The organism is Anaerotignum propionicum (assembly GCF_024461735.1).
Lineage (GTDB): Bacteria > Bacillota > Clostridia > Lachnospirales > Anaerotignaceae > Chakrabartyella.
The window spans coordinates 57,672-115,342 of sequence record NZ_JANGAD010000003.1; the positions used below are offsets into that span (position 1 = coordinate 57,672).

General features: G+C 39.0%; 53 protein-coding genes and 1 pseudogene (2 of these 54 cut by a window edge). 44 read left to right on the top strand and 10 right to left on the bottom strand.

What is annotated here, in order from left to right; all coding sequences use genetic code 11:
• Window positions 1-91: the 3' portion of a hypothetical protein gene (locus tag NE558_RS05230; protein WP_256148863.1), read on the top strand. The gene continues 140 nt to the left of window position 1, outside the view; only the last 91 of its 231 coding nucleotides appear in the window; the start codon falls outside the window, past its left edge; its stop codon occupies window positions 89-91.
• A gap of 220 nt (window positions 92-311) precedes the next feature.
• Here NE558_RS05230 and NE558_RS05235 read toward each other — a convergent pair whose 3' ends face one another.
• Complete coding sequence (locus tag NE558_RS05235) at window positions 312-1,007, bottom strand: response regulator (RefSeq protein WP_256148864.1); 696 nt, start codon at window positions 1,005-1,007, stop codon at window positions 312-314.
• Window position 1,008: 1 nt separating this feature from the next.
• Window positions 1,009-2,559, bottom strand: a complete 1,551-nt coding sequence (locus tag NE558_RS05240; protein WP_256148865.1) for an ATP-binding protein — start codon at window positions 2,557-2,559, stop codon at window positions 1,009-1,011.
• 156 nt (window positions 2,560-2,715) lie between these two features.
• Between NE558_RS05240 and NE558_RS05245 the strand changes: the two genes are divergently transcribed.
• Complete coding sequence (locus NE558_RS05245; protein WP_256148866.1) at window positions 2,716-3,972, top strand: diaminopimelate decarboxylase; 1,257 nt, start codon at window positions 2,716-2,718, stop codon at window positions 3,970-3,972.
• Between the two features lie 171 nt (window positions 3,973-4,143).
• Here NE558_RS05245 and dsdA read toward each other — a convergent pair whose 3' ends face one another.
• The gene (gene dsdA / locus NE558_RS05250) at window positions 4,144-5,481 is read right to left on the bottom strand and encodes a D-serine ammonia-lyase (protein ID WP_256148867.1); all 1,338 of its coding nucleotides are present in this window, start codon (window positions 5,479-5,481) and stop codon (window positions 4,144-4,146) included.
• Between the two features lie 201 nt (window positions 5,482-5,682).
• Here dsdA and NE558_RS05255 point away from each other — a divergent pair, with 201 nt between their 5' ends.
• From NE558_RS05255 to NE558_RS05280, 6 genes are all read left to right on the top strand, one after another.
• The gene (locus NE558_RS05255) at window positions 5,683-6,306 is read left to right on the top strand and encodes a formate/nitrite transporter family protein (protein WP_256148868.1); all 624 of its coding nucleotides are present in this window, start codon (window positions 5,683-5,685) and stop codon (window positions 6,304-6,306) included.
• 36 nt (window positions 6,307-6,342) lie between these two features.
• Window positions 6,343-7,389 (top strand): A/G-specific adenine glycosylase, encoded by a 1,047-nt coding sequence (mutY, locus tag NE558_RS05260; RefSeq protein ID WP_256148869.1) that lies wholly within the window; start codon window positions 6,343-6,345, stop codon window positions 7,387-7,389.
• A gap of 1 nt (window position 7,390) precedes the next feature.
• A complete protein-coding gene (locus tag NE558_RS05265) occupies window positions 7,391-7,948 on the top strand; it encodes an NUDIX hydrolase (protein WP_256148870.1) in 558 nt (185 codons plus the stop codon).
• Window positions 7,949-8,148: 200 nt separating this feature from the next.
• The gene (locus NE558_RS05270; protein WP_256149152.1) at window positions 8,149-9,249 is read left to right on the top strand and encodes a GNAT family N-acetyltransferase; all 1,101 of its coding nucleotides are present in this window, start codon (window positions 8,149-8,151) and stop codon (window positions 9,247-9,249) included.
• Window positions 9,250-9,265: 16 nt separating this feature from the next.
• Window positions 9,266-10,291, top strand: coding sequence for a DUF2156 domain-containing protein (locus NE558_RS05275; RefSeq protein ID WP_256148871.1), 1,026 nt, complete (start codon window positions 9,266-9,268; stop codon window positions 10,289-10,291).
• 253 nt (window positions 10,292-10,544) lie between these two features.
• A complete protein-coding gene (locus tag NE558_RS05280) occupies window positions 10,545-11,147 on the top strand; it encodes a DedA family protein (RefSeq protein ID WP_256148872.1) in 603 nt (200 codons plus the stop codon).
• A 142-nt stretch (window positions 11,148-11,289) separates the two neighbouring features.
• Here the strand turns inward: NE558_RS05280 and NE558_RS05285 are convergent, their stop codons facing one another.
• From NE558_RS05285 to NE558_RS05295, 3 genes are read right to left on the bottom strand one after another with little or no spacing between them, the layout of a single operon-like run.
• Window positions 11,290-12,699, bottom strand: coding sequence for a tetratricopeptide repeat protein (locus NE558_RS05285; RefSeq protein WP_256148873.1), 1,410 nt, complete (start codon window positions 12,697-12,699; stop codon window positions 11,290-11,292).
• A 17-nt stretch (window positions 12,700-12,716) separates the two neighbouring features.
• Window positions 12,717-12,869 (bottom strand): hypothetical protein, encoded by a 153-nt coding sequence (locus NE558_RS05290; protein ID WP_157881671.1) that lies wholly within the window; start codon window positions 12,867-12,869, stop codon window positions 12,717-12,719.
• A gap of 16 nt (window positions 12,870-12,885) precedes the next feature.
• Complete coding sequence (locus NE558_RS05295; protein WP_256148874.1) at window positions 12,886-14,181, bottom strand: bifunctional folylpolyglutamate synthase/dihydrofolate synthase; 1,296 nt, start codon at window positions 14,179-14,181, stop codon at window positions 12,886-12,888.
• A 372-nt stretch (window positions 14,182-14,553) separates the two neighbouring features.
• Here NE558_RS05295 and mltG point away from each other — a divergent pair, with 372 nt between their 5' ends.
• The 7 genes and pseudogenes from mltG to NE558_RS14735 all read left to right on the top strand — a co-directional run.
• Window positions 14,554-15,666, top strand: coding sequence for an endolytic transglycosylase MltG (gene mltG / locus NE558_RS05300; RefSeq protein WP_256148876.1), 1,113 nt, complete (start codon window positions 14,554-14,556; stop codon window positions 15,664-15,666).
• Window positions 15,667-15,682: 16 nt separating this feature from the next.
• Window positions 15,683-16,369, top strand: a complete 687-nt coding sequence (locus tag NE558_RS05305; RefSeq protein WP_256148877.1) for an O-methyltransferase — start codon at window positions 15,683-15,685, stop codon at window positions 16,367-16,369.
• On the top strand, window positions 16,362-17,603 hold the full coding sequence (locus NE558_RS05310) for a peptidase U32 family protein (protein WP_256149153.1): 1,242 nt from the start codon (window positions 16,362-16,364) through the stop codon (window positions 17,601-17,603). Before NE558_RS05305 ends, NE558_RS05310 begins: the two co-directional genes overlap by 8 nt.
• Window positions 17,604-17,674: 71 nt before the next feature.
• On the top strand, window positions 17,675-18,103 hold the full coding sequence (locus tag NE558_RS05315; protein ID WP_256148878.1) for a MarR family winged helix-turn-helix transcriptional regulator: 429 nt from the start codon (window positions 17,675-17,677) through the stop codon (window positions 18,101-18,103).
• A 387-nt stretch (window positions 18,104-18,490) separates the two neighbouring features.
• The gene (locus NE558_RS05320) at window positions 18,491-24,268 is read left to right on the top strand and encodes a GLUG motif-containing protein (protein WP_256148879.1); all 5,778 of its coding nucleotides are present in this window, start codon (window positions 18,491-18,493) and stop codon (window positions 24,266-24,268) included.
• 24 nt (window positions 24,269-24,292) lie between these two features.
• Window positions 24,293-25,072 carry a hypothetical protein gene (locus NE558_RS05325; RefSeq protein ID WP_256148880.1) on the top strand — a complete coding sequence of 260 codons (780 nt, stop codon included), beginning with the start codon at window positions 24,293-24,295 and terminating at the stop codon, window positions 25,070-25,072.
• A gap of 2 nt (window positions 25,073-25,074) precedes the next feature.
• Window positions 25,075-25,146 (top strand): annotated as a pseudogene (locus NE558_RS14735) (prepilin-type N-terminal cleavage/methylation domain-containing protein); the annotation flags it as partial.
• A gap of 27 nt (window positions 25,147-25,173) precedes the next feature.
• Here the strand turns inward: NE558_RS14735 and NE558_RS14740 are convergent.
• On the bottom strand, window positions 25,174-25,461 hold the full coding sequence (locus NE558_RS14740) for a hypothetical protein (protein WP_420314585.1): 288 nt from the start codon (window positions 25,459-25,461) through the stop codon (window positions 25,174-25,176).
• On the opposite strand from NE558_RS14740, the gene NE558_RS05335 reads away from it, so the two are divergent.
• The 16 genes from NE558_RS05335 (at window position 25,373) to NE558_RS05410 (ending at window position 39,854) form a co-directional block, all read left to right on the top strand.
• Window positions 25,373-25,885: a type II secretion system protein gene (locus tag NE558_RS05335; protein WP_256148882.1), complete on the top strand. Its 513-nt coding sequence runs from the start codon at window positions 25,373-25,375 to the stop codon at window positions 25,883-25,885. The genes NE558_RS14740 and NE558_RS05335 overlap by 89 nt on opposite strands.
• Window positions 25,886-25,920: 35 nt before the next feature.
• Window positions 25,921-27,639, top strand: a complete 1,719-nt coding sequence (locus NE558_RS05340) for a GspE/PulE family protein (protein WP_256148883.1) — start codon at window positions 25,921-25,923, stop codon at window positions 27,637-27,639.
• Window positions 27,629-28,675, top strand: coding sequence for a type IV pilus twitching motility protein PilT (locus NE558_RS05345; RefSeq protein WP_256148884.1), 1,047 nt, complete (start codon window positions 27,629-27,631; stop codon window positions 28,673-28,675). Before NE558_RS05340 ends, NE558_RS05345 begins: the two co-directional genes overlap by 11 nt.
• A 72-nt stretch (window positions 28,676-28,747) precedes the next feature.
• Window positions 28,748-29,908 carry a type II secretion system F family protein gene (locus NE558_RS05350; RefSeq protein ID WP_256148885.1) on the top strand — a complete coding sequence of 387 codons (1,161 nt, stop codon included), beginning with the start codon at window positions 28,748-28,750 and terminating at the stop codon, window positions 29,906-29,908.
• A gap of 194 nt (window positions 29,909-30,102) precedes the next feature.
• Window positions 30,103-30,495 (top strand): type II secretion system protein, encoded by a 393-nt coding sequence (locus NE558_RS05355; RefSeq protein ID WP_256148886.1) that lies wholly within the window; start codon window positions 30,103-30,105, stop codon window positions 30,493-30,495.
• A 149-nt stretch (window positions 30,496-30,644) separates the two neighbouring features.
• Entirely contained in the window at window positions 30,645-31,460 is an 816-nt protein-coding gene (locus NE558_RS05360; RefSeq protein ID WP_256148887.1) for a prepilin peptidase, read from the top strand.
• Between the two features lie 114 nt (window positions 31,461-31,574).
• Window positions 31,575-32,570 (top strand): pilus assembly protein PilM, encoded by a 996-nt coding sequence (gene pilM, locus NE558_RS05365; protein ID WP_256148888.1) that lies wholly within the window; start codon window positions 31,575-31,577, stop codon window positions 32,568-32,570.
• A gap of 12 nt (window positions 32,571-32,582) precedes the next feature.
• Window positions 32,583-33,188 carry a hypothetical protein gene (locus NE558_RS05370; RefSeq protein WP_256148890.1) on the top strand — a complete coding sequence of 202 codons (606 nt, stop codon included), beginning with the start codon at window positions 32,583-32,585 and terminating at the stop codon, window positions 33,186-33,188.
• A complete protein-coding gene (locus NE558_RS05375; RefSeq protein ID WP_256148891.1) occupies window positions 33,185-33,742 on the top strand; it encodes a hypothetical protein in 558 nt (185 codons plus the stop codon). The genes NE558_RS05370 and NE558_RS05375 overlap by 4 nt, the downstream gene beginning before the upstream one ends.
• Window positions 33,743-34,079: 337 nt before the next feature.
• On the top strand, window positions 34,080-35,225 hold the full coding sequence (gene acrC / locus NE558_RS05380; RefSeq protein ID WP_256148892.1) for an acryloyl-CoA reductase: 1,146 nt from the start codon (window positions 34,080-34,082) through the stop codon (window positions 35,223-35,225).
• Between the two features lie 15 nt (window positions 35,226-35,240).
• Window positions 35,241-36,044, top strand: coding sequence for an acryloyl-CoA reductase electron transfer subunit gamma (gene acrB / locus NE558_RS05385; RefSeq protein ID WP_256148893.1), 804 nt, complete (start codon window positions 35,241-35,243; stop codon window positions 36,042-36,044).
• A gap of 21 nt (window positions 36,045-36,065) precedes the next feature.
• Complete coding sequence (gene acrA, locus NE558_RS05390) at window positions 36,066-37,169, top strand: acryloyl-CoA reductase electron transfer subunit beta (RefSeq protein WP_256148894.1); 1,104 nt, start codon at window positions 36,066-36,068, stop codon at window positions 37,167-37,169.
• A 41-nt stretch (window positions 37,170-37,210) separates the two neighbouring features.
• Window positions 37,211-38,392 (top strand): CaiB/BaiF CoA transferase family protein, encoded by a 1,182-nt coding sequence (locus tag NE558_RS05395; RefSeq protein ID WP_256148895.1) that lies wholly within the window; start codon window positions 37,211-37,213, stop codon window positions 38,390-38,392.
• 53 nt (window positions 38,393-38,445) lie between these two features.
• A complete protein-coding gene (locus NE558_RS05400) occupies window positions 38,446-38,904 on the top strand; it encodes a beta-alanyl-CoA:ammonia lyase (protein WP_256148896.1) in 459 nt (152 codons plus the stop codon).
• A gap of 31 nt (window positions 38,905-38,935) precedes the next feature.
• Complete coding sequence (locus NE558_RS05405; RefSeq protein ID WP_256148897.1) at window positions 38,936-39,310, top strand: hotdog fold domain-containing protein; 375 nt, start codon at window positions 38,936-38,938, stop codon at window positions 39,308-39,310.
• 4 nt (window positions 39,311-39,314) lie between these two features.
• Complete coding sequence (locus tag NE558_RS05410) at window positions 39,315-39,854, top strand: nitroreductase family protein (RefSeq protein ID WP_256149154.1); 540 nt, start codon at window positions 39,315-39,317, stop codon at window positions 39,852-39,854.
• 223 nt (window positions 39,855-40,077) lie between these two features.
• On the opposite strand, the gene NE558_RS05415 is transcribed toward NE558_RS05410, so the two are convergent.
• Window positions 40,078-40,938 (bottom strand): MerR family transcriptional regulator, encoded by an 861-nt coding sequence (locus NE558_RS05415; RefSeq protein WP_256148898.1) that lies wholly within the window; start codon window positions 40,936-40,938, stop codon window positions 40,078-40,080.
• A 642-nt stretch (window positions 40,939-41,580) separates the two neighbouring features.
• Here NE558_RS05415 and hydA point away from each other — a divergent pair.
• From hydA to NE558_RS05460, 9 genes are all read left to right on the top strand, one after another.
• Entirely contained in the window at window positions 41,581-42,951 is a 1,371-nt protein-coding gene (gene hydA / locus NE558_RS05420; RefSeq protein WP_256148899.1) for a dihydropyrimidinase, read from the top strand.
• Window positions 42,952-42,965: 14 nt separating this feature from the next.
• On the top strand, window positions 42,966-44,564 hold the full coding sequence (locus tag NE558_RS05425; protein ID WP_256148901.1) for an NCS1 family nucleobase:cation symporter-1: 1,599 nt from the start codon (window positions 42,966-42,968) through the stop codon (window positions 44,562-44,564).
• 178 nt (window positions 44,565-44,742) lie between these two features.
• Window positions 44,743-46,005, top strand: a complete 1,263-nt coding sequence (locus NE558_RS05430; protein WP_256148902.1) for a Zn-dependent hydrolase — start codon at window positions 44,743-44,745, stop codon at window positions 46,003-46,005.
• A gap of 300 nt (window positions 46,006-46,305) precedes the next feature.
• A complete protein-coding gene (locus tag NE558_RS05435; protein WP_256148903.1) occupies window positions 46,306-47,583 on the top strand; it encodes an NAD(P)-dependent oxidoreductase in 1,278 nt (425 codons plus the stop codon).
• Window position 47,584: 1 nt separating this feature from the next.
• Window positions 47,585-48,838: an NAD-dependent dihydropyrimidine dehydrogenase subunit PreA gene (gene preA, locus NE558_RS05440; RefSeq protein WP_256148904.1), complete on the top strand. Its 1,254-nt coding sequence runs from the start codon at window positions 47,585-47,587 to the stop codon at window positions 48,836-48,838.
• A gap of 270 nt (window positions 48,839-49,108) precedes the next feature.
• On the top strand, window positions 49,109-49,360 hold the full coding sequence (locus NE558_RS05445; RefSeq protein WP_256148905.1) for a DUF6870 family protein: 252 nt from the start codon (window positions 49,109-49,111) through the stop codon (window positions 49,358-49,360).
• Between the two features lie 81 nt (window positions 49,361-49,441).
• A complete protein-coding gene (locus tag NE558_RS05450) occupies window positions 49,442-51,052 on the top strand; it encodes a recombinase family protein (RefSeq protein ID WP_256148906.1) in 1,611 nt (536 codons plus the stop codon).
• A 34-nt stretch (window positions 51,053-51,086) separates the two neighbouring features.
• Complete coding sequence (locus NE558_RS05455; RefSeq protein ID WP_256148907.1) at window positions 51,087-52,076, top strand: recombinase family protein; 990 nt, start codon at window positions 51,087-51,089, stop codon at window positions 52,074-52,076.
• Window positions 52,039-53,622: a recombinase family protein gene (locus NE558_RS05460; protein ID WP_256148908.1), complete on the top strand. Its 1,584-nt coding sequence runs from the start codon at window positions 52,039-52,041 to the stop codon at window positions 53,620-53,622. The genes NE558_RS05455 and NE558_RS05460 overlap by 38 nt, the downstream gene beginning before the upstream one ends.
• On the opposite strand, the gene sigK is transcribed toward NE558_RS05460, so the two are convergent.
• A complete protein-coding gene (sigK, locus tag NE558_RS05465; RefSeq protein WP_256148909.1) occupies window positions 53,615-54,286 on the bottom strand; it encodes an RNA polymerase sporulation sigma factor SigK in 672 nt (223 codons plus the stop codon). The two genes, NE558_RS05460 and sigK, sit on opposite strands and share 8 nt — an antisense overlap.
• A gap of 205 nt (window positions 54,287-54,491) precedes the next feature.
• On the opposite strand from sigK, the gene NE558_RS05470 reads away from it, so the two are divergent.
• Genes NE558_RS05470 through NE558_RS05480 form a run of 3 tightly spaced genes read left to right on the top strand, consistent with a single transcriptional unit; the run spans window position 54,492 to window position 55,993 of the window.
• Window positions 54,492-54,842, top strand: coding sequence for an STAS domain-containing protein (locus NE558_RS05470; protein WP_066051417.1), 351 nt, complete (start codon window positions 54,492-54,494; stop codon window positions 54,840-54,842).
• Entirely contained in the window at window positions 54,842-55,270 is a 429-nt protein-coding gene (spoIIAB, locus tag NE558_RS05475) for an anti-sigma F factor (RefSeq protein WP_256148910.1), read from the top strand. The genes NE558_RS05470 and spoIIAB overlap by 1 nt, the downstream gene beginning before the upstream one ends.
• Window positions 55,271-55,279: 9 nt before the next feature.
• A complete protein-coding gene (locus NE558_RS05480) occupies window positions 55,280-55,993 on the top strand; it encodes a SigB/SigF/SigG family RNA polymerase sigma factor (protein WP_256148911.1) in 714 nt (237 codons plus the stop codon).
• Between the two features lie 251 nt (window positions 55,994-56,244).
• Here the strand turns inward: NE558_RS05480 and NE558_RS05485 are convergent, their stop codons facing one another.
• Window positions 56,245-56,613, bottom strand: a complete 369-nt coding sequence (locus NE558_RS05485) for a zinc ribbon domain-containing protein (RefSeq protein WP_256148912.1) — start codon at window positions 56,611-56,613, stop codon at window positions 56,245-56,247.
• 393 nt (window positions 56,614-57,006) lie between these two features.
• On the opposite strand from NE558_RS05485, the gene gap reads away from it, so the two are divergent.
• Window positions 57,007-57,671 carry the 5' portion of a type I glyceraldehyde-3-phosphate dehydrogenase gene (gap, locus tag NE558_RS05490; RefSeq protein WP_256148913.1) on the top strand. The gene runs 343 nt beyond the window's last position, so only the first 665 of its 1,008 coding nucleotides appear in the window; the start codon lies at window positions 57,007-57,009; its stop codon lies off the right edge, out of view.

The following is a 57,671-nucleotide window of genomic DNA, read 5'->3' on the forward strand; positions in this document are numbered from 1 at the left end:
CTCACAACAAGACGGAAGACAGGATTCTTTTGATTTATGCCAAGATTGCTATGAAAAAATGATTAAAGGTTTTCAAATGAAAGCATTCTAAACAGGGAGAAATCCCTGTACATATTCTAACCCCTTGCCCCGTATGGGGTTTTTTTACTGGAGAAATTGCATACAGAAAAAAATTGTGTTTCTTTATTGAGACAATGGGTTCTTTCTAAATCTAATAAGCGCATAAAGAAAAGGCTTGGAAGTTTTTTGGACTCCAAAGCCTTTTTAGAATTTTTACAATAGAACTCATAAATACGTTTGCCGACAAGAGATTATTCCTCAGCCATACGATATCCAATACCAACCTCAGTAAAAATATATTCTGGGGCGGCAGGGTTTTTCTCAAGTTTTCTTCGAATGTTAGCCATGTTTACCCTTAAAATCTGATTATCCTTAACGGCATATGGCCCCCAAAGCTCGGTGATAATGGCGTCATAAGTCAATACACGACCGGCACTTTTTGCCAGTAAAGAAACGATTTTATACTCAATTTGTGTTAAGTGAACTTCGTTCCCATCAACAATAACCAGCCTTTTTTGAAAATCAATTTTCAATTTTTTCACAGAGAAAAGATGTTCGGAAGTCCCTGAATGGTTGCTGGTGTTGTGGCGGATGGCAGTGCGAATGCGTGCCAAGAGCTCCGAGGTGCCAAACGGCTTTACAATATAATCATCTGCGCCAATATCCAAAGCTTCAACCTTATCCCCTTCATCACTACGGGCAGAAACGACAATCACGGGTGTGGAGCTCCATGTTCTAAGTTCTTTTAAAATGGTGATACCATCTATATCAGGCAGACCTAAATCCAATATGATTAAATCTGGACAGTGGGATGGTATCATGGATAAGGCTTCCTTCCCTTTTTTCGCACAGATCACACTGTAGTTATTGGATTTAAGTGTCATTTCCATAAAATTGCTGATGGGTTCTTCATCCTCAACAATTAATATTTTCGATTTCACTGTCATATTATGATTCTCCTTTCATGGGCAATGCGAATGTAAAGATAGCACCTCCGCAGGGTTGGTTTTCGGCAAATATTCTGCCGTTATGGGCAAGAATAATGGTTTTGCAAAGGGAAAGGCCGATTCCTAATCCCCTATTGGAATCCACAGAGGCACTGCCATTTTCTCCTTCAAAAATCGTGGCAATTCTTGCGGGGTCAATGCCTTTTCCATAGTCTGTAACAGTAAAAAATATTTCATTACTTTCTTTAAATACCTTGAGTGAAATTGGCAAAATGGTTTGGGCATGTCGTATGGCATTTTCCAATAAATTAATCAAAACCTGCTCAATTAGCGTGGCATCCATAGGTACAATCAGCATTTCTTCAGGAACTGAAACGAATATGGAGGCGTCTGGAAATCTTTTATGAACTCTGGCAATAGCTTCAGAAACAATTTCTTCTACCACTTCATCTTGTTTTTTTACTTTGGCGCCGTCGCTGCTAATTTTTGTAATGGAAAGCAGATTTTCAACCATATGAATCAGCCATTGAGCATCATGGTGAATATCAACAAGTAATCGATCAAAGGTTTCTTCAGTTACCTTATCCTTATTTTCAAGTAAAGTGGAGCTGGCACCAATGATACAAGTGAGAGGCGTGCGCAAATCGTGAGACACAGCCCTTAAAAGATTGCTTCGCATTTTTTCTTTTTCTTTTTCCAATAGGATTTTCTGTGCTTTTTCTTCAATGGCTTGCCTTTCAATGGCTAAGATAGTTTGAAAAACCATAATGCTTGAAAATTTATAGATATCTATCAACATATTACCTGGGTTTTCAAAAAGCAATCCGATTACACCATAAATCCTATTATCTACGGAAATGGGGATATAAGTTCCTTTACAGTTATGGGCTTCTGATTCAAGGGTCACACCGGAAATTTTATTTGTTGTGAAAGCAATTTTTGCGACTTGCAATTCCAAAGGGCTATTTAAAATGAGTTCATCGTGACTTTTTATGGCTTTTATTAGTTTAATATCTGGTGCTGTGGGATCTCCAAAATAACCGATTACACTACATTGATTTGACTGAGAAAAAAAATCTACAGTGATTTCCATTATTTGATTCAGTGTATTGGCAGAGAGCAGTGCATTGCTCATTTTTGTTAGATTTTCAGAGCGATTTTCCCGCATTGCAGAAAGTACAGCAGCTTTTTTAACCCTTGTCGTCAAAGCACTGACTAAAACTGACATTAGTAGGAGTAAGGCGAAAGTGATGGGGTAGCCTGACAATGAAAAATTTAAGGCAAAAAAAGGATAGGTGAAGAAGAAATTAACAGCAATTACTCCACCGATAGAGGCTAGCAATCCCCAGATATACCCACTGGTAATTACAGAAGTTATGGCAACGCCAAACATATAGACCCCAAAAATATTATCACTGATGACATTCATTTCCACAACACATAATGCAAAGGAAGTTGCAATCAAAAAGATTAATATTGTTTTAAACAAATCAAATAGAATAATATCTGGGGATAATTGAATCGTTTTTAATTGATGCAAATATTCTCTCATAGTTAACCTCGCTAAAAATGAATAACAATTATATTATACACTGATTTTTGGACAAGAGGAAATGTTTTTTCACATTTGTTATAGGTGTCATTGCAAAGCGTAAGATTGTTTGTTATAATTGTAAGCAAATTTTATCGTAAAAGGAGCATTATACAAATGAAGAATCCATTTGTTACTTTAGAGCAGGCAAAAAAAATAATTGAACAATATCCAACGCCTTTCCATCTTTATGATGAAAAAGGAATTCGTGAAAATGCCCGCATGGTAAACCGTGCGTTTTCTTGGAATAAAGGCTTTCGAGAATATTTTGCGGTAAAGGCGACCCCTACTCCTGGTATTTTACAAATTTTAAAAGAAGAAGGCTGTGGTGTGGATTGTTCCTCTTTTACAGAGCTTATGATTGCAGAAGCATTAGGATTTTCCGGTGACGGAATTATGTTTTCTTCCAATATGACTCCAGCTGAAGATTTTGTTCTGGCTGATAAATTAGGTGCTATTATTAACTTCGATGACTTTACTCATATTGCCTTTTTTGAGAAACTGGCAAAAATTCCTGAAACTGTTTGTTGTAGATTCAATCCCGGTGGTCTTTTTCAGGTTTCCAATGATATTATGGATAACCCGGGAGATGCAAAATATGGTATGACCAAGGAACAAATTAAGGAAGCTTTTCGTATTTTAAAGGAAAAGGGTGCAAAACATTTTGGTATTCACTCGTTTTTGGCAAGCAGTACAAGCTCTAATACCTATTATCCCATGTTAGCGAAGATTTTATTTGAGTTGGCAGTAGAACTGAAAAAAGAATTAGGTGTTCATATTGCGTTCATCAATCTTTCAGGTGGTGTTGGGATACCTTATCATGCTGAAGATATGGCATGTGATATTATGGCAATTGGTGAGGGTGTGAAACAGGTATACGAAGAGGTATTGAAACCTGAGGGTATGGACGACGTGGCTATTTTTACAGAAATGGGACGGTTTATGCTGGCACCTTACGGAAGCCTTTTGGCGACTGCCATTCATGAGAAGCATATTTACAAAGAATATATTGGTCTAGATGCTTGTGCCGCAAATCTGATGCGTCCTGCTATGTATGGAGCTTATCACCATATTACCATATTGGGAAAAGAAGATAAAGCCTGTGACCATATTTATGATGTTGTGGGTGGCCTTTGCGAAAACAATGATAAATTTGCAATTGACCGCTTGCTTCCTGAAATAAAGATTGGAGATATCATTTATATCCATGATACCGGTGCCCACGGTCATGCAATGGGATATAATTATAATGGAAAATTACGTTCTGCTGAACTTCTATTGAAGGAGAACGGAGAAATTGCTTTACTTCGTCGTGCAGAGACACCAGAGGATTATTTTGCTACCTTTGATTTTACAAATTTATTTATAAAATAAATAAAATAAGTTTTTTTTATTTTTAAAACAAAGTGAGACTTGGTTCTTAAGGCTAAAAATTGAAAAGCCCATTTGCTTTATTTAAAAAATATTCAGATATGGAATATGGTCTTTTCAATGGTTTGAAATAAAAAATAACGGCGTTTGCCGTTATTTTTTATTAGAATGAATTTATTTATTTAGATGCGTATGCATATATTCGTCTCTAATTTCTTGTGGAACCAAACTTCCGCCTGTTGCCCAAGGCACATGAACTGCATTTGCCATTTTAGGAAGCAAGCCCATTTTTTCCACGTATTCCTTTGTTGCAGGCTCTTTCATTAGCTGAATAGGGCCCCAGAAGGAAGCACAAGCAGATGGTTCCAAAAAGATATCCTCTGTGTTCACAATATCCCTCATTAAATCATAAATATGATAATCTTCAAGGGTGAAAATGCCTGATAATAGGTGGGTCATAACACCCCCTACAAAGCCGGAAGCTCGTCCAACTGCAAGACCATCTGCATGGGTTTGACCTGACAAGCCGAAATCTTGAACGCTTACTTTGTTTTGTAAGCCTGATGCCATACCTACCAACATGCATGGCGCCTGGGTTGGTTCTTCAAAAAAGACGTGAACGTTATCGCCGAAAATTTGTTTTAAACCGAAGGTAACGCCTCCCGGTGCACCGCCAACACCACAGGGGATGTAAACGAAAAGAGGATGTTCCTCGTCAATGATAATTCCTTGTGCATCGAACTGGGCTTTGATGCGTTTTGCCGCAACAGCATAGCCAAGAAAAAGAGTTACAGAGTTCTCATCGTCAACAAAATAGCTTGTGGGATCTGCATCAGAGTTTTTGCGACCAACTTCAACGGCTTTGCTGTAATCATCATTGTATTCAATGACTTCAGCACCACGTTTGCGAAGCAAATCTTTTTTCCATTGCTTTGCATCAGCAGACATATGAACAATAACATGGAATCCAAGAACGGCACTCATGATACCGATACTCATACCAAGATTGCCTGTGGAACCAACTTGAATTTTAAATTGGCTGAAGAATTTTTTAAATTCATCAGAAGCAAAAACGCTATAGTCATCCTCTTCTTTTAGCAGACCATGTTCCAGAGCCAAATCTTCCGCATGCTTCAAAACTTCATAAATACCGCCTCTTGCCTTTACAGAGCCGGAAATTGCAAGATGACTGTCTTGCTTCAGGAAGAGCCTGCCCGGTATTGTTGTGCCATATTCCATCTCTAATTGGGCTTTCATTTTTTCAATTTCTGTCAGGGGAGACTCAATCAATCCCGTTTCCCTTTCTGTTTCGGGGAATGCTTTTAAAATAAAAGGAGCAAACCGAGCCAAACGTGCCTCTGCATCATCAATATCTTTTAAGGAAATATCAATTTTACATAAGGCGCTTTGTGCAGTCTCCAAATTTTCATTTACCCAAACTACTTCTTTGCCATCGCTCACTTTTTTTAAAAGGTCTTTGCAATGAATTTGATTCCAAAGTTCTTGATTCATAAACATTTCCCTCCGTGATATTGAGTATACTGATGTTGTTTTCCAATTTTCTCTAGTAATCGTATCATATTGTATGGTAATGTGCAAGAGAAACCCTTTATGCCATATATAGGCTTTTTTTGATTTTTTACGCTATATATTGACATATCGTTTCATTATCGTGTATGCTAAATCATATTGTTTTCTAGGAGGAAATAGGGCGTGGAAAAAATAAGGCAGTTGGTTTCGGCAGTCATTGCAGGTATGTTAATTGGTATCGGTGGTACAGTTTTTTTATCAGTGGAAAATCCTATTTTAGGAAGCTTTTTGTTTGCTATCGGATTGTATTCTATTATCTGTTTTCAACTGCAGCTCTTTACTGGAAAAATTGGCTATCTTATTTTTCAAAGGCCTGTATATTTCATTGAACTTGGCATAACTTGGATTGGAAATCTGATTGGTACATACTTGTTGGCATGGATGGTTCAGCATACAAGACTATATATGCCGATTTCTCAAAGAGTTGCAGGAATTGCCGCAGTCAAACTGGGGGATAATTTTATGAGTATCTTTCTTTTGGCGATTTTATGCGGTATGTTAATGTTTATTGCTATAGATGCATATCGGAATATAGAAGGCTCTACCATGAAGGCATTGGCGATATTTATTCCTGTCATGGTGTTTATTTTAAGCGGCTTTGAACATGTGATTGCGAATATGTTTTATTTCAGTCTGTCCAAAGCTTGGGATGAACATTGTTTTTTAGCAATTCTAGTGATGACATTGGGTAACAGCGTGGGGGGATTAATCCTTCCGGTTTATATGAAGCTGTTTCGTCTCCGATAAAATATATATAAATTATTATCTTTGTAAGGAGTTTGTATGAAGGATTCAAAGGAATTTGTAACGGAACTGATACATTGGTATAAGGAAAATGCAAGAGATTTACCTTGGCGAAGATCGAAAAATCCTTATCATATATGGTTGTCTGAAATTATGCTGCAGCAAACTCGTGTGGAGGCGGTGAAGCCTTATTTCCACCGGTTTCTGGAGACCTGCCCTACCATTGAGGCTTTGGCAAACACCCAGGAAGATACTCTTCTGAAATTATGGGAGGGTTTGGGATATTACAGCAGAGTAAGAAATCTGCAAAAAGCAGCGAAAACGGTGGTAGATGAGTTTGGAGGCAATTTGCCACGGGACTATCACGCTTTGCGAAAGCTAAAGGGGATTGGCCCCTATACTGCCGGCGCCATTGCTTCCATTGCTTTTTCATTGCCCTATGCCGCGGTGGATGGCAATGTTTTAAGGGTGATGTCACGCTTAACGGCGGATGAAAGAGATATTACCTTAGCAACCACAAAAGGGGCATGGGAGGAAGAGCTATCCTTGATGATGCCTCAGGGGGAAGAAGGTAACTTTACCCAGGCTTTAATGGAGCTTGGGGCAACGATTTGCTTGCCTAATGGACTTCCAAAATGCGATAATTGCCCTGTGAGGGCATATTGTCATGCTTACAGAAAAAATGCCGTTTTGCAATTTCCTGTGAAAAGCCCGAAAAAAGAGCGTACTAAGGATTATTTATCAGTATTTTTTTTGGTATATAATAAAAAAATAGCTTTGCAAAAAAGAGAAGGAAAGGGACTCCTGTCAGGGCTATGGCAATTGCCAAATTGTAATCAAGAAAAAGCTTTACCAGTAGCATTAAGTGAGTGGGGCATTTTGTCTGGTAATATAAAAAATATGAAGACACAAAAACATATTTTTACCCATATCGAATGGCATATGAGCTGTTATTTTGTTGAAGTGGACGTAAACGAAAATAAAGACTTTCTTTGGTTAACAAAAGAAACAGCAGAAAATGAATATGCTTTGCCTTCGGCGTTTAAAAAAATTTGGCAAGAGGGTTGCAGTCTTTTGGAGGAATAATATGAATCTACTACAATCAATTCGTACTTATCAGCCGTATACTATGGAAGAGGAACGAGAAAAACAGGTGATATTGGAATTTATAGAAAAAAGCGGTAACCAGATTCTCTTTCGGACCTCCCATTTTGCCCATGCAACAGCAACAGCTATGGTTTTTAATGAAAAAAAGGACAAAGTGCTGATGATTAAACATAATATTTTTGATACATGGGCATGCGTTGGTGGGCATGCTGATGGTGAAGGAAATTTACTGTCCGTTGCATTAAAGGAATTGCAGGAAGAAACAGGTGTCATAGCTGCTGTCCCTTATTCACAGGATATTCTCTCCTTGGATATTCTTTCGGTAACGGCGCATTATAAAAGGGGAGAATATGTCCCAAATCACTTGCATATTAATGCAACTTTTGCACTTATTGCAGATGAAAAGCTTAGACTGAGGATAAAAGAAGATGAAAATTCCGATGTAGCTTGGATAGCTATTAAGGACATAGAAAGCCATTGTAAAGAGAAGGAATTTGTAAAGGTGTACAAAAAAATCATCGAAAAAATTATTTATTGATAATTATTATCAGTTGATTTTTTCTAATATCTTTAGTAAAATAGTATAGAAAGAACAAAACTGAACTTAAGATTAGGATTACTTTCTAAGTTCTCCTATGGAAATTAAGCTTTGGTTAAATAAAAACAGGTGTCTATTCTATCCCTTAGGTTAGAATATTGTCCTGATAAAATACTTTGAGTTAGAATTGAGTGAAAACAATGGGAGACAATGAATTTGTAAGAGCAGCTACAAAAGCAGATGCAAAGGATTTTTATCGTCTTTGGCAATTATGTTTTGGAGATACTGATGCTTTTTGTGATTGGCTTTTCCATAACAGGTTTTACCCGGAATATTCCGTTTGTTTGGAAAAAGAAGGTGAAATTTTAAGCGCCATGCAGGGTGTTCCCTACACCATTCGTGTTCGTGGAAAGGATTTGGCAGGTGCCATGCTTTGCGGTGTGTCCACCCACCCTGACCATAGAAAAAAGGGTTATATGCATAAAATTTTTACCCATGAGATGAATTTATTAAACCAAAAAGGTTTATCCCTAGTGGTGCATACACCAGCCACATTGGAGAGTTATTTTGCATATGGACACTATCCCGTGGCGGATGCTGTATATATTCAAGGCAATAAACCCATTGAGCCGGAAGGAAAGGTATCTTTCCTTGAAAAAACACAATGGCTGAAGTTGTACCCTTTATATGAAAATAACATAGGCGTGCGCTACAGTGGGGCGGTGAAACGCACAGCGGAAGAATTTTTACGCAAGTGCAATGACTATGCTTCTGATGGAGGAGTATGCATTGTTTTAAGGAATGAAGAAATAGATGGCTATGCCTTTTTATATTCTTTGGAAAACGAAGTAGTATGCCCTGAAGCTGTAGCTAACGATGGATGCTATAATGCTTTGCTACAAGAGATTTTTTCTTTTGCCAAGGGTCGGCAGGTTTCTGTGAAACTACCTCCTGATGTGGATGTTTCTTTTGAATGGGATAAGCATGTTTGCCCAAAGGGAGTAGCCGGTGTTTCCAATATTGGGGATATTCTAAAAAAATTAGAAATTAGCTGTCCCTTTGCGGTTGATATTTTTGATCCAATCATTGTTGAGAACAATGGAGTTTTTACTTTTGAAGGAACAAAATCAGGTATTGATCCCGCAATAAAAGTGGAGGCAGGGCAATTTTTGCGAGTTTTGATGGGCTATGCATCTTTGGATGAGATTGGCCCGTTTGTCACAATATTGAATCAGGATGGATATGATTCTATGAAACAGGTTTTACCGAAATGTAAATGTTATATCATTGATGAATATTAAAATTGGAGGCAATTGTATGCCAGGAGTACAATGTTTATGTAATAATCAAAAGAAAGAGGAAACTAAAAAAAATATGATAGAAACAAAGACATCAAGTGCGTCTTTTCAATTTTATCCCATTACATTGGATAAAAAGGCGCTCATTGAAAGCTATACGAAACCTTGGGGAGCAGAATGCTCTGATCTTTCCTTTACAAATATGTTTATTTGGGGTACTGATGGTAAAATGGAATATGCAGAAAAGGATAACGTGCTTTATATTAAAATGGATTTCAAGCGTGTACCTGTTTATTTCTGGGCACCCATTCCCAAATATGGTGAAACTGTGAATTATCGCAAGGCAGTTTATGATGCCATCGACTACATGAAGAAAATTGGAGTTGAGCCGACAATTCGATCTGTCTCTTCACCCTTTTATGAAATGATGCAAGAGGCCTGTCCTGAACTATTTATACAACCTACGGATATCGCATGGGACTATGTGTATGAGCGAGAAAAACTGGAGACCCTGTCAGGTAAAAAGCTTCATGCAAAAAGAAATCATGTGAATAAATTCCTTTCCTTATACTCTGACTATGAATATAGAAAGCTAGAGCCTTCTATGATAGATGACTGCATTGCTCTTTATGACCAATGGAAAGAGGAGAAAGACGAAATCAGTGCAGAGCTAAAAGAAGAAAGGCAGTCTGTCCTATTGGCTTTAAATCATATGGAAGATTTGGGTCTGGTAGGTGGCGCTATTTTTATTGAGAATAAACTGGTAGCATTCACTCTGGGGGAAAGATTACAGCCTCATTTGCAGTTAGTGCATATTGAAAAGGCCGATGCCTCTTTTGAGGGAATCTATCCTATGATTAATCAGCAATATGTGAAAAATGAATGTATGGAAGTAGAGCTAATTAATCGTGAGGAAGATATGGGTATAGAAGGGATGCGTAAAGCAAAGCGTGCATATCATCCTGTTAAAATGATTGAAAAATATATGTTTAGTCCTCGTGATCTTTCTCAGGTGAAAGGAATTTGGGGTTGGGAAGAGGAATAAATCCCTTTTGGCACCATATGAGAATAAGTTTCACTATAGAAAGAAAGCCTTAAATTAATTTATAGTAAAGCCCATTATTATGATAATGGGCTTTTTTGTTATGCCAAAATTCAGAATATTTAGTGAGTGTGATTTAAATGGGTAAAATATGAAAGCGCATAATAAAAATTAAATATTCGATAGGCAAATTATGAAAGATGAATGTCCTATTTCTATTTCTTTTGACATAGGATAGATGGAGGGGGGAGAAAAAATGAGTTTGATAGAGGCGATAAAGCAATTGATTTTAGAATTGGGAGCAGGGGGAATTTTTGTTGCTACAGCTTTAGAATATGGTTGTTTTCCGGTTTCCAGCGAAATTTTACTACCCTTTATTGGTTATGTCATTGCCATAAATGGCTATAGCCTTTTTCATACCATACTGATTGCAACAATAGGGGGTATGTTTGGAACAACTTTCTGTTATTTGATTGGCAGAATTGGTGGAAAAATGTTTGATAAACTTGCAGGGAGATTTGAAACCATTGCCTTAGGTGTAGGAAAAGCTCAGAGTATTTTTGAAAAGTATGGTAAAGAATCTGTTTTTTTTGCTAGATTATTTCCCATTGCACGTACTTATATATCTTTTCCGGCGGGGCTGGCAAAAATGTCTGCAATACCCTTTTTAGTATGTACATTTTTTGGTGTGATTATATGGAACACAGTCTTGATTAGTGCGGGATACTTTTTGGGCAGTCATTGGGAGATTTGCAAGGCGTTTTTAAAGATGTATCAGTGGCAGCTATCAGGTGGCATTGCCTGTCTGGTTATTCTATTTTTTGTATTTAGAAATGCGTCTAGAAAGAAAAATAATTAGAGTTGATGCTTTTTGTACATCTATCTGGTTGTTGCAGACATTTAAAAAAAGCGATTTTTTCTTTTAGAAAAAGATCGCTTTTTTTCTTTATTAACAATCAAATAAATTGTATAACCTTGATGATACTTATAGCCGTGTTATGTTATTCAGAAAGATTTTTTAAGGCATTTTGCGCATTGGTAAGCTGATTGGAATCAGGATATTCAGATATAACCTTCTGATAATAAGCTTTTGCTTGCTCCAAATCCTCGTCTTTTTCCGCAATTTTTGCCAAATAGAAATAAGCATCATCAATGAAATTTTCTTCAGATGCATATTTTAATGCACTTTCCAAACTTGCTTTTGCCTCAGCATATTTGTTACTTAAAAATTCACTTTTGCCTTTAGTATAAAGGCTATCTGCAGCCTTTGGATAAACCGTTGTCTTAACGGAATTATACTTCGCCATGTCTTCATCGCTAAAGCCCATGGTATCTATACGATCCAATGTGGCTACACAGGTTTCAAAATCGTTATCGGTCATTTGAGATAATGCCGTTTGCAATAATTCAAGATTAGCCTGTTTTGTTTCTTCACTGCGTAGGCGCTTATTTTCATTTCGCAGGGTCTCAAGTTCTGTTCTCATAGCCAGAACTTCATCGGGTGTCATTTTGGTTTCCCCGGCATAGCTATCCACTTTTGTTTGCAGATCCACAATTAATTTATCCTTTGCCTCATTCATAGCAGGCATCATTAAAACAAGAATTGCAATTGCGGCACATACGATGCCAAGAAGAAAGGAAATAATATCCCTTTTTTCTAAGATGCCGATTTGTTTTTCCTTACGCTTATATCTGGGCATAGGGGGAGCGCTATCTGTTTTTTTCAGTGAAACAGTTTTTTGCGAGGAATCCTCCTTACTTTCTGCGGAGCGAGGAGTCTTTTTGCGCAGACCACTGGTACCGCCACTATTGATAACGTTATCGTATTTCAAAGCTTTGGGATTTTTCTTATCCTTTTTCAAAACGATATCAATAAAGTGCTGGGCCCGTTTATAGTTATTTTCTTCAATGCAACAAAGGATAAGCAAATTATAAGCATCTATAAAGTCGGGATTGCTGTCTACGGCTTTTTTTAATTGGATAATGGCCATGTCGTCGCTGCCATGGTTCAGATATAAAAGGGCTTGGTTATACATACGAACGGCATCGTTATATTTTTCCATTTCTCGCCCGTTTTTCTGTAGAAAATCCATATATCCAACGGCAGGATTATTATCTTTTACCATAGAAGTACTGATAATCCAATGTTTTAATGCATCAGCAATTCTGCCGGTTTCACAATAAATCAAGCCCAATAAGTTTCGAGCCTGCATATTGCTTTTATCAAAAAGAAGGCTTTGCTCCAACTTTTCACCAGCACCTGAAAGATCCATCTCCCTTGCGGCCTCTAAGGCTTCATTATATAAACGAATAGAGAGCTTCTGGGTTTTTAGAAAAACAAAGGTGTCAATCCCGCATTTTGGGCAAAGGTAGCCTTCGGAAAAATCAAATCCACAATTTGGACATCTCATTTTTATCGCTCCTTTGTTCATTCCTGGGAAGGACTGATATTTTTATCTTTTGCTATATGTTCGAGAATATCAACCAGGTCTTTCAGTTGATTGGGCTGTAAAGCCTCTTCAATTTGATCTAACTCAAGGATGGGCTGATATCTTGAAAGCTCATCTTTAAAATTGAACATAATAATGTAACCTCCTTCATTCAACGGAAAATATATAGGAACGTAAAGCACCAATCATATAAAGGGAACCACAGCATAAAATAACACCATTTGTTTCGGTTATTTTTAAAGCTTTTTCGTATGCATGCTCTACTTCAGGCTCAATGTAGAAAGGCAATTCCTTGCAAGCAACGATTTTTGCCAATGTTTGAGCTTCTAGCTTGCGCTCGCTGTGGGGTTCGGTAAAGACTACCTGACTGGCAAATGGTATAATCAGCTCAGCCATTTTTTCATATTCCTTATCCCCTAAAACACCTAATATGAGAGTGATTTTTTTATCTTTAAAATAGGTCTCAATACTTTCTGATAATTGTCGGATACCATCAACATTGTGGGCACCATCCAAAACAACCATCGGTTGTTTTTTGCACACTTCCATTCTTCCCGCCCAAAACGTGTTTGAAATACCTGTACGAATTTGGGATTCTGTTAATGGGAATCCATTCTTATTCATAATCTGGCAAGCTTCCAGAATTGTAATGCAGTTTTGAATTTGATGCTGCCCCAGCAAAGGTAAATATAAGTTATCATAGGCAAAAGAAGGGCTTTTAACATCAAAAACAGTTCCCTCTATGGTCTGAGAGTGAATTTTAACTGCTGTATCTTTTGGACAGTAAAGCGGCGCATGTAAGGAATCTGCTTGTTTCTTAACAATATTATATACTAATTCTTCTTGAGAATACAACACCACAGGACAACTTTCCTTTATAATTCCCGCTTTTTCTTTGGCAATCTGTTCAATTGTATTTCCCAAGAATTCTGTATGATCCATACTGATAGACATAATGACACTTAAAATTGGGTTTTCTACTATATTAGTTGCGTCATATGTTCCACCAAGTCCCACTTCAATCACAGCAATATCTACACCTTCTTCTGCGAAGTAGAGAAAGGCAGTACCGGTAATTACTTCAAACAAGGTAGGCGCATCTTTTCCTTCTTCCGTCAATTCTAAACAAGCATCCTTTGTTTTGGTGATGATTCGGGCAAAATCGTCATCGGAAATTTCCTCTCCATTAATCAAAAAACGCTCATTGTAGCTGGCTAGGTGGGGTGAAGTATAGCCTGCGGTTCGGTAACCCCCTTCATGCAAAATAGAACAAAGCAATGCTGTGGCGGAACCTTTTCCATTAGTACCTGCAACATGTATGACTTTTATTTTTTTTTCGGGGTTTCCCAGTTTCTCCATCAAATCGGTAATTCTTTCCAACCCAGGACAAGATGCAAAACCGATTTCTTTTTCTAAATAATGTATGCTTTCTTGATAATTCATCATATTCTCCTATCATATAAGAAAAGAAACCAAAATAAGATTCCACACAAGGCATTACTTTTCATGTAAAACCATTTTGCCTTAAAAGGAATAAAATTTTGGTAATCGTCAAAAATTTTTATGGATGACAAAGTCATGGCACCCTTCAAATAAATACATGGTTTTGTTCCATCTGTCTATAAAACGATAGATTTTATTTATATATCTTTTTCAGCCTTTATCTATTATACCAAGATTCGTATTTTCTGCAATAAGATTAAGAAAAGTGAAAAAGAATTTTACGATGAGATTTAGATTGGAAAATAAGGTTGTCGGAAAGGGAATAAAATTGTATAATAGAACAGATTTATGGGGAATGAAAGGAGAACTGCCATGAATGGAAAAATGGATGATAATAGAGGAAGGAAAAGGCAGATAGATAGGCGTAGATTACGGGAAAAAAAGCGTCGGCGAAATAGAAATATTCGATGGGGAATATTTTTCTTAATAGCAGTGGTAATTGGCCTTCTTTCTTTCGGATTGTTTAAGAGTCTTATGCAATCCTCCGAGGAACAACCAGTATTAACGGGGGAAACTGTAACAGTTACAATACCCGAAGGGGCATCTACGGCGGATATTGCCCAAATTTTAAAAGAAAATAAACTAATTAAAAGTGCACTATCCTTCCGTGTGAGTAGTAGACTTGATGGCTTTGATGGTACTTATCGTCAAGGGACTTATGAAATAGATAAAGGTTTAAACGCAACCCAAATTATGGGGTTGCTGCAAACAGGTATAGTATTAGATGAAATGAAAATTACCATACCCGAAGGTTTTACAACAAAGCAGATTGCTGCAAAAGCAGAAGAAAAAGGTATTTGTACTGCTGAGGAATTTATGAATGAGTGTAATACAGGAACCTTTGAGTTTGAATTCTTAAAAAATCTTCCGGATAGAGAGTTTAAGTTGGAGGGATATCTTTTTCCTGACACATACTTTATTAAGGAAGAAACCACTGCTCATCAACTGATTCAAGCAATGTTGAAACGTTTTGAACAAATGTATACAAAGGAATATCAAAACGCTGTGGCGGCAAGTGGGCATACTTTAGATGAGCTGGTTACAATGGCTTCGATTATTGAAAAAGAAATTAAGGTGGATGAAGAGCGTCCACGTGCTGCGGGGGTAATTTATAACCGACTAAAAGATGGAATGCCGTTGCAGGTGGATGCCACGGTTTTATATGCCATGGGCATTGTAAAGGAAGATATTTCAACCGTTGATCTACAGGTGGATTCTCCGTATAATACCTATAAAGTGAAAGGACTTCCCGTTGGGCCAATTTCTAACCCTGGAGAATTGTCCTTTAAAGCAGCCCTTTACCCTGAGGATAATAAATATATTTATTATGTGGTTGAGGCAAAAGGGAAAGATAATCATGTTTTCTGTGAAACTTATGAGGACTTTTTGAAAGCCAAGGAAAAATATAAGGCTAGCGGAACCTAATTTAGGAGAGAATAAAATGAATTATGTAACAGATGATACGATGAATACCTTTTTACGCACCATACAACCCATGTATGATGGCGTTTTAGGGGAAATACAAAGGGAAGCAAACGAAGGCAATGTTCCTATTATACCTTTAGAGACAGCAAGACTGATGAGTGTTTTGCTTTCTCTGAAAAAGCCAAAGCATATATTGGAGATTGGAACGGCTGTTGGTTTTTCTGCAGGGCTCATGAGCAGATATTTACAACCCGGTGGAACAGTAACCACCATTGACCGTTTTGAGGTTATGCTGAAGGATGCCCGTCCCAATATTAAGCGTATGGGGCTGGAGGATACCATCAAGATTTTAGAGGGGGATGCGGCAGATATTCTGCCAAATTTAGAGGGCCCCTATGATGTGATATTTTTAGATGCTGCAAAAGGTCAATATCATAGCTTTTTGCCTCATTGTTTACGGTTGTTGCCCGTTGGGGGGCTTTTGATTGTGGATGACGTTTTACAGGGGGGGACAATTGCTCAAACCCGTTTCAGTGTGCCAAGGAGACAGCGTACCATCCACAAACGTTTAAGAACATTTTTATGGGAAATTACCCATAACGATGCATTGGAAACCTCGATCATCCCCATTGGCGATGGTATGGCGCTTTGTTATAAAACAAAGGAAACAGAAGGAGAAATGAAACATGTGGAAATTGAATAAACCGGAGCTTTTGGCTCCTGCGGGGGATTTGGAAAAACTGAAAATTGCGGTGCTGTATGGTGCCGATGCAGTCTATATTGGCGGCGAGGCATATGGACTGCGTGCTAAGGCGAAAAATTTCGATTTGGATACTATGGCTGAAGGCATTCAATTTGCCCATGACCATGGAGCCAAAGTCTATATCACTGCAAATATTTTTGCTCATAATGCAGATTTTGAAGGCATGGCGGAGTATTTTAAGGCAGTGGAAAAAATTGGTGCAGATGCTTTGATTATTTCAGATTTAGGTGTGTTTTCCGTGGCCAAGGAAGCAGTACCAAATATGGAGATACACGTTTCTACCCAAGCGAATAACACCAATTATATGAGTGCTGGCATGTGGTATAAACTTGGGGCGAAGCGAGTTGTGATTGCCAGGGAGCTTTCCTTTGGGGAAGTAAAGCAAATTCGTGAAAATATCCCTGAGGATATGGATATTGAAGCCTTTGTTCATGGGGCAATGTGCATCTCTTATTCAGGCAGATGCTTGCTGAGTAACTATTTAAGCGGCAGAGATGCAAATAAAGGAGCTTGCTCTCATCCTTGCAGATGGAAATACCATTTGGTGGAGGAAACAAGACCCGGTGAATATATGCCTATCGAGGAAAATGAAAGAGGAACATATATTTATAATTCCAAGGATCTTTGCATGATTGAACATATTCCTGATATTTTAGAATCAGGAATTATGAGTCTGAAAATAGAAGGCCGTATGAAGACCCCCTTTTATGTTGGTACAGTGGTAAAGGCATATCGTCAGGCAATTGATGATTATATGACTTCACCTGATTTATATCGTGAAAAACTGCCTCAGTATTTGGAAGAGGTGTCTAAGGCAAGCCATAGAGACTATACCGAAGGTTTCTATTATGAAAAACCAAACGGAAACCAGCAGATTTATAATAGCAATACCTATATTCGTGGGTTTGATTTTGTTGGTATGGTTCAAGAGAATAGCAATCCTGAAACGGGAATTGCAATTGTGGAACAGCGTAATAAATTTAGTGTAGGAGATACCATTGAGGTTATGCCAGCAAAGGGAAATGCCTTTACCATGAAGGTTTCTAAGATGTGGGATGCAGATGGAAATCCTGTGGAATCAGCACCACACCCTCAGCAAATTTTACAAATTTTGTTTGATAGACCAGTGAAAAAGTACGACATGTTGCGCAAAAATGTGTTGGATGCTAAATAAAAAACTTGATTTTTGTCACAAATACAGCTATCCTATAAAGTAGAATTGAGTAAAGGGAAAAGGATAAGCTTATGGAATTAACACAGTGTATCAACTATTTATTGACTACAGCACAGCATTCTGTTTTTCAGCATCTGAGCTCAAAGTTGTCTGAGTATGACATTACACCATCCCAATATGGTGTTTTAAGTTGCTTGTGGCAAAAGGAGTTTGCTACACCAAAGCAAATTTCAGAGATTCTCTGCTTGGAAACATCTACTATTTCAGGCGTGCTAGATCGCATGCAGAAAAAAGGTCTGATTGATCGTGTAATCAACAAGGAAGATAGACGTGAAGTTAGAGTGGTTCCGACGGAAAAAGGGAAAGCTTTAGAGGCACCTATTGGAAAAATCATTGATGACGTGAATGATGAGGTATTGAAATGCTTTTCTGCAGAAGAGATTGCGGTGTTGAAGAATTATCTGCGCATTATTGCGGATGGGAATCATTTTGCAGGATAAATTAGAAAGGTAGGTCTTTTGACCTGCTTTTTTTATTTTAATGATTTATTGCTAATATGTATCAGGGCAATGCCCTGTTTTAATCCTTTAATGCAGTGTTAAGCTTTTTCAACGCTTTTTTTTCTATTCGTGATACGTACGCTTCTGTTACGGAAGGGCTAAAATTCTATTCATTATAATATAAATTAAATACAAAAATTTTAAACGTATTTGAATTGAAGATTTGGAATTTTATTACTATTTTTCATTAAGCAGGGATTTTTCGATGTTTTTTCTGTTGTTTTATGCAAAAAGTTTTGTTACAATGTGGATGAGATTATTGTAACTACTGATTGAAATTTACTGCTGTAAGTTGCCAATCATTTCATGGAAAAGGGAGTGAGTGCAATGATGGAAAAGTTTTCAAAAAGAGTAAAAAAAGGATATACCCTTATAGAAATGCTGGTTGCAGTTGGAATACTCATCGTCATTTGCGCCATTGCCATACCGGCGGTAGCCGGCCTTAGAAGAAGCCTTGAGATAACAAAGTATGATGATGTTGCAAGGCAGATTTATTTGGTTTCTCAAAATAAGCTTACAACCATGAAAGCTGTGGGAACACTAAATACGTTTTGTGAAAAGGTTGAGAAGGATGTAGATTATTCCAAAAGAAAATTAGGATTTTTAGGCAAAGAACCTCAAGATTATGATGGAGAAACAGATGATTGGAAAAAACTTTATTATTTTACAGATACGGATACTGTTTTTATTAATTATATAATAGGTAATGATTCCATTTTAAATGCATCCTTAGAATCTGGTGGGCATTATTTGGTAGAGTTGGATCCAGAAACAGGGGATGTCTACGGCGTTTTTTATGGAGAAGAAGCTTTTACATATGATGATATAATGGCACTTGCTTCAAGAAGTAAAAGTGATCGAAAAGAGAAAATGATAGGCTATTATGGGGGGATTTCAGAGCTTTCCCAAGGCATTGGTCTGCCGGATAAATTTGAACCCACTGTAAATGTGGTAAATAAAGAGGATTTATATCTTGATATTGAATGCAGTGGCATGAGAAAACTGATTAAAAATGCCGAGAATATCCTTTTGTCTGTGACCATTACAGATGAGAGCTTTAGACCTGATGATGGATCTAACCACTCCTTTACCATTGAATTGAAAGGTGGTAAAGATTTTTGGATTAGCAATGATAAGGCAAAAGTTCAAGTTCTTTTGGATAGTGTTCGTGGAGGAATGGAGAGCTTTCAGAATATTACCAGAGGTAAACTGACACCAGGTGATAACATTACTGCAACAGTGACAATGACTTATGCCAAAGAGGGTCTTACTGTTACCGGTAGTGCAGTCGCACCCGTTACAAACAGCCTTTTTGCATCAAAAGACGAGGATGGAAATTTGGCTGTTTCCAGTGTACGCCATTTAAACAATTTAAGAGCATCAAGCTATTCTGCCACAGGTAAAGATGGACTTATTATTACCCAGACAAGTGCAATTGACTATGATTATAGCAAATGGCCTGCCGGTTCCATGATTAGTAGTTATGATACTAGCCAGAAACCCTATTCAGATACCTTTGCTCCCATTGCAAACCCATCATTATTTGATGGAATAACATTCAATGGAAGTAATAATGAAATTCGGAATTTTAAGATAGCAGGAACGAATAATATTGGCTTGTTTAGCCAGCTGAAAGATTGTGCTTTCATGAATATGAAGCTGGTAGATTTTAGTGTTTCAGGGAGCGCCTATGTTGGCGCACTGGCGGGGCAAATGCAAGGAGGAAGCATAACCAATTGTGGGGTTTATCTTACAACAAAGGATGAATATAACCGCCCTCTTACAGATATGGCTGACCGCGTTGCGCGCTACCGCGTTAGTGGAACGGATTATGTTGGTGGTTTGGTTGGTCGAATCAGCGGTGCCACATCCACAAAAGGCTCATTTGCCGCAATCAATGTTGCGGGTAATGCTTATGTAGGGGGATTTTGTGGCGAATACAGCAATGGATTGATATCCGATTCATATGCTTCGGGTAAGGTGAATGCAACAGGAAGCTATGCTGGAGGTTTTGCAGGAAGAACTGCAAATACATCTATGAATGGTTGCTACTCCACCTCTGATGTGACTGCTCAGTGGTATGCAGGGGGATTGGTGGGAAGTGCAGCCAATGGAACGATTGCGGATTGCAGTGCCTATGGCATGGTGCAAAGAGGGGATAATCTTATAGATAAAGCTACTTCGGGTGGGTTAGCTGGAACCTCTACTGCAACCTTTCGCAATTGTAATTTTTTAAGACAGGCAAATTATAATTATGATTATACGATTAGTTATGCTGGTGTTCAGCCAAAAGGATTTCCAGATCTAAAGGTTTTGGGGAACCTTGATAGTAATTGCTACCCATATAGTGATGCTTTGGTTGGTAACAGTATCCCTTTTAAAATGGTACATAGAGAGGATGGAACAATTTTACCTCATTATGGAGATTGGCCTGCGGAGTTAAAATTGCAGACATCATTGGTTTATTATGAAAGATATGCAAATGCCGATGCAGAGGGAAACTATTATGGCTATTATGCAGAAACAAGCTTAACGGCGGAAGGGGATAGTTTTGACACAGGGGATATTAATAGCTGGAAACTAAATACCTTGCGGCAAGAACCTTGTGTAGAGGATGGATATGCCATCATGACAATCTATTCTTTGACGGAATTCAATTATGTACTAAATTCAAATAAAATAGAAACAGCTAATATAACCGATACCCAGAGTGCCGGTACAGCAAAAAGAATTACCGATAAGGTTTCTTTACAGTTTTCAAATACGGCAGATGGAGCAAAGTATACCATTTCTAATGCCAAGGTTTTCCGCCTTCCTTTTGCATTGCAAATGACTGATAGAAATACCGCGGCAAGATTTTATGACCGCTTGACCATAACAGGCTATATTGATGGAAAAGCAATGTTTGAGGACTATACCTTTTTCTATTGTCCTGACTTTGCAAAGAATGCAATCAATCCCGATATCAGCACAACTGCGGCTGCGGTTCCGAAAAACCCAACGGGGGAGAGTCGCCCTATTTCCGTTAGAAGTCCAAGACATATTAATGCTTTGGCCCGTGCCGCCTATTATTGGAACACCACAAAATGGACGGATAGTAAAGATACACGGTATTATTATAGACAGGAAAATGATATTGATTTTGGGGCCTATACAAAGACATACTGCGGAATAAGCTATAACCTGATGGATACCGCAAGTGGGAATGCATATCGAAACAGACCCATAGGGCGTCCCAATTCTCAAGCATTTACAGATCCAACGGGTGCAACCTATACACCAAGCAACTTTAGAAATGTTTATGATGGCCAAGGATACTCGATTATTGATTATCGCTGTGTTACTACAAATGAGGATAGATATCAATTCACAGGTCTTTTTGGTGAGGTGCAGGGTGCAACATTGAAAAACATTGTCATGATTGCTTCTGATCCCGAGAATAAATCAGGTTATGTGATCTCTGAATACAACGATGGTGGTTCACATCATCCAGGGGTAGGCGCTTTGGCAGGGTTGGTATACGTTGGGGTAAAAGGGAGCGATGATAATGAGCAATATCGAAATGATGATACATATTCTTATGCATCTGTTAAGAATTGCTCTGTAACTGGATATACAGTAAGCTATGCTCCAAAAAGCAACGCCAAGTTGCCTTGTGCTGTGGGTGGTTTAGTAGGTTATAACTTTGGTAGAATCGAAAATAGCAGTGCTGTAAGCAAGCTGGTTACTGCGGAACGAAGCTCCAATGTAGCTCGCTATATTGGTGGTTTGGTGGGCTCCATCAATGGTAGAGGGACGATTACAAATTGCTATAGCGGTGGTACTGTAACAGCCTCGGACAGTTCCTCCTCCAACACCTATTTGGCAGGAATTTGTGCCGGATTTGATAATATTTATGGTATTTATGACAATCAAGCTAGCAGTAGAAATATGGTTATTTCCAATGTATATACTTATTGCAACTGGGATAAAAATGATATAAAAGGTGTTCCTTATGCTGTAATCAATAAACAGGATAATATAAAGCTTGTTAATGGTTACTACTTAACGAACACTGTGGGGACAGGAGTAACCTTAAGTGGAACCACATCAGGAAAGGATTTCTCGGTTAATAAATTGAATTATGCACAGCTATGTTCATTATCCATTCCAGCAAGCAAAGATAGTGCAACTGGCGTAGATGCAAGAGGTTCCGGTCGTGCAACCTCGGGGAATACTTATCCGTGGTCTCCATCATTAGATTCTGTGGCTTATTCTTACCCTGCATTGGTTATTGATCCAAGAGAAAAAACCACTACCTATGTTCATTATGGAGATTGGTATTACGAGTCAACAAAGAAGGATTCCGGATATTTGACGTATTATGAGCTGTATTCCGATGGTACTTTTGCTACCAGCTATATCAATGAAAAGAATACACTTGCTTATGTGGGAAGTTTTGATACAACCAACAGCAAAACCATCGAAAGTGCTGGTTATGGCATCCTTCGGCTGTTTGAGGATATAGGAACCTTTAAAGCTAATGGTCAGACTCTTCAGCTGGAGTCTATTCTAAAAAGCAATATTGCGGTAGGGAATGGTATCTATAATTTATATAGCCTTAGTGTAACAAGCTTGGGTTTATTGAAAGCTGAGAACAATATGGTAAGCAAGGAAGTGCAATTTGGGTTTGATGAAACAGAGGATTCTATCAGAACCCCTAGGACACGAACAATTCATGTAAATGGAGCCTTTGCAGATACTCTTTCCACAACAGCTTTGCAGGCCGCTCCTGAGGCGCCTCTTAAGGTGCGAACAGCCCAGCAGCTTCAAAATATGACCTCCGCAAGCAATGGATGGTATATTAAGCTGGATCATGATGTTTTGGCTGACGCAATGACAGGTGGGATTAACAATGCAGGGTACACATTTGATGGTGGATACCTTTCAGGGGGCACTGCTAAAGATTTCAATGGATATAGAACGGGAAGTAATGGTAACCACGTTTTCGGTTTGGCAAAGCCTTTGTTTGATACTATTGCGGCAAATGGCAGTGTGAAGAATTTGGCTTTAATCGGAATAGACATGAGCAGTTCTTCAGATGGATTAGCGGCTGTAGCCAAAACCAACAATGGAACTATTAAAAATTGTTTTGCTACGGGCACAATTAATACAACCACTACTAGCTTGGGTAGTGCAGGTATGGTTGGCCAAAACTTCGGTACTATTACAAATTCTTATGGGAATGTAGCGATTTCCAGTGTGAAAGGTGAAGCGGCAGGCTTTGTACTTAGAAACAGTGGAACCATAAACAATTGCTATGCCTTAGGCCAAGTGCAGTCTGCCAATGCAGTTGCTTCTGGTTTTATTGGAAGAACTTCTTCTGGTTCTAATGTTCAGAGTTGCTATACCCTTGCCAGCGTGTCAGGAACCCAAAGCTATGGGTTTGTTCCAACAGGTTCTACGGGCATTACCACAGCAACGTGTTATTGGGCAAAGGATAAAACCATAAATAATGCTATTTCGAACTCAGGTGGAACAAGTAAATCCTTGGCTCAGTTGAAAACAGTATTTACCTCCGGAGCTTGGACAACAAGCAACACAAGTGCAACATGGAGCAATATCATGAGTGGCGCTTACCCTTATCCCAGACTTTCAGCCTTGGATCACTGTGGTGATTGGCCTATCGGAATTAGCGGGAAGGTTGGAGCGATTAAGTTATATAGTAAATCAAGCTGGTATAGAACGGACTATTATGCAAACGGTGTAGTGGTGAATTTAGAAGATAATCAAACGACTCGATTTGATGCACCTTCGGATGCAAGAGGCGATTCAAGGTATGGGCTAGTTTTTGACAGTGCTTTTGCAGATGATTTATCAAGTTGGGAGGCAATATTTACATATAATTATAATTACAATTATAATTGGGTGTATACGGATACTGTTTCATTGTCAAATAACTCTTATGTTTTGCTAAGAAATACAAATGCAGATGGACTGACATTAAATGTTTTTTCCCTTAATGATTATTGGTATACTTTAAATAATGTAACAGTTAGAAATAAAATAGATGGTACAGAATATGTATTTTATTACAACAGCAATACAAATACATTTACCTATTAGCCCGTCAACCAAAGAGGTGCTTTTATGAAAATTCTAAAAAAATTAAATAGCAATAAAGGCGCCTCTATCTTGCTTGCCCTCATGCTTTTCTTCGTTTGCTTTATGGTCGCCTCGGTTATTTTAAGCTCAGCCACGGCAAATATTGATAAGATACGTCAAAGGGACGAGAATCAGAAAGAGTATCTCTCCGTAAGCTCGGCGGCAAATCTTCTCAGGAATATTTTCGGAGGGGTAGAGTATAAGGGTTGGGAAACAAATACGGTCTATGAGTGTTTTGGGGAGCTTCTACAAATTAGACCTGCAAAGCATAGTGATATAGCTGAGATTTGTACAGAAATGGACTATCAAGCAGGTATTGAGGCAAGGTTGCGGGCCGAATTACAAGGTATGGTGTATGAGGCGTTTACTTCTCATACCCAGTATGTAACACCCAAGACAGTCTCTGCAGTTATAACCAGAGAGTTTGTGATAAAAGGTTCAGGCATGGAAGATGTGAAGCTGAAAATGTCCTTGGATCGAGATACTTACTTACTCACCTGTTCGTTGACACTAAATGACAGCACAGATGTAAACAATGCCATGACCGTGACTTTTAAGGCGGGCGTAAACGCTCAGAATAAAGATTCAGCGGATATACTAGTGAAGCCTGATGTGGATACCCATGAGGTCTATACCCAGATTAAAGAATATGACGGAACAACATCATGGGATTGGGTATCAAAAACCTATGATGTTACTGTCTATACAATTAATACAAGAATTACATATGATGCCGGAGCCATTTCAAAGGGGGTGTACCCTTGAAATTGATACAGAATAAAAAAGGTGAAACATTATTAGAAACCTTGGTGGCGATTTTAATTCTCACAGTTTCTGCCATGCTGTTGGCAGAGGTGACCGCGTCCTCAACAAGAATCAATCTGGATGCTGAAAAAGTAGATAAAAAATATCGTGAGGATTTGGAGAAGGTTGAAAAAAGAGAAACTCCCACTGCTGGAGTTGTAACAATACAAAGTGGTGGCACTTCCTATACCTTTGATGTGAATTATTATGGAGATAGAATGGGATTCACCTCCTATGTAACCAAGGAGGGTGGAATTTAATATGAAAAGAATCAAAAAATGCTTAAATAAAGGGGGCTTCTCCCTTTTTGAATCTATGGTAGCCTTATTGATTATTTCTATCCTAACCATTGGAATTGCGACTGCGGTAAATGCGGCAGCCAGTATTTATAAGAAATCCTTGTTTGTTTCTGAGGGTGAGGTGCTGGCAGCTACCATTGATACTGCTCTATCGGATGTTCTGCGGTTTTCTTCCTCTGTTACTGAGGAGGATGGTATCATTCAATTTACCAATGAAAACTATAGTGTGGTAAAGGGGCATTTTGTACTGAAAAAAGGTTGGCTTTATTTAAATCTGACTGATGAGAAGGCGGATAATGCAGATGATGCACCACTTGTGGCATTATTAAATGGTGGAATTTATACCTCTATGGTAATAGATTCTTTCACTTTGCACTATCAAGACGGAGTTTTTTCAGGAAGATATGTTATTCAAAGTAAAGAGAACAGCGCTTTGAATAAAGAATATACTTTTTATTTCCGTACATTAAGCTAACATAGTGTATTACAGGGAGGGGGACTAAGGATAAAATGAAGTTTAAAAGATTGGGAGATATGCTGACTTCAACGGGAGTTATTTCCAATGAGCAGCTTGAGATTGCCTTAAAGAAACAAAAAGAAACAAAAAATCGTTTAGGTAAAGAACTGATTGAAGAAGGCATCATTTCCGAGGAACAGTTAATTGAAACCTTAAAGCTTCAATTAGGCCTTGATTCCATTGACCTATCGGTGATTTCTATTCCCAGCTCCCTTTCAGAGTTGGTACCCAAAAAATTGGCCAACAGCTATGGGCTTGTGCCGGTAAAGCTGGAGGGGGATTCCCTATATGTGGCAATGAGCGACCCTTTGAATTTTATGGCATTGGAGGATGTAAAAGCAGTCAGCAGAAAGCGCATAATTCCTCTGATTGCAACAGAGGAGTCTATACAAAGAAACATTGCCTCTTTATATGGAAATGAGGGAGCGGCTAGAGCAATTGCTGAGATGAAGCGGGAAATGGATGATGCACCAGTTGTAGCTATTTTTGGCGATTCTTTTATGTCCAATATCATTGACAATGACGAGCAATCAGCACCAACCATTCGTTTGGTAAACTCATTGATCGAGCGTGCGGTGATTGAGCATGCCAGTGATATCCATATAGAACCCAGTGAAAAAGAGGTTCGGGTTAGAATGCGTATTGATGGCTTGCTTCGTCATGTTATGACAGTGCCCAAGGATTTGCAGGCTTCTGTGATTTCTCGCCTGAAAATTATGGGCGGCATGGATATTACAGAGCGCAGAATTCCTCAGGACGGTCGTTCTAATGCTAAGGTGAAAAAAGCTGACATCGATTTGCGTATGTCTACCTTGCCTACCATTTATGGTGAAAAGTTTGTTATCCGTTTGCTGGATAAGAATACGCAACTTTTGGATAAAGCAAAAATTGGTCTAACAGGGGAAGATTTGGAAAAGTATATGAAGCTGATTGACCAAAAGGGAGGCGGCGTGGTTCTGATTGCTGGGCCAACGGGTTCAGGAAAATCCTCAACCCTATATACTATGATTCGTGAGTTGAATACGGTTGAAAGTAATCTGATTACCCTGGAAGATCCTGTTGAGTATAATATTTTGGGCATCAATCAGGTGCAAATCAATGAAAAAACTGGGATGACTTTTAGCGGAGGATTAAGAGCAATTCTTAGACAGGATCCGGATATTATTGCTGTAGGGGAAATCCGTGATGGTGAAACGGCGGAGATTGCCATGAGAGCCGCAATTACAGGGCACTTGGTGCTTTCTACCATACATACCAACAGTGCGATTGCCACGCTGGATCGTCTTTTGGATATTGGCGTTGAGCCTTATCTGATTTCAAGTGCGTTAAACGGTATTGTTTCTCAGCGTCTTGTACGCAGAATTTGCCCCAATTGTCGAAAGGAATATGCGCCATCTTCGGAAGAATTGGCAAGCATTGGTCTATCTCAAGAGATAAATCATAAATTTTATCATGGAGATGGTTGTCCGTTGTGCTTTAATACCGGTTATCGTGGGAGAGTTGCAGTATTTGAAATTTTGGTTATGGATAGAAAAGTGAGAAATGCCATGGCATCCGGTGCAAAAAGAGAAGAATTAGCGGATATAATACAGAGTGATCAGAAATTTGTTTCCCTAGCAGATAATTGCAGGAGATTGGTTTTGGAAGGTGTAACTACCGTTGACGAGGCAAAAAGAATAACGAATTCAGAGGATTATGCTTATGAGAGTTGATGACCTAATTGTATATGCCAACGATAAGAAAGCATCAGACATTCATTTAATTTTTGGATTACCTCCTAAATGCCGTGTCAATGGGAGGTTGGAATCTATGGCAGATTTTATTTTGAATGATGAGGATTGCGATAATTATGCCATGGAACTAGCCAGATATCGCTATGAAGATTTTTTGGAAGCTGGAGAGATGGACTTGGCAAGAACCATTGAAGGAATTCGTGTCCGTATCAATTTATTCCGTCAGCAGGATCATACCTCTGTGGTAATCAGACTTTTAAATGATAAGATTCCAGTGCTGGAAAGTTTGGGCTTGCCTGAGGAGGTAGAGAGTCTGACGGAGCTTAAGCGTGGCATTGTCATTGTAACAGGACAAACGGGTTCAGGTAAGTCTACCACCCTTGCATCCTTGATTGACCGTATTAATCATACAAGGGATTGTCACGTCATTACTTTGGAAGACCCTATAGAATATATTTATGAGCCGGATTTGAGTATTTTCAATCAAAGGGAAATCGGTCGGGATACAAAAAGCTATGAATCAGGGCTTCGCTCTGTTTTAAGAGAGGATCCCGACGTCATTTTGATTGGTGAAATGCGCGATACCATTACCATGGAAACGGCGTTAAAAGCGGCGGAAACAGGGCATTTGGTGCTGACAACATTGCATACCGGTTCTGCGGCAGAGGTTGTGGATCGTATTGTTGACTCCTTCCCTGAGGCTAGACAACAGCAGATTCGATTACAGCTTTCATTAACCCTTATGGCAGTTTTGGCACAACAGCTTCTGCCCAAAAAGGATGGAAGCGGGCGGATTCCCGCATGTGAATTCATGTTGGTGAATCCTGCAATTAGAAATTTGATTCGAGAAGGAAAATCTCCTCAGATAGACAACGTCATATCGACCACGGCGGATAAAGGCTCTGTCACCATGGATAATGCGATTATTAAGCTTTATCGTGATAAAAAGATTTCCAGCAGAACAGCTTTGTTTGCCGCAAAAAATTTGGAATTTGTAAAAAGGAATATCACATAAGAAACAATTTCCACGAGTGGAAAGGGGAGATGTAATTGCTAACTTATAAATATAAGGCGGTTTCCAAAAAGGGTGCGGAAATCGAAGGCTTCCATAGAAGCTTTTAGTGAATATGAAGCAATCAATAAAATTAAAGAAAACCATGATATTGTAACAAGTATTTCAGAAGTAAAAATGGGAAAAGGAAATGCCGTTACAGGAAAAATCAATGAAAAAGCATTGGCGATTTTATGCTCCCAGCTTTCCGTTATTGTTGGTGCGGGTCTCCCCATCCTTCGTGCAGTGGAAATGATTGCGGCGCAGACTGAAAATAAAAAGTTGAAAGCCATTATGGAAGGGGTTTCTAAGGATGTTGCATCAGGGGTTAGCTTGGCGAAAAGCTTTCAAACCAAAGGCCCCAGCCTTCCCATTACATTTATAGAAACTATACGCTCAGGGGAGGAATCGGGAACCCTGGAGCACTCCTTTCGTCGGCTTCATGATTATTTTGATAAGACTGCAAAAATGAAGGGAAAGGTCAAAAATGCTATGGTCTATCCTGGGTTTACCATGATTGTTGCGGTTCTTGTCATAATCCTAATTATGGTTAAGGCTGTACCTGTTTTTACAAGCAGCTTTGCAGAATTGGGAGTTGACCTCCCGTTGCCTACAAAGATGTTAATTGGCTTATCCAATTTCTTTGTACATTATTGGTTTGCCTTGGTGGCTTTGATTGCCCTTGTGCTGGTGGTGTATAAATTATATGAAAAAAAGGAAGATAATCGTTTGAAGCTGGAGCATTTCAAGCTTAGAATCCCTATTTTTGGAAAGCTTGCCATGTTAAAGCAGGCATCCCAATTTGCCGCCACCATGTCAACTTTGATTGGGGCTGGCTTGCCTGTGGTAGAGGCGGTTTCCATTACGGGGAAGGTTATGGACAACAAATACATTGGCACCCAAGTAAAAGGAACAGTATCTATGCTTGAGGAAGGAAAACGCCTTGGGGATAGCTTGCATAACCGAACGGAACTGCCCCAGCTTTTGGTTGAAATGACAGCTGTGGGGGAAGAAACAGGCTCCCTTGAGTCAACCTTAGATACCATTGGTGAATTCTATGATAGTGAAATTGATACCCAGACCTCCAGAATGGTAACTCTTTTGGAGCCGATTATCATTTGTGTTTTGGCGGTTGTGGTATTGTTTATCCTTGTTTCTGTATATGCCCCAATGTTCTCTCTCTATGGAGGAATATAAAAAATGGAAGCCTTTCCAGAAATTAACGCAAGGTAATTGTTTTACAATCGTTGCCAAAAGTTTGTTGGGCATTTAAAATAAGTCTACATGGGTTTTTGTGTTTCAGGAATCAAGATTTTTAAGTTGTTATTCATTTGTGAGAAACCCGCTCACATAGAATATATTTTTATTGACTAATTAAGGAGGTACATAATATGAAGAGTATTTTAAAAAGAAAAAATAAAAAAGGCTTTACCTTAATGGAAATGCTGATTGTTATTGGTATTATTGCTGTTTTAGTTGCAATTGCAATTCCTACGTTCAGCTCAGCACAGAAGAAAGCAAAATATACAGCAGATTTAGCCAATGTGCGCTCTTATTATGCGGAGCAAGTTTCAAAAAAAATGGTAGACGATACTTATGTGTTAGGAACTGATAAAGATAAAGTGAAGCTTCAGATGAAGGGGGCTTCGATAACGGTTACTGGTACTATAGCTGAGGAGTTTGAAGTGGTATACGACCCCAACGGGGGTTCAACCGCTGACGAGGCTGGTTTCCCCAGTGTAACCTTCCCCACTAAGGCAGCATCTACAACACCCACAACTTAAGAAATTTAGTAGTGATGGCAAATGATGAAAGAGATTTTATAATTGCTAAGTGATTTATTAAATTAATTCTAATCTTAACCTAATTCCCTGATAGAACTGTGGCGGGTTGCAGTTCTATCAAGGGTTTTGGATAAACAGGAGAAGTGCTTATGCTTCCATTATACAGTTTTCAAGATTCATACATAGTAGCATACATATTTATTTTAACCTTTGTCGTTGGCTCCATTATGGGGAGTTTTATCAACTGTGTTGCGTGGCGCATTGCCCATGAGGAGGACTTTATCCGTGGCAGAAGCCATTGTCCTGTTTGTGGACATACCCTAACCCCTTTGGAGTTAATACCCATTGTGTCTTATTTGATGCAAAAGGGAAAAAGCCGTTGTTGTAAAGAAAAAATTTCCATTCGCTACCCAGCAACGGAGTTTCTGACTGCTTTGGTTTTTGTTGCCTTGGTATGGAAATTCGGCTTAAGTTTAGATACTTTGATGTTTATGGTTTTAGGTTTGATTCTTTTGGCAATTGCCCTTGTAGATTTGGAAACAGGAATCATTCCCAATGGTCTGATTATTGCAGGAATTCTTAATTTTGTTTTGTTTACTTGCTTAAAAGGTGATATTATCTTTTTAAAGCTCCTGAAAGGGGCTCTTGCTGGATTGGCTATTTCTGCCCCTATTTTGATTCTTTCCCTTGTGATGGATCATTTTTTGCATAAGGAAAGCATGGGCGGCGGGGATATTAAGCTGTATTTTATGGTTGGGCTTTATTTCAGCATACAGGTTAATGTACTTCTGGTTTTGCTGTCTTGTGTTTTTGGAATCTTATTCACACTGATTTTTCAAAATATTCGTGTGGAGGATGAAGAAAACCCTATGGCATTTCCCTTTGGCCCTTCCATTGCAATGGCGGCAATGACTTGTGTTTTTGTTGGTCAGCCCATATTGCAATTTTATTTGGGGTTATTTTAAGTTTGAATATGACCGGCTGGTTTTGGAACAGCTTGGATATTATATATTTTTAGAGTACCAATAAAGTTTGATACATAGGAAAAGCGTTTATGTAAGACACAAGGGAGGGTTATAATGTCCAAAGGATATACAGGAATACAAATTGGGGAGAGCAGTATCAAAATGATACAGATTGTTGATGGAAAGGCAGTGAAAACGGCAACGGAAAACACACCGGATAATCTGGTTCGGGATGGATATATTTTGTCCTTTGAAGCACTGGGTGAAATTTTAAAAACAATGGCGAAAACAAACCAAATGAAAAACCGCAATGCAGTTGTTGTTCTGCCCTTGGAAGTCTGCTATTTACGCAGAACCAGTATGCCTTATATGAGTACAGACCAATTAAGGTTAAACCTTCCCTATGAATTCCGAGATTATATTCATGCTGATCGAGAGGAATATTATTATGACTATGCCGTCGTTGGTCAGGAACTGGATGAAGAAGGGGAGATTCGCTCCTTGGAACTGCTGATAGCGGCAGTGAAAAATGAATTGATTGAGAAGTATACAAAAATATTGCATTTGGCTGGTTTTAAGCTGAAAATTGCTTTACCCGATGCTTGTGCGTTTGGCAATATCATTCGTGACTATGAAAATAAAAATGAAAACCACCCCGATGCTTACTGTATTGTAGATATGGGGCATTCCGGCATACGGGTGCATTTATATAAGGGGAGCGTTTACGAAACCACTAGGGTGATTGAGTATGGCGGTGGTGCCGTGGATTCTGTGATTGCCGAAGCGTTGGATGTGGATGTACATATTGCTTCTTCTTATAAAATGAAAAACTACAATAATGTGCAAGAAGAAGAGGCTTGCAAGGAGCTTTATGGAAAGATGATTGTTGAGATATTTCGTTCTATAAATTTCTATAATTATAATAATCCCAACAGCGAATTAAAGGACGTTTATTTTTGTGGAGGATTGGCAAAGGTTACGCCGCTGATGGAAATGATTCGCTCAACATTGGAAGTGCGCTGTCATAGTATTGCTGAATTGATGCCTGAAAATGGGCAGGATGAGAACTTGGAATTGATTTGTGGAGCAATTGGTGCGACTTTGCAATAGGGGGTGAGCTGTATGGGGATATTGGATAAAAAAATTGGAGTGAAATACCCGACCAAAACGGATATTAACTTTGCGGTTCGGGAAGCAAAAAGTGTAGATAGAAAGTCAATGCTGCCCTTGGGAATTTTTATACTTATTTGTGTTTTGGGCTTTTTAAAATTAGGGGTTTTTGATTTGCGTCATTCTGTGAATCAGGCTGAGGCAAGTGCACAGCAGGCTCAGGTGCAGCTGGATCAGATGAAAGAAGCAAATTCTGTTTATGATGATGTTTTAAAGGAATATAACGAAAGTGTGTCTTTAAGCATCACTTCGCCGGTAATTGCAACGTTGTCCCAAAGGCTTGAAATTGTGAATCAATATTTAATTTCCAAAGCCAAGGTGGAATCTTTTAACGTTATGGATGATATTATAACTGTCAGAATCTCAGGGGTAACCTTAAATCAGGTTTCTAGCATTTATACAGATATTATGAAAAACAGCTTTGTTTCCAACGTGCAAATTTATACTGCCAGTACCGATGGTGAAAGCGGTTCCCTTACCACTGCCACAATGACCATTATCCTTGCTGTGGATGAAACCAAGGTGGATTCCAAAGAGGAAGGAGGCGAGGGACAATGATGTTTAAGTCTTTTACTAAGCGAGAGAAAGTATTGCTGGTCGTTTTGGTTTTGATTCTGTTTTCAGCGTTATACTACTTTACAGTGGCCCTTCCTTCTATCAATCGTATCTCTGCCGCAAATGAAAAATCGGCTTCGGTGCAGGATGATATTATGCTGGAAATGGCGAAAATGAAGAAAATAAAAGAGATGCAGGAAAAAATTGAGGAGGCATCTTCCGCCAATGGATTTAAGACGGTGATTCCCAATTATAATAACTTGGAAAATGTGATGCGGCAAATGGATGCTTTTCTAAGCAGTTCAACGGATTATAAGCTGTCCTTTTCGCCAACCACAGAGGAGAATGGCTTGCTGTACAGACCGATAGATGTGGAGTTTGACTGTGCAAATTATTCTGCCGCCCGAGCTATTATTGATAAAATATACACCAGTCCCTTTAAATGTGTAATTGATAATATCAGTGTTGATAACATGGAATATCAAGATGCTGATATTGTAAATCATCCCGTTAAGGTTACCATGACAGTAATTTTTATTGAAAAGAAGGGTAAATAATAACCATTTGAAAAGTTCATAAAAAATTATCAAAAAGCAGGCTTAATTGCCTGCTTTTTTTAGTTCCTGTTTTTTTGAGAGCGCAGTAGTAAAATTCTGCCATTTACATTAAAAGGAAATACCTTGCCATGAGGGAAGGTTTTGTAAAAAGAGACCTAAAAGTTGAAATTATTAATTTATGAGACATATTGACATTCCAGTGATTGTATGGGCTATAACTAAAATATGACGATTACAAGGGAAGGATTAAAACAACTTTTTTTGGAAGGAAAGCATATGAGCCAAAATACATCATGCAATGTTTCTATTGAAAATCAAGGAAGAGAGGATGAAAAGAATGGATTTTTCATTAACGAGAGAACAAGAAATGTTGAAAAAGCTTGCACGCCAATTTGCAGAAACAGAATTGGAACCCGTTGCAGAAGAAATTGATCGTGAGCATGTTTTTCCTGCAGAGAATTTTAAGAAGATGGCGGAAATCGGGCTGACTGGAATCGGAATTCCTAAGGAATTTGGCGGTTCCGGCGGCGGCACATTGGAAAAGGTTATTGCAGTTTCGGAATTCGGCAAAAAGTGTATGGCATCTGCGTCTATCCTATCCATTCATTTGATAGCACCTCAGGCTATCTATAAATACGGCACAAAGGAACAAAAGGAAGCTTATCTTCCTCGTTTGACAAAAGGGGGAGAGCTCGGTGCTTTCGCTCTGACGGAGCCTAATGCGGGTTCTGATGCGGGAGCGGTAAAAACCACAGCAATCCTTGACCCTCAGACAAATGAGTATGTTTTAAATGGAACGAAATGCTTTATCTCCGGTGGGGGAAGAGCAGGTGTGCTTGTTATATTTGCGCTGACGGAACCTAAAAAAGGATTAAAAGGGATGTCGGCAATCATCGTGGAAAAAGTAACCCCGGGCTTTAGCATTGGTAAGGTAGAATCAAAAATGGGTATTGCAGGGTCAGAAACTGCTGAGCTTATTTTTGAAGATTGCCGTGTACCTGCCGCAAATCTTCTTGGCAAGGAGGGCAAAGGTTTTAAAATTGCCATGGAGGCCTTGGATGGAGCCAGAATAGGCGTTGGTGCCCAGGCAATTGGGATTGCAGAGGGAGCCATTGATTTATCCGTGAAATATGTTCATGAGCGCATTCAGTTTGGAAAGCCCATTGCCAATTTACAGGGGATTCAGTGGTATATTGCGGACATGGCAACAAAAACAGCTGCCGCAAGGGCACTGGTTGAGTTTGCGGCATACTTAGAGGATGCAGGCAAGCCGTTCACCATGGAGTCGGCGATGTGCAAACTGAATGCTTCGGAAAATGCACGTTTTGTTACCAACTTGGCATTGCAGATTCATGGTGGATATGGCTATATGAAGGATTATCCTTTGGAGCGCATGTACCGTGATGCAAAGATTACGGAAATCTATGAAGGTACATCTGAAATACATAAGGTTGTAATCGCCAGAGAGGTAATGAAAAGATAAGGAGGAGTGTTAACCATGAGAATTTATGTTTGTGTAAAACAAGTTCCGGATACATCGGGAAAGGTTGCTGTAAACCCCGATGGTACCTTAAACCGTGCATCTATGGCGGCTATTATTAATCCCGATGATATGAGTGCCATTGAGCAGGCCCTAAAATTGAAAGATGAAACAGGTTGTCAGGTGACAGCGGTTACCATGGGTCCCCCTCCTGCGGAGGGAATGTTGCGAGAGATTATCGCAATGGGAGCAGATGATGGGGTTTTAATTTCTGCCAGAGAATTTGGAGGTTCTGATACCTTCGCAACCTCTCAAATTATATCGGCGGCCATACATAAACTAGGGCTATCCAATGAAGATATGATTTTTTGCGGCAGACAGGCAATTGATGGAGATACAGCGCAGGTAGGCCCTCAAATTGCAGAAAAATTAGGCATTCCTCAGGTGACCTATGGGGCAGGGATTAAAAAAAGCGGAGACTTGGTTTTGGTAAAGCGCATGCTGGAAGATGGGTATATGATGATTGAGGTGGAAACACCCTGCTTGATTACCTGTATGAAAGATAAAGCTGTGAAACCCCGCTATATGTCATTGAATGGAATTATGGAATGCTATAGCAAGCCTCTTTTGGTAGTGGATTATGAAGCACTTAAGGATGAACCCCTCATCGAATTGGATACGATTGGTCTGAAAGGCTCTCCTACAAATATATTTAAATCCTTTACACCTCCACAGAAGGGTGTAGGCGTTATGCTTCAAGGAACAGACAAAGAAAAAGTAGATGATTTGGTGGACAGATTGATGAAGAAGCATGTCATTTAACCGAAGGGAGATGGGCTGAGTATGGCTTTTAACAGTGCTGATATAAATTCGTTTCGAGATATTTGGGTATTTTGCGAACAGAGAGAAGGAAAGCTTGTAAATACTGATTTTGAACTAATTTCAGAAGGCAGAAAGCTTGCTGATGAGCGGGGCTCGAAATTGGTTGGTATTCTACTGGGACATGAAGTAAGCGAGATTGCAAAAGAGTTGGGTGGATATGGTGCGGATAAAGTGATTGTTTGTGACCATCCTGAATTGGAATTTTACACCACAGATGCTTATGCCAAGGTGCTTTGTGATGTGGTTATGGAGGAAAAACCTGAGGTTATTTTGATTGGTGCAACAAACATCGGCCGTGACTTAGGCCCCAGATGTGCGGCACGCTTACATACAGGTTTAACAGCAGATTGTACTCATTTAGATATTGATATGAAAAAATATGTGGAATTTCTCTCCACTTCCTCTACATTGGATATATCATCCATGACCTTCCCGATGGAGGATACAAATTTAAAAATGACTCGTCCTGCCTTTGGGGGGCATTTGATGGCAACTATTATTTGTCCTAGATTCCGTCCCTGTATGTCTACAGTAAGACCGGGGGTTATGAAAAAAGCGGAATTTAGCCAAGAAATGGCGGAGGCTTGTCAGGTTGTTACACGTCATGTAACCTTAACTGATGAGGACTTGAAATCAAAAGTAATTAATATTGTGAAAGAAACTAAAAAAATTGTTGATTTAATTGGTGCCGAAATTATTGTTTCTGTGGGACGTGGAATCAGTAAGGATGTGCAAGGGGGCATAGCTCTAGCCGAAAAGCTGGCCGATGCGTTTGGAAATGGTGTTGTTGGTGGTTCTCGTGCGGTTATTGATTCCGGTTGGCTCCCTGCGGATCATCAGGTTGGGCAGACAGGAAAAACCGTACATCCTAAGGTATATGTTGCCCTTGGTATTTCAGGTGCCATTCAGCACAAGGCAGGTATGCAGGATTCAGAGTTGATTATCGCAGTAAATAAAGACGAAACTGCTCCTATTTTCGATTGTGCTGATTATGGCATTACAGGGGATTTGTTTAAAATTGTACCAATGATGATCGAAGCAATTAAGGAAGGTAAAAATGCTTAGGTTATAAATCTTAGTCTTTGAATTGACCGGGGAGGAATCGTATGAAAAAAGCGCTGGAGGGTTTGAAGGTCGTGGACCTTACAACAGCATTAAATGGGCCTTTTTGTACCATGATTTTAGCGGATTATGGCGCAGAGGTTTTGAAGATTGAACCAATTGAGGGGGAGCAATGCCGTTTTTGGGGTCCCCTTGATGAAAAAAGTGGTGAAAGTGGATTTTATAATTATGTAAATAGAAATAAAAAGGGTGCTACATTAAATCTAAAAACAGAAAAAGGATTGGAATTGTTTTATGAGCTTGTAAAGGATGCAGATATTTTGGTGGAGAATTTCAGAGGCGGCATCACAAAAAAACTGAAAATAGACTATGAAACCATTAAAAAAATAAACCCTGCCATTATCTATGCTTCTGGATCAGGCTTTGGACAATATGGCCCAATTACCCACCGTCCCTGCTATGACATTGTTGCCCAAGCCATGGGCGGCATGATTAACTTAACAGGATTTAAGGAGACGAATCCTGTTAAGGTGGGGCCATCTGTTGCAGATCATGTAGCCGGTATTTATTTGGCTCTTGGCGTTATGCTGGCTTTGTATAACCGCAAAGTTACAGGGGTAGGTCAGCAGGTGGACGTGGCTATGTTTGATACTATTTTCAGTATCTTGGAGAATGCACTGGTGAACTATACCATGGGAGGAGAGATTACTCAAAGAAATGGCAATGTGGATCCTTCTATTTCTCCATTTGATGTTTATGAGTGCAAAGATGGTTTTGTTGCACTGGGCGTTGGAAATGATAAGCTTTTTAGAACCTTTTCCGCAACCATTGGGCATCCTGAGTTGATGGAGGATCCTCGCTTTGCAACCAACGACTTAAGGTGTAATAACTACATACCTGATTTACAAAACTTGATTCGTGGGTGGTGTAAAGACTATACCAAAAGTGAAATTGAAAGGATCATGGATGAAGCAGGCATTCCTTGCGGCCCTGTTTTAAACGTGAAAGAGGCCATTGAGCACCCCCATATACAGGAGAGAGAAATGATGGTGCATTGTGAGCACCCTACAGCAGGGGATCAATATTTCCAAGGCTGTGTGATAAAGCTTTCCGAAACACCGGGTGAGGTGTCAACACCATCGCCTCTTTTGGGTCAACATAACCGAGAAATTTTTGGTCTTACTGAAGAAGAAATGAAAAAGTTAAAAGAAGAAGGCGTTTTGTAATTTCATTTATAATGCTCTTAATATGAAAAAATGAAGATGGAGGTGCAGAATTCATGAGAAAGGTATCTATTTTAAGCTATAACATGACCACAGCCGATGGAGCTAATCAAGATGGTTTGATTCCCATTGGACGGCAATTCGATTTTATCGGAGATGTGGAAACAGAAGAGATGATTTTGGTAGATGGGGATGAATCCCTCTGCTTGGGTTACGAAGATGTAAAATGCTACAAGGACGTGTTTGTTGGGGATATGATTGATTTTAAAGCCACCCTCACGAAAGTGGGAAATACCTCAAGGGATTGCTGGATTGAGGTATTTAAACTGGCGACCCCAGCGTTTCGAGAAGGAAAAACAGATTGTAAGCCGGGAGATATGGTTTGGTTTGACGAACCCGTTCTGTGCACAGAGGGAAAAGTGCGTCTTGTTGTGAAAAAGCATTTGCAAAGAGGTGCTCAGCCTGAAGGCAAAGTGGTTGAGCCATGGCGTCCATTGGAAGATTTTCCGGAATAAAAATTCTTTTGTTGAAGAAAGGGGAATGATTATGAGTGAACAAACCGTAACATATCGTTATAGAATGTCAGATAGAGATGTTTTTTATGGTGGCGGCGTAGTAAATGGTGCAAGAAGCATCACTCTTGCTAATGACACTGCAAACCGCTTGATGGCAAAGGTGTTTCAAAACACAGGTCATTGCGTAGAAGTTAGAAAAGTTCGTCTATATGAGCCCTGCTTTGCTGGGGATTATATGGAATTTATGGCAAGGATTAAGAAAATGGAAGGAAATCGTGCGGTGATTGAGGTGCGTTCTTTTAAAATCATTGAAGTACCTGAAAACCCTCCATTTCCAAGCTCTATTGATGTGCTGCCTGAGCCACCGTTGTCAACAGTAGTGCAATTTGTATACGAACCCTATTAAGCCTATGCAAACGATTGAATGCATTAAAACAAGGCGAAGTATTAGACGATATTTACCAAAGAAGGTAGCTCACTCGGTTATTGAAGAGCTAATGGAATGCGTCAAATGGGCGCCTTCTTGGAATAATTGTAAGGCAGTTAGATATACGGTTGTGGAGAAGGCAGAGCACCTGCAAACCATGGCAAGTACCTTAGTCGCCCCTGAAAATATCCATATTGTCAAAAATGCACCTTTAATCTTTGTCGTTTCCAATGTAAAAAAACGTTCCGGTTATGAGCGGGATGGTCATCTTTCTTCATCCAAGGGGGAGAGTTGGGAAATGTTTGATGCAGGGGTTGCGTGCCAAACCTTATGCCTTGCAGCAGCGGAGCTGGGGCTGGGAACTGTGATTATGGGCACATTTGATGAGAAAGGTATTTCCAAGTTTATAAATATGCCGGAAAATGAGGAGATCATTGCTTTGGTGGCCTGTGGCTATGCCGATGAAGTGCCGGTGCCGCCAAGGAGAAAAGCGGTGAGGGAGATACTAAGATATTTGCAATAAAGGGATGATATTATTTAGGAAAATCCATAGGAGCGGGCATTTATGGAAATTTCCCTTTGCAGAGGTAGCTGGAAACACTTCATAACATAAAAATAAGAGGCTATTTGCAAAACAAAAGTTTTTGTGAATAGCCTCTAGACTTTTAATAAAACAAAATATTGATAGAGTTTGATAATTAGATGGTTTTTAAAGGGTGTCGATTTTATCGGCACCCTTTTTATACTCATTTTTTCTTTTTATCAATGGGAATTATTATTTTAGTCACATGTTGATCAATGTTATTAATATCCAATGGGGAGATTATGAATTCTTCAGAAACAGGTCCAATTATTTTGTATTGATTTTGATTGATCCATTGAACCAACCGAATATGAGTATGAATGATATCAGCATAATTTCCCACATGAATTGCGGTAGCGGCAGTGAAGTCTCCGAAGGCTCTAAAGCAATCTCCTTCCTCTGAGGAATCAACAGTAATGCCAAATTCAATGTCGGTATCTGTATATAAAAATTGTTCTAAAGGGTTGCAATAATATGTAACAATAATGGTTCCTTTATTTTTCAAATTCAAACTATCGCATAAATCAAGAATTTCCACCCACCTATGGACGGAAACATCAATATTTGAGTAATTGGACATGGTTTTACGTGTAAAGACCAAATGCATTTGGGAGATTTGTTCTATTTTAATATCTTCCAGTATGATTGCATCTTTGATGTTTAAAAGGTCCACACCTGTTTTCAGGCGTTGTAAAAAAGCACTTGTAGATGCATATTTTCTTTGCAGACAATTGATTTCCTCCAACAGCTCCGTTAGCTTTATTTCAATGTTTTTTTCCAAATCATCTGCTTTATTTCCGGTTATAATGCTCTGAATTTCCTTTAGACCAAAATCCATGGAACGGAGTTTGCGAATAATGCAAAGGGTCACTAGCTGATTTTTACTATAATACCTGTATCTATTGACCTCGTCCCGAAATTCAGGAACAACTAGTTCTATTTCATCATAATAACGCAAGGTCTTGCTGGGAATGTTACAAATTTCTGATACTTCTCTTATAGAGAATTTGTAGTCGGCATTCATTCTCTCATCCTCCCCATAAAAATGATATGAATTAGTATAACACAATCGGTTAACGATATCAAACTTAATAAAGAAAAGGGCAAAACTTCATTTTTTTTGCATATTTTTTTTGCACACTTTTCATTTTGTCGGTTAAAGCATAAAAGAAAAAATCAAATAAAATCCTGTGGTAGGAATGTTTTGACAAAAAATTGTTTTTTTATTCGAAAATTAATTAGAAATATCATTGACATTCCCCTTACTGCAATGAGTATAATCAGGCTATGATTATTGTTAAAGTGAATAATAATTTTGAAAATAAAGGCGAAAAATTGACAGAGGTTTACAGAGGGAAACGGAAATCAATCTAGAATATTTGAAATATACATAATAATTTCATTTTATTTTTAAAATATTTGTAGTTTTTTGTTGATTCAAAAAAAGAATAATATTTTTTATTTCCCAAGAAATAGTGTGTTTTTTCTCGTTTTTTATGGTAAAAAATTCGCAAACATCCAAGCTTATTACTATGAGGTTTCTTTCATAGTTTTTAATAAGTATAAACATAAAAGCTATTGATAAAAAAAGATTGGAAGGGGGCAGGATGGAGAAACGGGATTGGAAAATGGAAAGCTATTTACTAACAAGGGAAGGTGAGCGTTAATGGACTTAATGATTAAAAACGGTACTATTGTAACAGAAAAAGAAATGTTTCGAGGCGATATTGCTGTGAAAGACGGAATCATTGCTGCAATTGGAAAGAACCTTTCAGACATTCCTTGTGATACTATTGTGGATGCGGAAGGAAAGCTTGTATTGCCGGGTGCGATTGATGCACATACCCATTTGGCAATGCCCTTTGGCGGAACAATTTCTGCAGACGGTTACTATGCAGGAACAAGAGCGGCAGCCTGTGGCGGAACAACCACGGTTTTTGATTTTGCGTTGCAAGACTTTAACGAAAAAATGTTAGATGTAGTAAAAAGAAGAGATGCCCTTGCAGCTCCAGAAGCGGCTGTGGATTATGCCTTCCACGTTGGCGTAAAGGACGTTCATGGTGATCTCTTGGATTCTATGAAAGAGGCTGTAGAATTTGGTGTTCCATCCTTTAAAGTTTTTATGGTTTATGATTTTGGTGTAACAGACGGTGTTTTTTATCAGGTTCTTGAAAAAGCGAAAGAAATAGGCGCACTTATTTGTGTTCATGCAGAGAATAATGAATTGGTAAATACTTTAGTCGAAAGATATACTTCCGAAGGAAAAACTGCTCCATGGTACCATTATATGTCTCGTCCTGAGTTTGTAGAGGCGGAAGCAGACTTTAGAGCTATTTCATGGGCAAAATCTTTAAATGCTCCACTTTACATAGTGCATTTGGCGAACAAAAAAGGTGTGGAATATGTAGCGAAAGCGAGAGAAGAAGGCTACCAGATTTATGCTGAAACTTGTCCCCAATATTTGAACTTTACCTGCGATGTCTATAAGAGAGATGACGCAAGAAACTTTGTCTGTTCACCACCTATGAAAGGTCAAGAGAGTCAGGATGCCCTTTGGAAGGCATTAAAGCAAGGCGTAATCGATACAGTTGCCACTGACCACTGTCCTTTCCAACAGTCTGAAAAGGATTGGGGTAAGGATGATTTCAGAAAGATTCCAAATGGTTGTGCTGGTGTAGAAAATATGTATCCTTATATGCTGGCAAAGGCAAATAATGGTGAAATAACCTTTATGAAAGCAGTTGAGGTTTGTTCCTCAAATCCTGCAAGAATTTTCGGTTGTACCCAAAAAGGCAGTTTAACCGTTGGTAAGGATGCAGACATTGTAATATATGATCCCGAAAAAGACTTTACAGTGACCTGCGAAACCATGCATTCCGACTATGATCATACCATTTGGGAAGGCACAAAGCTTCATGGTTATCCTGTGAAAACCTTCTCCAGAGGCCGCCTTGTTTACGATAATGGAGAGTTTAAAGGGGAGCCCGGCTGGGGGAAATTAATTAAAAGAAGGTTAAGTCCAAAAAATCTAAAATAGATGGAGAGGGTTATATGAGTAAATATACGCAGCAGGAAAAAAACGGTCTTTATGAATTAACACCGGAAGCTACCGCCGAGCTCAGCAATTCTCAGTATTATAATTCGGATTTGGCGCCAACCACTGTAAATGAAAGAACATGGAATGCCTTTAGCATTTGCAACCTTTGGGTTGGTATGTCAATTTGTGTTCCATCCCTTGCCCTTGCATCTTCCTTGGTTGCTTTGGGTATTTCACCAATGCTTGCAGTAGTTAACGTTATTTTGGGTAACCTGATTGTTTTAGTTCCCATTCAGTTAAACTCAAAAATCGGTACAAAATATGGTATTCCATTCCCCATCTTCTCCAGAATGACCTTTGGAAATAAGGGGACACAGTTACCTACGTTTTCAAGGTCGATTATAGCCTGTGGATGGACGGCGGTGCAAAGCTGGGTAGGTGGCGGAGCCATTGCCGCATTAATTGGTGTTGCAATTCCTATGTTTTCTGATCAAAACATGAAAGTTGCTCTTCCCGGTAATGATGGTGTTGTTGTCGGACAATTAATCGGATTTTTCCTGTTTATGCTTTTGGTTTTCTTTGTTGCTTATAACGGCATGGAGAAAGTAAAATGGGTGCAAAATATTGGCGGACCTATCTTGATTATTGTTATTTTAGGTTTATTATTGTGGTCATTAAATGCCATTTCAGGCTCAGGTCATTCCATAGGGGATGTATTCGCTGTTGGTAACGACCCTACGCTGATTGAGCAAAACGGCGGTTTCGCCTTTGTATTTATGGCAGGGCTAACAGGAAATATAGCCTTTTGGTCCACCATGGCTCTGAATATTCCGGATTTCTCTAGATATGCAAAGAGCCAAAAGAGCCAATTTATGGGACAATTGGTGGGCATGCCAATTCCAATGGCGTTGTGTGCATTTGTTGGTGCTTTGTTTGCACAGGCAACAAAATACACGGTGGGTGAAGCATTGTTTGATCCTACCAGTGTATTCTATTATGTGGATAACAAGCTTCTTGTTATTATCTGTGCATTTGGTGTAATTATGGCCACCATAACAACTTGTGTTGCGGCAAACGTGGTTGCTCCTGCAAATGGTTTTTCCAATATCTCTCCTAAAAAAATTAGTTATAAAAAAGGCGTTATCATCACTTGCTTGATAGCTACCTTTATCACCCAGCCATGGTGGATTTACGGTTCAGGCGCGAGCTATATCTTTAACTGGCTGAATAATTATGGAACCATTATTGCTCCTGTTGCGGCAATTTTAATTGCCGACTACTTTATCTGTAAGAAACAGCTTGTAGATGTAGCAGGATTATATCAGGGCGAAGGCGGCAGATATTGGTATAGTGGTGGTTGGAATAAAAACGCAATGATTGCTTGGGGTGTATCCTTTATTATTCCTTTGCTGGGAAATACCGCTTTAAAATATCATGCAGGTTCTGGTTTAAAACCTAACTTCATTCAATTTTTGGCTGCAAACGGATATATGGTTTCTTTCGTTATTGCAATTGTAGTTTATGTGGCTTTAATGAAATCGGCACAAGGAAATGTAAGCTACGGCTTCGTAAGTCAAGAAGAGCACGAAGGATTTACCATGAATGATAATTAAATTTGTTTATTCATAAAATAGTGTGTTTTAAGTTTTGTTCATAACGGACAGTGTATATTGCACCTCTGTATTGCATTATTGGGATTGATTGCAATACTACTGGGGATACCGTTTTGAAAACGGAAAATCCTAAAGCCCGTTAAATAAAGAGAAAAAATATAGAAAGAAGGAATGAATGATGTACAAATGCAGTTTAGAGCGAACCAGTGACAAAATCAGAACTTTTTCTAAGTTTGGTGATGCCGGCCACGGAGGAATTACCAGATATTCTTTATCTGACGAGGCAAAACAGGCAAGGGAATACTATATTGAAAGAATGACAAAAATCGGTGCAACCATTGAAACGGATGATTTTGCCAATATGTATGCTACACTACCGGGCAATGATCCCAATGCAAAAAGAATTGTAATGGCATCTCACGCAGATTCCGTTAAAAATGGTGGAAATTATGATGGTATTTTAGGTGTCATTGGAGCAATGGAGGTTTTGGAAACCGTAGCGGCAGACAATATTCCTCATAAGCATCCCTTGACAGCAATGATTTGGACAAATGAAGAGGGCTCCTTATATCCCCCTGCAATGATGAGTTCCGGTGTTGTATGCAATGCTTATCTGCCGGAAGGAATTGCAAAGAATTTTAAGGAAGAAAATATGCTTGCTTCCAAAAGTGTTTTAGATAAAATATCAACCTTTGGCGAGGCCCTTGAAAAAAGCGGTTATAAAGGCAAAAAAGATAACCGTCTAAACCCTGACAACTATAAGGCAATGTTTGAATTACATATTGAACAAGGTCCTATTTTGGAAAATGCCGGTTTAGACGTTGGTGTAGTTACCTGTGTTTTGGGTATGTTTAACACCAGAGTGAAATTCTATGGTCAGGCGGCGCATGCAGGTACATTCCCTATGGAATACCGTCAGGATTCTCTTTATGCAGCAGCTCAGGCGCTTTGCTATCTCCATGAAGAAATTGATAAACTTGGGTATCCGGAACTGGTGTATACCACCGGTGAGGTAGTTGTTCATCCTTGTGTACATACTGTAATTCCTGATTATGTGGATTTCTCCCTTGATGTTCGTCATGAGAATCCTGAAGTGCTGAAAAAGGTTTATCAAATCGTTCGAAGCCTCGAGGGCAAGGAATGGGCAAAATGCCGTTGTGAAGTGGTGGATCAGTGGAATCGAGATACCGTTTATTTCGATAAAAAGCTGGTGGGCTATGTAAAAGAAGCGGCAGAGGAATTGAATACGAAGCATCAATATATCAATAGCGGTGCGGGCCATGATGCACAATTTGCCGCATATGTTTTACCAACCACAATGATATTTGTTTCTTCTGAAAAGGGTTTATCCCATTGTGAGCCCGAGCATACAAGCGACGAGGTTTGTGCTGAGGGTATTAGTGTATTGCTGAATGCAGTTTTAAAGTGTGATAAAGAATAGTTTTTGAAACTGAACATTTTTTATGACTAAGACTGCTGGGAGGCGTCTGAAAGTTTTGAGGCGCCTCCCTCTTTCATCACATTTTTAAATGATACTAAAAAAGAAAGAGGGGTATGGAATGACTGGGTAGGAAATGGTTTTTAAAGATGAAAATTGTTTCTTTACTTCAGTGACTGAAATTTATTGATACAGAAAGAAAAATGTGGTTTCATTTTCAGTTTATTCCAGAAAAAACAGAATTGGGTGAAAGTTCAGGCTGATAATATTTTTAGCCTGAAGATATGAGAGGAGTTGAGGAATTTGAGTAAAGTAATTAAATCAACGTATGTTTCTGAGGCTGTTGAAGGCTTTACGCCAAGAACAGCAATGGAAGAAGCTTCAAGATGCTTACTATGCCATGATGCCCCTTGCAGCAAAAGCTGTCCCGCAGGTACAGATCCTGCAAAGTTTATTCGCTCTATTCGCTTTAGAAATGTGAAGGGTGCGGCAGAAACGATTAGAGAAAACAATGTTCTGGGTGGTAGCTGCGCAAGAGTCTGTCCTTATGATCGTCTTTGTGAGGAAGCTTGCAGTAGATGCGGTATTGACAAACCTATCGAAATCGGAAGATTACAGAGATTCGCTGTGGAACAGGAAGAAGCTCTGCAAATGAATATTTTAAAAGCCCCTGAAACGAAAAAAGCCGGGAAGGTTGCTTGTGTTGGTTCAGGACCTGCATCCCTTGCCTGTGCCGCAAAGCTTGCATTAGAAGGCTATGAGGTTACAATTTATGAAGGAGAGGAAAAGGCTGGTGGTGTTTTAACCTACGGTATTGCTCCTGCAAGATTACCTCAGCATGTGGTTGACCATGATATTGACACAGTGAAAAATTTAGGTGTGAAGTTTGTATTTAACACGAAGGTTGGAAAAGATATCTCCATTGAAGCCCTTCAAAAAGAATATGAAGCGATTTTTATCGGTGCAGGTTTATGGATGGAAAAACTGCCTGAAATTACTGGTACAGAACTACCCGGCGTATTGGCTGCTGCGGATTTCTTAAAAAAAGCCAGAAAATCTGAGGGTACATATGATCCAGGTAGAAGGGTTATCGTAATTGGCGGTGGCAACGTAGCCATGGACTGTGCAGTTTCTGCAAAACTTTTGGGTGCAGAGAAGGTAGATATTTATTATAGAAGAACCATTGAAGAGGCTCCTGCGGATATGGCTGAATTCCAGTATGCGTTATCCTTGGGTATCTCCATTACCACTAATTTCGCTCCTGCTGAGGTAGTGGGTACGGATAAGGTAGAAGCCATGAAGTTCAAAGGTAGAGATGGGGAATCCGAGGCAAAGGTTGCCGTTGATACCGTTGTTTTTGCCATTGGACAAGGGGCAGAGGATATGACAAGTTTGGCACCCTTCTCAGTGAACGAGAAAGGCTTGATTGTGACCGAAGGTGGCTGCAAAACCAATATTGATGGAATTTTTGCCGGTGGTGACGTTGTTTTAGGCGGAAAAACTGTGGTTGAAGCTGTTGCATCCGGAAAAGCTGCGGCAGAAGAGATGATGAAGTATCTTGCACAGAAAGAGGTGAACTAAAATGGGGATTAAAAAAGATTTATCAATTGATTATTTAGGTGTTAGATGTGAAAATCCGTTTTTCCTGTCATCATCCCCTGTAGGCAGCAATTATGAAATGGTGGCGAAGGCCTTTGAAACGGGCTGGGGCGGTGTTTTCTACAAAACCATTGGTATTTTTGTTGCTGACGAGTGTTCACCCCGTTTTGACCATGTGAAAAAGGAAGGGATGCCATGGCTGGGCTTTAAGAATATGGAGCAAATCTCAGACAAGCCTACAGAGGTAAACTTTGAGAATATGTATAAGCTGAAAAAAGCTTATCCTGAAAAAATTATGGTTGCCTCTATTATGGGTTCCAATGAAGAAGAATGGCGTAAACTTGCTAAAATGTGCGATGAAGTTGGTGTGGATTTGATTGAAGGAAACTTTTCCTGTCCTCAGATGACCTCCCATGCCATGGGTTCTGACGTTGGCTCCAATCCCGATTTGGTGCGGGCGTATTCCAAGGCAGTTGCAGAAACCACCAAGATTCCTTTCATTGCAAAAATGACCCCTAACATTACAGATATGACCATTCCTGCCCTTGCGGCAATGGAAGGTGGTGCAAAAGGTATTTCTGCAATCAATACCATTAAATCCATTACCAATATTGATTTAGAGAACATGACAGCCATGCCTGTTGTAAACGGGAAATCTTCTATTTCCGGTTATTCAGGTGCCGCAGTAAAACCTGTTGCATTACGCTTTATTGCACAAATGCTACAGCATGAAAAGCTGAAAAACGTGCCTATGTCAGGTATCGGTGGCATTGAAACATGGAGAGATTGTTTGGAATTCTTACTGCTGGGCTGTAGAAACTTACAGGTAACAACCTCGGTTATGCAGTATGGCTATCGTGTGGTTGAGGATATGTCCAACGGTTTGATGCATTGGATGGATGAAAGAGGTTATGATAAGCTGGATGATTTCATAGGTATGGCCTTAGGCAATGTAATCCCAGCGGAAGACTTAAATCGTGATTTTAAGATTCTGCCTGATTTTAATGATAAAAAATGCGTAGGCTGTGGCAGATGCTACATTTCCTGTTATGATGCGGGACATCAAGCAATTGATTGGAATGCAGATAAACGCAGACCGGAATTGAATGATAAATGTGTTGGTTGTCATCTTTGCTTAAACGTTTGTCCCGTTGCAAACTGCATCACACCGGGCGAAGTGAAATGGAAAGATGGTAGACAAAAAGCTGAAATTGCAATGAAAAAAGATTATGAATAAGTAACGTTTCATGCCGTTATTAATTCTCCTTCCCAATTATAAAATATGCAAAAACACCCTAAATTGCAGAACTGCAGTTTAGGGTGTTTTTCTGTTTAAGAGGTACTATTTTGAAACTTTGGTTTCATCTGAAAACAACAGTATTGACTATAGAAGATGCTCTTCTAAATCTCACATTCCTAAGAACTAGACCAAGTCTAAAACCTTCTTGCACCGCATAGGACAAGAGGGTTTTTTATATAAATGGAGTAGGAGACTAGGAGGTATTTTATGTTTACACCAAAAGAACTGGAAGACTTGAAACAAGTGGATCCCCTTACAGTGAATCTTGACGATTTGATAGATATTAATGATGTAAAAATACAAAATGAACTTCCAAGAGAAGAAAGAATTGCCGATTTTATCAGACAAATTAAGAATCCGTATTTATTTAAGTGTGGGAATGTCGTTGTTAAAATTGAGTTTTCTGATTCTGTAACAACTCTGACTGAGCAAATGAAGCAATATATGAGAATGTTTTAGTGACTCAAGATTTGTCTAAGCACAAAAAAAGCAGTTTTACCCTTGTTTACTGCCTATTTATACAAATTAGGGAGGGTTTTTATGTATCAGAATGAAACACCCAAGGGGTATCGGGCGGGTATTTATTTACGTTTATCTAAAGAAGATGGAGATACATTTGAAAGCAATAGCGTGCAGAATCAAAGAGAGATGATTCATTCATATATAAAGACTGAAAAAGATATTCGTATTGTCAGTGAAAAAGTCGATGATGGCTTTAGTGGGGTTACTTTTGAACGTCCTGCATTTCTGGAACTTCTGGAGGAAATCAAAAGTGGGGCTGTAAATTGCGTGATTGTGAAAGACCTCTCTCGTTTTGGCAGGAATTATATTGAAGCAGGAAAATATATTGAGCAGATTTTCCCTTTTTTAGGAGTACGTTTTATTGCGATTAATGACAATATTGATACTGCCAAAGATAACGGATATACAAACAGCATGATTGTACCTTTTAAGAACTTATTAAACGATGCTTATAGTCGGGATATCTCCATAAAAGTTAGGTCACAATTGGAAATGCGGCAAAAGCGAGGTGACTTTGTTGGGGCATTTCCTGTTTATGGATATATTCGTGATTTGGAGGATAAACATAAGCTGAAACTTGATGAAACTGCGGCAGAAATCATTCGGAAAATATTTGCTATGCGAATGGAAGGATATAATAATTTATATATTGCTGATTATCTAAACCGTGTCGGGGTTCCATCTCCCATGGAGTATAAAGCATTAAAAGAAGAACGTTTTTTTACTTCATTTAAACTGAATCCCAAAGCAAAGTGGTCTCCTATGGCGGTGGATCGTATTCTAAAAAATGAACTATACACAGGGAATATGGTTCAAGGAAAAGAAACAACGTTGAACTATAAAGCAAAAAAAAGGGTGGAGAAATCCAGAAAAGATTGGATTCGAGTTGAAAATACCCATGATGCCATCCTTCCCAAGGAGTATTTTGCCATTGTACAGCAAATGATGATGAATGATACACGAACATCTCCTGTAAGAGACGATCTTTATTTGCTTTCTGGAATGCTAAGGTGCGGTGGTTGCGGAAGCGGTATGGTACGGAAAATCGTGAAGGCAAGGGGAACTACATATATTTATTATATTTGTTCCAAAAATAAAGAAGATAAAAACCAATGCTCCAGCCATAGAATCCGAGAGGATGCTGTTTTAGAGGCTATTTCGGCATTATTGCAAAAGCACAAGGCCATTTTTAATCAGTTAAATGGGGAAAGCATTGAAGGGAAGGATGCGTCAAATCAACTTGAAATTCAAAAAATATCAGTGCAGATAAGCTGTAAAAAAGAAGAATTGAAAAAATATCAGGCCTTAAAAAATTATATATATGAGGACTACAGAGATGGTACTTTGACAAAGGCTGAGTTTCAAAAAATGAAGGAATATTATGAAAAACTATGTCTGGAGGTTGAAACAAACATTCACTATTTAATGATGGAAAAAGAAAATCTGGAGAATGCTAACTTACAGCAAAAGTTGTATAGGATGGAAGGGGGAAAAAGGGATTTTACCGAGGAATTAAGAAGGTCTTATTTGGTTTTGATGATAGATAAAATCATTGTTTTGGAGGGAAAAAAGATAAAAATAATACTGCGCTATCAGGATGAAGCTCTAAACAGTGATAGAACCCAATAAATCCTTTTATTTCTATAGTAAAGGGGCAGTAAAAATGGCAAGAAAAAGCAGGAAAAACTTGGAGCATGAAGTGATACAAGAATCCATGCACTATCACACCGGTATCTATGCAAGGCTTTCAGTGGAGGATACTCTTTCTGAGGGAAGCTCCATTGAAAATCAAATCTTAATAGGACGAAGATTTATAGAGGAACAGAAAGACCTGATATTTGTAGAAAGCTATATTGATAACGGACAAACAGGCACGCATTTTAATAGGCCTGCTTTTTTAAGGTTGATGGAGGATGTGGAAGCGGGGCGGATTCAATGCATTGTCGTTAAGGATTTTTCTCGATTTGGCAGAAACTATCTCAAAGTTGGAGAATATTTAGAGAACATTTTTCCCAGCAAAAACGTGAGATTTATTTCTATAAATGATTATTTTGATAGCAATGTGAAAGGAAAGCAGGACGATTTCATCGTACCACTAAAATCGATATTACACGATAGCTATGCAAAAGACATCTCCAAGAAAGTCAGTACATCCATAGACGTAAAGAAAAGGAATGGGATTTTTATGAGTGGGAAGCCCCCCTATGGTTATATTCGTTCAAAAACCCATCCGTATCATTTAGTCATACAAAGGGAGCAGGCTGTAGTTATAGAAAAAATATACCGATGGAGGTTGGAGGGGGTAGGGGTTTCTATCATAGCTGATAGGTTGAATGATATGGGGATTCCTACTTGGAGCAAACTTTATTTGAAGCAGTCTGACAAAACAAATAAAAGCCTTTGGCATGGCTCTACTATTACAAATATATTGAGAAACCCCTGTTATTTGGGTTGCCTTGTGGAACGCAAAACAGAGAAGGTTTTATATAAGGGAAGTGTAACCAAAGTGATTCCTGAGGAAGAACGGAATATGATTGAACATACCCATGAACCAATAATACCCCCAGAAATTTTTTTTCAGGTTCAAACCATCATGAATCAAAGGGGTGAGAAAATTGACTCCGAAAATTGGGATATACCTCCGTCTTTCTGATGAGGATGGAATCGGTAAGGAAAGCGATAGCATAAAAGGACAAAGGGAAATCATTCATAATTACTTATCAAAAAACAAACAGCTTGCATCTTATGAAACATTGGAGTTTTGCGATGACGGTTTCAGCGGTACTGATTTTCGTCGTCCAGGGATAACAGAACTTCTTAAACAGGCCCAAGAGGGTAAGATTTATTGCATCATTGTTAAGGATTTTTCTCGATTTGGCCGAAACTATATTGAGGTAGGAAGCTATTTGGAGCAGGTTTTTCCATTTTTAGGTGTTAGGTTTATTTCTGTAAATGATGATTTTGACAGCAGTAATGTTTCTGGTAATGGGGCGTTTATGGGAACAGCATTTCAGAATTTAATCTATGACCTTTATAGCAGAGACCTCTCTCTAAAAATTTCCAGTGGAAAGCGGGTAAAGGCGGGGCAAGGCAAGTTTATAAATGCCTTCGCACCCTATGGCTATCAAAAATCCAAGGAGCAAGGGCTTTTCATTGATAAAGAGGCAGCACCTGTTGTAGAAAAGATTTTTGACATGGCTTTACAAGGAATACCAAAGGCCGAAATTGCTCGCACACTGAATAAAGAGCGTGTACCCAGTCCTTTATTGTTACGAAAAATCCGGAAAGAAAAGCTTTTCTGCCATTGTGTAAATGAGGAATATTTGTGGCACCCTGCAACCATATCAAAGATTTTGAAAGACCAGCGCTATGTGGGGGATGGGGTATATGGACGGGTGAGACCAAAAGCAATAGGCAGTGGATTAAGCAAAAATGTGTCAAAAGAGGAATGGATTGTTGTTCCCAATACCCATGAAGCCATTGTGAAAAGAGACGTATTTGAAAAAGTAAATGCTGGCTTTAAAAGCTATCATCCAAGAAAAAATACAGAGGTATATCCATTATGGAAAAAGGTTCGGTGCGGTGTTTGCAATTACGGAATACCCAGAAAAACTTCTGAAAAGGATAATCCCTCGAAGGCGACCTATTGCTGTACTGCCTCCAGGTACTCGGAAAAATGTTCTTGTTATAGTGAAAAAATTGAGGAAGTTTGTATTACCAATGCTATTTTAGGTTGTTTAAATCAATTTTTTGAATTGATAACAGATGAGGTGTTGGAAGAACATCACCGAAAGCAAATAGAAAACAAAATACAAACTGCAAAAAAAATAATTACACAAAGTGAAAGAAACCGAAAACAAATGGCTCTTGCACAGATAAAGCAATATGAAGCATATAGAGAAAAAAAAGTAGATAAAAAGATATTTTCAGAAAAAAAAGCAGAGCTTCAAAAAAGAATTTTGGAAACAGAGGATGTTTTAGAACATGAAAATGATAGGCTTGGGATTTTGCAGAAAGAGTTAGAGGACACTTTCAACAAAGGTAAATTAAATTTGTTTGCAATCATAACAAGAGAAATGGTTGAGACATTTGTTCATGAAATACTGATTGAGAAGAATGGCTCCATTCGAATCGTTTGGAATTTCCAAGACATGATACTGGAAAAGGATGAAATTTGTAAGGAGATTCATGTTAAATAAGAGTTTGATAATTGTTTAGCCCTATAATATCAGAAGAGTATGAACGGGATATTCCTAAGCGTTCTGCAATTTCTTGCTGGGTTAAAATGTCTTGATTGGATAAACCGTATCGTAGAATAATCACTGTCCTTTCCCTAGGGGTGAGGACGGTTTTTATTGCGTCTACCATTTTTTCCGATTTGATGGAAAAATCAATGGCTTCCACAAAATCAGGATTATCGCTGTTGATGATATCCAGCATGACAATTTCATTCCCATCTCGATCAGTTCCAATGGGTTCATGGAGAGAAATGTCATTTTGATATTTTTTACCACTCCTTAACCACATTAACAGTTCATTTTGCACACACTTTGCTGCGTATGACACAAGCCGCACATTTTTTTCTAAATTATAAGAATCTACAGCTTTGATTAAACCAATTATGCCGATTGAAATAAGTTCTTCAGGTTCGCGTGCGCTGCCGGAATATTTTTTTGCGATGTGAGCCACTAATCGAAGGTTATGAAGTATTAATTTATCTTTAGCTTCCTTTTTTTCTTCCTCGGTTCCTGATTGATAAAGTTTTAGATAGTAGGCCTCATCTTCTTTTGATAGTGGTTTTGGAAACGCGCCGGAAGAGGAAAAGGCAAATAAAAATGGCAAAACAGCAAAAAAAGCGAACACACACTCACCCCCGAAAGATTGAAAATGCTCTGAAACCATGGTATAGAGTTATTGTATGTTGCAATTTTGCGTTGCGTGCGTGTCTGAAAAAAAGTTTTTATGTCCTTTTTTTCGAGGACATGTCGTGACAAGGGAGAATTTGATGATGGATTTTGAGAGCATAGGTCAAAAAATCATGTATAGTAATTAAGGAAGGAGGAATTTCATGGAGCTAAAATTTTTAAAACGGAACAGAACACTAATTATCAAAATAGACGGAGAGATTGACCATCATACTTGTGAGGTTTTGCGAGGGGAAACGGATCGTGCTTTTGAAAAGATGGGAGGGAAAAATATTATTTTCCGCATGGGAGGCGTTTCTTTTATGGACAGCTCCGGGATTGGCGCAATCATTGGACGGTATAAAAATATCCAAAGGCTGGGAGGCAGAATTGCAGTTGCGGAAGCGAATGAAAGAGTTGAGCAGATTTTTCGGCTGTCAGCGATGCAATCCCTTATTCCATCATTCCCCAATATAGATTTGGCTTTGGAATATGTGGAAGGAGGGAAGAATTAATGGAATATGAAAATGCTTTTCGCGTGTTTTTCGCCGCAAAATCTCAAAATGAAGGCTTAGCAAGAATTATGACGGCGGCATTTTTATCTCAATATGACCCCACGTTATCAGAAATTACTGACGTAAAGACGGCGGTATCCGAGGCGGTTACAAATGCCATTATTCATGGGTATGAGAGTAAAACCGGTGAAGTTGAGTTGTTTTGTGGTTACAGCGAAGGAAAGATTTACATAGAGGTGGCAGATCAGGGAATGGGGATTGCGGATATCAATCAGGCCCGAGAACCCCTATTTACTTCTAAACCTGAATTGGAGCGTTCGGGCATGGGTTTTACCATTATGGAAACCTTTATGGAAGGAATCAGAGTAGAAAGCAAACAAGGAGCGGGCACCAGAATTTTTATGGAGAAAACATTGACTACGGAATGAGGGGATGCCATGGATAGGACACAGGAACTCATTCGGCAGGCAAAAGAAGGCGATCGGCAGGCGAAGGAGACACTATTGCAAGAGAATGCCGGTTTGGTATGGAGCGTTGCCAGGCGTTTTCAGGGTAGAGGCGTAGAATTGGAGGATCTTTATCAAATCGGTTCAATTGGATTGCTAAAATGCATTGAAAAATTTGATTTTTCCTATGAAGTGAAATTTTCAACCTATGCCGTTCCTATGATTATTGGAGAAATCCGCAGGTTTCTAAGGGATGATGGAGCAATTAAAATAAGCCGAAGTTTAAAGGAGCTTGCAGCAAAGGCAAAAAGAATGCAAGAGAAGCTTCAACACGAAACCAACAGAGAGGTAACCTTGCAGGAATTGGCGGCTGCACTGGAGGTTGAGGTTGAGCAGCTGATTCCCGCCTTGGAAGCAAAAAAAGAGGTGGAGAGCTTAAATGCACCCATTGCCCATGAAGAGGATTTGCAGGTGCAGGACAAGCTGGCGGCTAAGGAGGATGGGGAGCAGGTAATTAATCGAATTTGCCTTATGGAGGCTTTAGATAGCTTGGAGGCAAAGGAAAGACAAATTATTGTGCTTCGCTACTTTGAGGACCGAACACAGACAGAGGTGGCTAAGCGTATGGGTATTTCTCAGGTTCAGGTTTCTCGTATTGAAAAGAAAGTTTTGGAGCGGATGAGGAAGCGGCTGTCCACTGAGTAATCTAAGAGCGGAATGAATTTCTATGTGAGAAAATGGGAAAAGGGAATGGGTTTTTAAAGGACGCATTCAATTTGAAATAAGTGAAGATCATTAGGATTTCATGAAGGGTATTGGAAGGATAGGTTTGTAAATTTTGATTACTATATAAAAAACTGTTAAGGATATGGGTGCAGTATTTGTCACATAAATATGAACAAGAGCTCATGGTAAGCATATTATGCTGTCATGAGCTCAATTTTTTTAAATTTTACTTATAATTTTCTACCACATTTGGGACAATAGGTATATTCAGGTGATCGTAAAAAGCCGCAGTCAGGGCAATGGGCGTTGTAGCTTTGCTCCATACCCACTATTTCTAAGTCATCTTCCCTTAAGGTCACGTTTTCTCCTCGTTCAATGGATTTTCCAATTTCATCAGGAATAGAGAATGTGGTTTGACAGCAGCTTGAAACGGCATAATATTTTTTTCCCCATTTGAACAAAGGAATAAAGAAAAAACTAAAATATGTGTAAACCATATAGACAGAAACACTGCCATAGCGCCCACATTTTTTGCAGATTAAAGTTTGTAAAAAGCCCAAATCTTTTTGGCCTTGGGCGATTCCCCCGATAAAAATCATAAAAAGAGCACATCCTTTGAAATATTTAATGAATTTATTTTACTTCTTATGGCTAACATGATAAAATATTTCCATAAAATTTGCAAGCTTTTCCGAAAGGAGGTAGTTTAAATGAAGGTTGCCCGTTTGGTAATGAGTGCGGTTTCTCTGGCTGTTTCAGCTGCACTTTTGACTTTATCCATTATTGATATGCTCTGTTCCGAAGAGTACTAAGATGAATTGTTTTTGCCCATGTGGGAAAAATAAAACTATGTTTTTAACATGAAATAACAGAAAATTAAGAAGTAAAATGCCGTTTTTTCTTTTTAAAAGAAGAAAAATGTGGTATCATGTTAATAGATAATTGTTTTGCCGAAATTTACAATTGTCTATTAAAAACGAGGAGGAATTTATATGGTAAAAGTAGGTATTAACGGATTTGGCCGTATTGGTCGACTTGTATTTCGTGCAGCGATGGAGCGTGGGGACGCTGATGTTGTTGCAGTAAACGATCCATTTATTGATGTGGAATACATGATCTATATGTTAAAGTATGATACAGCTCATGGTCGTTATAATGCAAAAATGGAAGAAAAAGATGGCAAGCTGATTATAAACGGTAAGGAAATTATTGTTTATAACTGTATGGATCCTAAGGAAATTCCTTGGAAAGAAGCCGGCGCTGAATATGTTTTGGAATCAACTGGTTTGTTTACAACAATGGATAAGGCAGCAGCTCACTTTAACGGTGGGGCGAAGAAGGTTGTTATTTCAGCACCATCTGCAGATGCGCCTATGTTTGTTATGGGTGTAAATCACAACACCTATACTACGGATATGAAAATTGTATCCAATGCTTCTTGTACAACAAACTGCTTGGCACCTCTAACCAAGGTTATTCATGACAACTTTGGTATTGTTGAGGGCTTAATGACAACAGTTCATTCTCAAACAGCAACACAAAAAACTGTAGATGGTCCTTCCAAAAAGGATTGGAGAGGCGGACGTGCTGCTTCTGCAAATATTATTCCTTCCTCTACAGGTGCAGCGAAAGCAGTAGGTAAAGTTATTCCTGAGAT

What these genes read in the sequence shown, in the direction of transcription:
- NE558_RS05295 (WP_256148874.1), bottom strand. Translation starts at nt 14,181, where the DNA reads ATGAATTATCAAGAAAGCATACATTATTTAGAAAAAGAAATCGGTTTT.
- NE558_RS05340 (WP_256148883.1), top strand. Translation starts at nt 25,921, where the DNA reads ATGAAGTTTAAAAGATTGGGAGATATGCTGACTTCAACGGGAGTTATT.
- NE558_RS05315 (WP_256148878.1), top strand. Translation starts at nt 17,675, where the DNA reads ATGGAATTAACACAGTGTATCAACTATTTATTGACTACAGCACAGCAT.
- NE558_RS05445 (WP_256148905.1), top strand. Translation starts at nt 49,109, where the DNA reads ATGTTTACACCAAAAGAACTGGAAGACTTGAAACAAGTGGATCCCCTT.
- NE558_RS05335 (WP_256148882.1), top strand. Translation starts at nt 25,373, where the DNA reads ATGAAAAGAATCAAAAAATGCTTAAATAAAGGGGGCTTCTCCCTTTTT.
- spoIIAB (WP_256148910.1), top strand. Translation starts at nt 54,842, where the DNA reads ATGGAATATGAAAATGCTTTTCGCGTGTTTTTCGCCGCAAAATCTCAA.
- NE558_RS05375 (WP_256148891.1), top strand. Translation starts at nt 33,185, where the DNA reads ATGATGTTTAAGTCTTTTACTAAGCGAGAGAAAGTATTGCTGGTCGTT.
- NE558_RS05370 (WP_256148890.1), top strand. Translation starts at nt 32,583, where the DNA reads ATGGGGATATTGGATAAAAAAATTGGAGTGAAATACCCGACCAAAACG.
- pilM (WP_256148888.1), top strand. Translation starts at nt 31,575, where the DNA reads ATGTCCAAAGGATATACAGGAATACAAATTGGGGAGAGCAGTATCAAA.
- NE558_RS05410 (WP_256149154.1), top strand. Translation starts at nt 39,315, where the DNA reads ATGCAAACGATTGAATGCATTAAAACAAGGCGAAGTATTAGACGATAT.
- NE558_RS14740 (WP_420314585.1), bottom strand. Translation starts at nt 25,461, where the DNA reads ATGGTTAGGATAGAAATAATCAATAAGGCTACCATAGATTCAAAAAGG.
- NE558_RS05345 (WP_256148884.1), top strand. Translation starts at nt 27,629, where the DNA reads ATGAGAGTTGATGACCTAATTGTATATGCCAACGATAAGAAAGCATCA.
- acrB (WP_256148893.1), top strand. Translation starts at nt 35,241, where the DNA reads ATGAGAATTTATGTTTGTGTAAAACAAGTTCCGGATACATCGGGAAAG.
- NE558_RS05360 (WP_256148887.1), top strand. Translation starts at nt 30,645, where the DNA reads ATGCTTCCATTATACAGTTTTCAAGATTCATACATAGTAGCATACATA.
- acrC (WP_256148892.1), top strand. Translation starts at nt 34,080, where the DNA reads ATGGATTTTTCATTAACGAGAGAACAAGAAATGTTGAAAAAGCTTGCA.
- NE558_RS05235 (WP_256148864.1), bottom strand. Translation starts at nt 1,007, where the DNA reads ATGACAGTGAAATCGAAAATATTAATTGTTGAGGATGAAGAACCCATC.
- NE558_RS05450 (WP_256148906.1), top strand. Translation starts at nt 49,442, where the DNA reads ATGTATCAGAATGAAACACCCAAGGGGTATCGGGCGGGTATTTATTTA.
- dsdA (WP_256148867.1), bottom strand. Translation starts at nt 5,481, where the DNA reads ATGAATCAAGAACTTTGGAATCAAATTCATTGCAAAGACCTTTTAAAA.
- mltG (WP_256148876.1), top strand. Translation starts at nt 14,554, where the DNA reads ATGAATGGAAAAATGGATGATAATAGAGGAAGGAAAAGGCAGATAGAT.
- NE558_RS05305 (WP_256148877.1), top strand. Translation starts at nt 15,683, where the DNA reads ATGAATTATGTAACAGATGATACGATGAATACCTTTTTACGCACCATA.
- NE558_RS05480 (WP_256148911.1), top strand. Translation starts at nt 55,280, where the DNA reads ATGGATAGGACACAGGAACTCATTCGGCAGGCAAAAGAAGGCGATCGG.
- acrA (WP_256148894.1), top strand. Translation starts at nt 36,066, where the DNA reads ATGGCTTTTAACAGTGCTGATATAAATTCGTTTCGAGATATTTGGGTA.
- NE558_RS05395 (WP_256148895.1), top strand. Translation starts at nt 37,211, where the DNA reads ATGAAAAAAGCGCTGGAGGGTTTGAAGGTCGTGGACCTTACAACAGCA.
- NE558_RS05405 (WP_256148897.1), top strand. Translation starts at nt 38,936, where the DNA reads ATGAGTGAACAAACCGTAACATATCGTTATAGAATGTCAGATAGAGAT.
- NE558_RS05355 (WP_256148886.1), top strand. Translation starts at nt 30,103, where the DNA reads ATGAAGAGTATTTTAAAAAGAAAAAATAAAAAAGGCTTTACCTTAATG.
- NE558_RS05430 (WP_256148902.1), top strand. Translation starts at nt 44,743, where the DNA reads ATGTACAAATGCAGTTTAGAGCGAACCAGTGACAAAATCAGAACTTTT.
- NE558_RS05240 (WP_256148865.1), bottom strand. Translation starts at nt 2,559, where the DNA reads ATGAGAGAATATTTGCATCAATTAAAAACGATTCAATTATCCCCAGAT.
- NE558_RS05245 (WP_256148866.1), top strand. Translation starts at nt 2,716, where the DNA reads ATGAAGAATCCATTTGTTACTTTAGAGCAGGCAAAAAAAATAATTGAA.
- preA (WP_256148904.1), top strand. Translation starts at nt 47,585, where the DNA reads ATGGGGATTAAAAAAGATTTATCAATTGATTATTTAGGTGTTAGATGT.
- NE558_RS05425 (WP_256148901.1), top strand. Translation starts at nt 42,966, where the DNA reads ATGAGTAAATATACGCAGCAGGAAAAAAACGGTCTTTATGAATTAACA.
- NE558_RS05400 (WP_256148896.1), top strand. Translation starts at nt 38,446, where the DNA reads ATGAGAAAGGTATCTATTTTAAGCTATAACATGACCACAGCCGATGGA.
- NE558_RS05320 (WP_256148879.1), top strand. Translation starts at nt 18,491, where the DNA reads ATGATGGAAAAGTTTTCAAAAAGAGTAAAAAAAGGATATACCCTTATA.
- mutY (WP_256148869.1), top strand. Translation starts at nt 6,343, where the DNA reads ATGAAGGATTCAAAGGAATTTGTAACGGAACTGATACATTGGTATAAG.
- NE558_RS05285 (WP_256148873.1), bottom strand. Translation starts at nt 12,699, where the DNA reads ATGAGATGTCCAAATTGTGGATTTGATTTTTCCGAAGGCTACCTTTGC.
- NE558_RS05470 (WP_066051417.1), top strand. Translation starts at nt 54,492, where the DNA reads ATGGAGCTAAAATTTTTAAAACGGAACAGAACACTAATTATCAAAATA.
- NE558_RS05485 (WP_256148912.1), bottom strand. Translation starts at nt 56,613, where the DNA reads ATGATTTTTATCGGGGGAATCGCCCAAGGCCAAAAAGATTTGGGCTTT.
- hydA (WP_256148899.1), top strand. Translation starts at nt 41,581, where the DNA reads ATGGACTTAATGATTAAAAACGGTACTATTGTAACAGAAAAAGAAATG.
- NE558_RS05280 (WP_256148872.1), top strand. Translation starts at nt 10,545, where the DNA reads ATGAGTTTGATAGAGGCGATAAAGCAATTGATTTTAGAATTGGGAGCA.
- NE558_RS05455 (WP_256148907.1), top strand. Translation starts at nt 51,087, where the DNA reads ATGGCAAGAAAAAGCAGGAAAAACTTGGAGCATGAAGTGATACAAGAA.
- NE558_RS05415 (WP_256148898.1), bottom strand. Translation starts at nt 40,938, where the DNA reads ATGAATGCCGACTACAAATTCTCTATAAGAGAAGTATCAGAAATTTGT.
- NE558_RS05270 (WP_256149152.1), top strand. Translation starts at nt 8,149, where the DNA reads ATGGGAGACAATGAATTTGTAAGAGCAGCTACAAAAGCAGATGCAAAG.
- NE558_RS05290 (WP_157881671.1), bottom strand. Translation starts at nt 12,869, where the DNA reads ATGTTCAATTTTAAAGATGAGCTTTCAAGATATCAGCCCATCCTTGAG.
- NE558_RS05325 (WP_256148880.1), top strand. Translation starts at nt 24,293, where the DNA reads ATGAAAATTCTAAAAAAATTAAATAGCAATAAAGGCGCCTCTATCTTG.
- NE558_RS05265 (WP_256148870.1), top strand. Translation starts at nt 7,391, where the DNA reads ATGAATCTACTACAATCAATTCGTACTTATCAGCCGTATACTATGGAA.
- NE558_RS05275 (WP_256148871.1), top strand. Translation starts at nt 9,266, where the DNA reads ATGCCAGGAGTACAATGTTTATGTAATAATCAAAAGAAAGAGGAAACT.